We start from the raw sequence: 57671 nt of genomic DNA on the forward strand, positions 1-57671 counted from the left end.
TGGATGCGGTTGTAACTAAACCTTAATTTAATAATCGTTAATACCTTAGGTTTTCGTCTAAATAAGCTTCAGTGACATAAAGGTGTTGTCAGCCATGACAAATAAGAACAATAAGTTAGACAAAAATGACTCGCAAATTGTGCAACTAAAACCGCAGACAAAACAGATCGCTAGCGCGTTAGCCTTAGCCAGTTGTGGGTTGTTCGCGTCCAATGGTCACGCAACCGAGCTGGCGAAAAATATCGATGACTGGAAAGTTGATGCCGCACTCATGTATTACGGTGAACAGGACAGAGTTCAAGCGATTGAAGCCATAGGTACGGCACAGAAAAACTTTGGTGATGACAGTGTACTTGACCTTAAGCTGGTGGTTGATAGCTTAACGGGGGCCTCAGCCTCGGGCGCTGTCGCTCAAAGTAACAGTCAAACCTTTACCCGTCCTTCAGGCAATGGCCAATATACCGTAGCAGCGGGAGAAACCCCGCTCGATGATACTTTCCACGACACTCGAGTGCAGGCAAATGCGAACTGGTCGCAGGTACTGAATCCCGATTGGAAGGTCAATGGCGGTGTTTATGCTTCTAAGGAATTCGACTATATGTCGATGGGGATTAATGCAGGTGTCGAGCGTGGCTTTAATAAGGACAACACCACGCTGTTTTTAGGCACCTCATATAGCTTCGATGTGGTTGACCCTGTTGGTGGCAGGCCTGTAGCGTTATCAACGATGGCGATCCGCGATAACTTTACCAGCGATGAAGCTTATCGCAGTGCATTTGATGCCACTCGCCAAACTAGTAGCGATGATAAACAAACTGCTGATTTGATGTTGGGTATCACTCAAATTCTTAATCAGCGTTGGTTATTGCAAGCGAACTATGGTTTATCGAGTGTCAGTGGCTATTTAACCGATCCCTACAAAGTCTTAAGTGTCGTAGACAATAACGGTACGACCGAGAATATCGTCTACGAGAATCGTCCAGATTCACGCTTAAAACACAGTTTTTATATGATGACTAAAGGCGCGCTCGATTCGGGAGTGGTCGATTTTTCTTATCGCTATACTACCGATGATTGGGATTTAACCTCACACACCTTAGAAACCCATTATCGTTATTACTTCAGTGGCAGTTTTTATGGTCAGTTGCATCTTCGTTACTATCAACAAGCTGCGGTGAATTTCTATCAACCTTTTTTGATGGCGGAGTCACCATTGCCTGAGTTCGCTAGTGCTGATTACCGCATTGGGGATATGAGCGCCTATACGGTAGGGGTTAAGTTTGGTCACCGTTTGTCAGGCGGACATGAGATGACATACCGCTTGGAATACTATCAACAAGATCCGAAAAACAATGGCACCGAGCTCCCTGGTCAGTTGCAAAACTATGATCTGTTTCCGACTCAAAAGGCGATTACTGCACAGTTTAGTTATTCTTTTTAAAGCTAAACTGTGCTAATTAGTTCACGTTATTACGGTTTGAACTGGGCAACTGAGTTGCCCAGTTCCTGTATGTAAGACTTGTATTTAAACCTGTCATCGGTGAAGCCACATTAAGCACCACCATAAGGAACCCGAAATGCCATCATTTTCTCCAAGTGCGCCATATCGACTCCTGCGCCGTGATTGGGGATTCTTGGGGGAATTTAGGGCAATGGCCAGCCCATGCGAGTTACTCATTGCCAGTCATGATGAGAGTATTGCCTACGATATGCTCGATATGGCAGCTCGGGAGGCGTCTCGCATCGAGCAAAAATACAGCCGTTTTATTGAAGGTAATTACCTGTGGCAGTTGAATCATGCTCAAGGCAAACCAGTGACCATCGATGAAGAAACCTGGCAACTTTTATCCTTTGCAAAACAATGTTTTGAGCTTAGTGGCGGGCTATTTGATATTTCTGCTTGTCCATTGATGCAAGTGTGGCGTTTTACTCCGGACGCCACTCTGCCCATAATGGCTGATATCGCCGCAGCGCGATCTTTAGTGGGATTTGAACGCCTTGAATTTAATTCACACGAGCTAAAAATCCCCACGGGTATGCAACTTGATGTGGGGGGGATTGCAAAAGAATACGCGGTTGACAGCGTGGCCTATGAACTGGCGGAATCCTACCCTAAGATTTCGGTATTAGTGAATTTTGGCGGTGATATTGCTTGTCCTGTAGCGCATTCAGTCCCATGGCAGGTGGGTATTGAAGATCCGCATCGCCTTGATTGTGCAGCCAAAGTGCTCGCTATTACACAAGGTGCTTTAGCGACGAGTGGTGACACAAGGCGTTTTATTGAGGTCGATGGCAGGCGTTATGGGCATATCATTGATCCACGAACCGGATATCCTGTGCGCGGTGCGCCACGGTCGGTGACCGTTCTTGGACCCAATTGCGTTACCGCGGGAATGCTCGCCACCATGGCAATGTTGCAGGGTGAGCAGGCAGAAGCCTTTTTAACCGAGCAATCGGTTCAGTTTAGTCTTTTTCGATAGGGCATCATCATGCGTATCATGTTAGTGGAAGATAATGAGTTATTGGCCCAGGGAATTTGCCTCAACCTTGCCAAAATGGGCATGCAGGTGGATCACTTAAGTAGCTATCAGCAGGCGTTAGTGGGAATAAAAAATGAAACATTTAGCGCTATTGTGCTTGATTTAGGCCTTCCCGACGGTAATGGTAAAGAACTCCTTAAAACATGGCGTTCGCAGGGTGTATCGATTCCCACCATAGTGCTGACCGCGAATACCGATTTTGATACTAAATTGGAGTGCCTAGATGTCGGAGCCGACGATTATTTAGGTAAGCCCTTCGATGTGCGTGAGTTGGCGGCACGTATAAGGGCAATTGTGCGCCGTCAATATGGTCTAGACCATAACAGTTTAAATATTGGTGCATTAAGTATTGATCTCAACACGCGAGAAGTGATTTTTCGCGATCAAAATGTGCCCCTTTCACGCAGAGAATTTCAATTATTACTCGAACTTGCTCAGTCGGCTGGTCGAGTGTTAACCCGTAATCAGCTTGAACAACTCACCTATGGCTGGGATGAGGTGGGCAGTAATTCAATCGAAGTCCATATTCATCATTTACGTAAAAAATTAGCTAATGAGTTAATTAAGACCGTGCGCGGAATTGGCTACACCCTTACGGAACTGAATTAGCCATCTTGCAATTTATGCAAGGATTTAAGTGACAAACTCGACGTTTATCGGTATGAAGTAACTGCTTTATAAGACAGGTTACACTCATACAAACGACGGGGATAACGGGTTGAATCGACTCAAGGTGCTGGATGTGTACTCTTTACGCTTGCTATTAACCTTGCTAATGCTCTCGGGGATTTCGGTTTCAGTAGGGATTTCAAGCTGGTTTAGCACTCGTGATGCGAAGCATCAAATTGAAGAATTATTTGATGCTCAAATGTTGCAAACCGCAAAAATGCTCGAGTTGTTCTACCATGAAGAAGCCGATTTTAAGCTTCCCCAATCACAACCTCAAGTTCTCCACGTTCCGGACAGTCAAGTCAGTAGCTTTGCTGAAAAGGCTGATGCACTTAAGCTTGCCTATGAACATAAACTGGCGTTTCAGATCTGGAGTGAAGCGGGGCAGGCGTTGGTTTTTTCAGACAATATTGGGCGCGAGCCGATCACTAAATTTGTGCAGGGCTATAGTAAAAAAGTATTCGAAGGGGAGCTGTGGCATGTGTTCAGCTTTTTTTCTGTTAAATATAAAGTGTGGATTATCACGGCTCAGCAGGATGAAGTGCGCCAAGAGTTGGTTTCGCAAATTATGCATAACGCAGTAATAGTGCCATTAATTGTGGTACCGTTAACCCTGTTTATCGTCAGTTTACTGTTTTATATTCTATTTCGGCCGCTAAAAACCCTTGAACGGGAATTAATGGCACGCTCACCTAACGATCTCACTCCGTTAGCTATGTCATTGCCTAAGGAATTAGTGCCAGTTCGACGGGCACTCAATCAGTATATCAGCAGTATTGCACACTTCATTGCTAGAGAGCGCCGCTTCAGTGCCGATGCCGCCCATGAGTTAAAAACGCCATTATCTGTGATTAAGTTACATCAACAGGGGTTAGAGGGATTAGTCGCAGATGAACCTGCTCAGCATATCCACCTTGCCGCGATTGATGCTGGTGTTAAGCACATGAGCCATACAGTAGAACAATTATTGTTGCTCGCTCGTGTCGATTCGATTGCCGAGTTGAATGTGCAATCCCATACCTTGTTGTCTATGGTGGAGGATGCGCTCAACCAACTGATGCCCCTGATCACTGAATATGAGTGGAATATTGACGTGGATGCCGGATTATCCATTATGTGTGACCGTTTTTATATGCTGGTGGTTTTAAAGAATATTATCGAAAATGCTTGTAAATACAGCCCAGTAGAATCTGAAATTAGCATTAGTGCAGCGCAAACCACCACAGGCGTTGAAATAAAGATCGCCGACCGTGGTCAAGGGATGACAAGTGAGCAAATTGCGAATGCCACCGAGCGTTTTTACCGTGTCAATGAAAATGAAGGTATAGGTGCGGGATTGGGATTATCCATTTGTCAGCATATTATTGGCTTACACCAAGGCCAACTAACCATCACTCCCCGTGAAGAGACAGGTTTAGTCGTCAGCCTATTTTTGCCTCGATAGTGTTAAGAGTGTAAGTCAATGAAGTCTCTCTCTGAATCACTTTTTGTATGCTTAGGCTCGCATATTAGCGACTATCACCTAAGATTATTGTCGGTGGCCAGTTTGTAAAACTAACTGATTTTATGTTCATTCTGCGAACTTGGCAGCACTTTATTGGCCTTTGTAACTTTTAAAGATCAATTTGGTATGTTAATTCGAATTTGATATTCTTTAAAAGTATAAGTATATTGCTAAATAGTATTGTGCAAAGGGAGTTAACTGCATCTTTATTTATGAGTTTTTTACTCCTTCTGATATCTTTCGCGATGTGTAACAGTCGGTGTTTTTTTTCGCTCAAACCGCAATAAAAAAATGTCACTGTACATATAAAAAACGTTGATTTCTTAGTTTATTTTTAGGTTACCTATCCTATGGTTAGCTTGTTGCGTTGCCAATCGTTTAAACCTTCTTCACTCATTTGCTCACTGGCGCTTAGCGCGGCGTTCGCCTTTTCGGGCACTGCATTTGCTGATGAGACCAAGCATGTTGAGAATAAACCTACCACGCCCGTGGTGAGTCCACCCAAGGCAACTGCTCAGCCTGCAAACAAAACGCAAGTAAGATTCACCAAAACAGGCACCTTTGATGGTGAAACTGTGGTGAAATTGGCGCGTAAATTGGCCTCTAAGCCCTATGTCGTGTTAAAAGATCCACTGCCTGCCGGTCTTGCTAAGTTAACCTATGATGAATACCGCGATATTCGTTTTAACCCAGTATCGTCAATTTGGCGCGATCAAGGTTTACCGTTTCAAATGCAAATGTTTCACCGTGGGTTTTATTTTCAAGATTTAATTGAAATTGCCATCGTTGAAGCAAACCAAGCGACCCACTTAGCTTATGAGCCTAAGTATTTCACTGCGGGTGAGGTTATCTCTCAAGCATTACCTAATGATGATATCGGCTACTCAGGGTTTCGTATCCATAACCAATTAAACACTAACGGTATTTTTGACGAGTTGATGGTGTTCCAAGGCGCGAGTTATTTCCGCGCCTTAGGTAAAGGTAACTCTTATGGTTTATCTGCCCGTGGTTTAGCATTAAAAACTGCTGATCCAGAAGGTGAAGAGTTTCCGATTTTCCGTGCTTTTTGGGTAGAACGTCCATCCTACGACAGTAATCTGATCGTGGTACATGCGTTGCTCGATAGCCCGAGTGTTGCAGGTGCATACCGATTCTCGGTACGTCCAGGTGATAACACCCAAATCGACGTTGAAGCGACCTTATTCCCTCGTGTCGAATTAAATAAAGTTGGACTGGCACCTAGCACCAGCATGTTCCTGCATTCATTAAACGGTCGCCACGATACCGATGACTTTAGACCTGAAGTCCATGATTCAGACGGTTTATTGATGTTCAACGGCCGCGGTGAGCACCTATGGCGTCCATTGGCAAATCCACGTCAATTGCAGGTGAGTGCGTTTTCTGATAACTCACCACAAGGCTTTGGTCTTATACAGCGTGAACGTAACTATGCCTCTTATCAGGATCTTGAAGCCCAGTATGAGCGTCGTCCAAGTTTATGGATTGAGCCTGTGGGCAACTGGGGACAAGGTGCGGTTGTTCTGACAGAAATTCCAACAGAATCAGAAATTCATGATAATATTGTAAGCTTCTGGAAGCCGCGTCAGCCTATTCCTGCTGGTAGCGAATATCACTTCGCTTACCGCATGAGCTGGGGCGATGAACCAGTTGCGAAAACCAATTCTGTCGTGGTAAGTCGTACTGCAAGTGGTCGTGCTGACATTGCTAAAGCGACCCCTAGACGTTTGTTTGTCGTTGATTATCATCTAAATGGCGCTATGCCTGATGAGTTACCACTCGCGAAGGTTGAATCTTCTGGTGGAGTAATTTCAAATGTTGTCATCGCGCGTAATGCGGCAAACAATGGTTATCGCCTCGCGTTTGAGTTAGAGCCCGAAGATAAAGACCTTATCGAATTGCGTGCTGAACTCAAGTTCTCTACACCGCGTCAGGTTGAAACCTGGCTCTATCGCTGGACGCTTTAAGGTCCATGACGGAGCAACATAATATGACTGTATCCGAGAATTCGGTACTTGAGACTGAAGTACTCGTGGGTGGTAGCGCTATGCCTAATGAAAGGCCAGGCGCTATGGAGCCCCAAAGTTTAACCCAAATGCCTGAAGGATTTCCACGCCGTAGCACTGTGGCAAATGGAGTCCGTTCACGGGTTTCCCGTCGGGTGTTTGTTGTTGGTGGTGCCTTATTACTATCGACCTTTGCTATCTATGAAATGGGCGCAGTTTTCAGTATTGGAGGGATTACTCCCCTCGAATATTTGATGTTGGCGTTATTTGCGATTAACTTCTGCTGGATTGCACTGGCGTTTTGTAGTGGTATTGCTGGCTTTTTCCTCCTATTGAAAAAGCCTAAACCAAACGAGCTTGCACAAACTGAGCTGCACACGCGCACTGCGATTTTAATGCCTACTTATAATGAATCTCCTGACCGGGTATTTTCAGCGGTATCTGTGATGGCTGAAGCATTATCGCAAACGGGTCATGGGCATGCGTTTGATTGGTTTATCTTAAGTGATACTACCGATCCTGAAATTGCGCTGTTAGAAGAACAGGCGTTTTTAGTTCTTCGCCAAGAAACCCATAAACATTCTCGTGTTTATTATCGTCGCCGCCGTAAAAACGTCGCACGTAAAGCGGGTAACGTAGCGGACTTTTGTCGTCGTTGGGGCTCGCGTTATGATCACTTGCTGGTCCTGGACGCCGACAGTTTGATGGAGTCATCCACTATCACGGGCTTAGCGCAGCGGATGCAGGCTGATCCTGATGCGGGTCTTATTCAAACGATTCCATCACTGATCAATGGCACCACCTTAATGGCGCGTTTGCAGCAGTTTGCTGCACGCATTTATGGTCCTGTGATCGGTACTGGTCTTGGTTGGTGGGTGCAAAAAGAAGGTAACTTCTGGGGCCATAACGCTATTATCCGGACTGAAGCCTTTATGGGCGCTGCGGGTTTACCTAATCTTAAGGGTAAGCCACCTTTTGGTGGTCATATCCTAAGCCATGACTTTGTTGAAGCTGCATTGATCCGCCGTGCCGGATGGAGTGTGGTCATTGCATACGATTTACCCGGTTCCTACGAGGAATGCCCTCCATCAATTGTTGACTTAGCGGTACGCGATCGTCGTTGGTGTCAGGGTAACTTGCAGCACTCACGTATTCTGCCAACTAAAGGGTTGCATTGGGTTAGTCGCCTGCACTTAATGACGGGTATTATGGCGTACTTATCTTCGCCATTTTGGTTGTTATTGATTTTAACGGGGTTGATGCTCGCTTTGCAGGCCCACTTTATTCGTCCAGAGTACTTCACCGATCAGTTCTCATTATTCCCAACGTGGCCAATCATGGACTCGGATAGGGCATTGAGACTGTTCTATATCACTATGGTGGTGTTATTTGGACCGAAGATCTTTGGCGTGTTGTTGCTGTTAAAAGATGGCAAATTTGCCCGCAGCGTAGGCGGGCGCATTAAAGCGATGCTCAGTGTGTTATTTGAAGTCATTCTCTCAGCATTGATCGCGCCAATCATGATGTTCATCCACTGCGGTGCGGTAATGTCGATTCTGATGGGGCGTGATAGTGGTTGGTCTCCACAGCGCCGTGACGATGGTAGCATGCCTTGGTTAACCCTGATTTATCGCCACCGTTGGCATATGCTTGCAGGTGTTATGTTGGGTTATGCCGCGATTTTGGACTCCTTAACATTGCTCGCGTGGATGAGCCCCGCCTTGATTGGTTTGTGGTTAGCGGTGCCCATTTCGGCTTGGACCGGTTCGATTAAAATTGGGGAGTTTTTCAAACGTATTGGGATCCTCGCCACTCCAGAAGAACGCAGTCCTGCGCCTATTTGTATTCGGGCACAAGAAGCGCGTGCGGCTTACCAAGCGCATATTGAACAGCCTTGGACATTAGCACAATTACTGAAAGACCCTGCGCTGATGGAGCTTCACTTAGCAATGGTTGATAAACAGCCACTACGTGCCGCCGGAACGCCGATTGAACCAGTTGAAGCCATTGTGCACGTCAAAGTACATGAAGCACAGTGTCAGCAAAGTGCCTTAGCACTCTTTAATCGCCAGGAAATGGCTTTAGTGCTGGCTAATCCGCTAATGCTGCGGAGTTTGCAAAAACTACCAGAACAGTTTGTGCCAGAGGATCTGGTCTCCTTCTGTTAATTACTTTCTATTACGCTAAATAGTAAAAATGCCACTGATGATCAGTGGCATTTTTGTTTTCGGTCGATAGTGAGCTGCATTTTACGAACAGCTTCAGCTATAGTGATCTTAATACTAATCTCGCTCTGGATAATAAATGTATCGCAAACAATTCGTTGCACGACTTACAGGATTGAATTGACTTGCTATAGGCTCGTTTTTTTGCGCCTACATTTGCCTTGTTTTCAGCGCCAAAGTGCAGTTTGAGATTAGGCATTTGATTTTTTGCTGTACTGATTGCATTTATCCATCTCTTAACCTACCTAAGTTACTGTTGTCAAAGGGAGATGTCTATGGTGTCTGTGACTCGTTTTGCGCGGTGTTATCGCTTGGGGTGTTGCATATTTCAATGGTATTTAAAAGCGCTGTTGATGGTGTTTATATTCGTTTCGAGTGCACCACAAGCCGCTGAGTCTACCGAACAAACACATGGTTCTACAGAGCTAGACATTTCTATTACACAACTACTCGATCAGACATTGTTGCTTGATCTTGCCGATGTCAGTCCGGTATTTCGAGCTAATTATCAAAAACTCAGCCAATGGCAACATCGGCCCTTGAGTACTGATGAACAAGCCGAACTGCTTAAGATGCACCAACAACTTGAACGCTATTGGTATTACCTCGATCAGCAAGCGGAATGTGTTGAACCTTGTATCAGTAAGGTATTTACTCAACAGGACACTCATTACCGAGCTGTGTTCTTTACGCTTAAACAGCTCATGAGGTTAGAGAACATGACTTCATGGGATACGTTAACACAGGAAGAAAAACTCACTCCTGGGCAGCAAAGTCCTTTGATTTTGCCAATTGCGAAGCGACTTTTTGTATTAGGCTTTCTGCCAAATGAACTCACTATCGAATCTGCTGAAGAGGCTAAAAATGGGATGCTTTATAACGAGCAACTAGTGACTAGCATTAAGCAATTCCAGCAGCAACACGGTTTACAGGCCGATGGCGTGATAGGGAAACAAACCCTTTTCTGGCTTAACCAATCGCCCCATACTCGGGCTAAGTTACTGGCGAAAAATATGCTGAGACAGTGGATATTGACACCACAGTTACCAGCACGCTACCTACTGGTTAATATTCCAGCATTTGAGCTCCAGTTAGTTGAAGCAGGGAAGGTGACTTTACAGTCTAAAGTGATTGTCGGTAAAGCATCGCGGCCAACGCCTTTATTAAAAAGTCAAATTTCCAGTGTTGTGATGAACCCTGAATGGCGAGTGCCACGCACGATTATTCAACGTGATATCCTGCCGCATATTCGCCATGATGGGCATTATCTTACTGAACGAGAATTTGATGCTTACGATTATGATGGTAAGCGCGCCGAGCATTCTGCAGAACAATGGCAAGTACTCGCTTCATCGCATTTTCCTTATCAGTTGGTGCAACGGCCAGGACCCAAAAATGCCTTAGGCCGCTATAAATTTCATTTCGACAATAGTTTTAGTGTGTATTTGCATGGAACTTCTGAGCCAAGTCTCTTTAAAAAGGCTAACAGAGCTTTATCATCGGGCTGTATTCGGGTCGAGAAGGTTGAAGAATTAGCACGCTGGTTTAAGAGCCATTTAGTCAATGATCAGCGCCTTTGGGATAAATTAAGTACAGATATCACCCAATCCCAATGGTTTTCCTTATCTGATAAGTTGCCCATATTTATTGTCTATTGGACGGTATGGCTTGATGATGCTGGGGAAGTGCAATATCGGAATGACATTTACCAGCAGGAGAGTGATCTGAGTTATGTGGTTTCGGCAACGATTTTTAACATGCTCTAATTGATTGAACTTTTGAAGGATTTTTTAATCTGATTGTTTGCATGTCGATCAAGACTTGATCTGGATGGCAATTCACGATAATTTGAGTTCTCAGTGTCCAAAAAACGAACAGAAGGTGATGATGTGACCTTACTTTGTCCTGCCCGTAGGCAGTTGTTGTTAGGCCTCAGTGGTGTGGCATTGTGTTCCTTAATTCCTTCCAAAGCGATAGCGAGTCGTTCAACCAAAGGTGTGCGTGAGCTTAGCCTGTATAATCGCCATACGGGTGAATATAACAACGGTAGCTATTGGGTCGATGGCCATTATCAGAATGAAGTGTTGGCCGATTTTAGCCACTTGCTGCGAGATCACCGTCAAAATGTAACAGCACCGATGGATAAACGCTTATTTGATTTGCTTTATACGCTTAAGACGACGTTAAATACTGATAATGAAATCCATGTGATTTCTGGTTACCGCTCACCAAAAACCAATGCGATGTTGGCAGGTAAAAGTGGTGGTGTAGCTAAAAAAAGTTACCATATGCAAGGCATGGCAATGGATATTGCGATCCCTGGGGTCAAATTAAAGACAATCAGAGATGCGGCTTTATCACTTAAGCTAGGAGGCGTAGGCTATTATCCTAAGTCTGGTTTTGTGCACGTTGACTGCGGTCCTGTGCGGCATTGGTAGTTTGTATCTTTTGCTCAGTGTTTAATGAGAGCTGCTGATAAAATTGCAGCTCTAGTGTTTGGATGTCCTGTAAGTAATACTCGAGTAGCGGCAAAAAAACTTGTCCCAGTTTATTCATCTCACGGTGTTGCTGCCAATCACTAACTTGCTTATTCAGACTTTGTGAAAACTTAAATTGTCTTAGTCTTTGGCTCTCAACTGCCGGGGATTCACAGATCTGCATTAGCATGAGTAAACTGCGGTTTTTTTGTTGTGTGCAGGCGAGTAGTTCCAGCAATTTTAACTCTATCGTGGTCTGCTGATAGGGGACAGTTTTAATGAGTGAGACCAGTTCACGGGCTAATTGGCAGGAGAGTCGATTTTCTTGTTGCAATAAATACAGCTCGTGACACATGTTTTACAAGGCTGAAGTGGCAAAATTTGCTCGAGCTTAACAGGCATCGAATGGCTTAAGTGTGATCAAGATCGCGTGTTTTTCGATTCAGATCAAAGGTGTTTCGCCTATGTAACAGCGCTAGAACAAGTTTCCCAATTCAATAAATACTCTTGTTAGTTGATAACGATATCCCATTATTACCCCATTGCATTCAGAGTCTGGCTGTTCTTGTACCTGCTGAGTAACTGTGTTAGTATGCGCGCGCTTTATATGAGTCACCATTGGTCGAGAATGGTGATATTTTTTACTCTAAATTTAAGTGAGAAACACATGTCTTACACTATCCCAGCACAAACCCGCACTGAAATAGGGAAAGGTTCGAGCCGCCGCCTACGTCATGCAGGTAAAGTTCCTGCCGTTATTTATGGCGCAGGCAAAGAGCCAGTTTCTATTGTTTTTGATCACAAAGATATCATCAACATTCAAGCTAACGCTGACTTCTATACTTCTGTAGTGACTATCGTATTAGATGGCAAAGAAGTAGGCGTTCGTGCACAAGCTATGCAACGCCACGCGTTCAAGCCAATCATTGAACACGTTGACTTCGTTTACGCTTAATTGCGTAATTGAAGCAAAAAGCGCCTATATGGCGCTTTTTTTGTGGCTGCTTTTCACTCATCAAACTCTGATGCTTGCAAGTTAAGTGACTTTAACCATCAAACAATTGCTGGTGTTTAATCATTTTGCCTGTGCACAGCGTCAATATCATCATCGGCATGTAGCTCACTATTGTGTCTGCGTGCTAGCCAAGCACTACTTGATATTGAAATTGTAATAGATATCGAGGGATTGCCCTAAGGTACCGGATACTGTTTCAAGATAGAGTTGGGATAACAGGTAATATCTGACAGTCATCTCATATCCAGGATTGAATACGCCAACACCGTATTTGACCATAAGGTTATCACCGATAAAACCACTGATGGCAACACGGCCCTCATCATTAGTATCGAGTTGCACGTTAGAGAAACCAAATTCTTCGATAATGCCCGCTGCTGTATTTCCAATATTATTAATTGCGCCACCGCCACCAACCTGAGCACTGAGTCCCAGCGCAGCTCCCATCATCAAGGAGTTGTTCTGCTCATTATTGGTACTGTTGAACCCGCTGCCTTTAATAATATAAGACAGAATTTCGGCTTGTTCCTTGGCCGGATTAGAGAAAAGGGTGACCACCGGCCGAGTGGGAGTACCAGTGACGCGCACTCCCGCGACCAGATCTTCGCTCTTAATTTCCCGAATTGCTTCAATATTTAAATTAGGGACAGAAGGTGGGCCTACAAATTGCACTTCACCCGTACGGATTTTTAGCGTTTGCCCCATAAACTTATAGTTGCCTTGTTTGACCTTAATATCTCCAAATAACAGGGGGGGGCGAAACGCCTGTTGCTGAAGTTTTAAGGTTCCCTGTAGCTTACCTTTGAGGCCCATACCATCGATTTTAAGATCGTTGCCAACGTTAATATTCAGGTCGGCCACAATGGCATAGGGGCTGGCTTTAGGTTGCGCGGCGGCAATAGAGTCATTGAAAACGACATCCTCTGACAAGGCTACACCACCCTCAGCCAGTTGCACTATCTTAATATTACCCGAGGGAACATCGACTACGCCTTTGACTTCAAGTTGTTGGCTGCTAAAAGCAATCGTGAGATCGGGCGATACATCTAAGAGTGCGAGTGGTGGTTGGATTACCGCCAGTTTATCGCCTTTGACGGCAAGTTCTCCGCTAAACTGCCCTTGAGGCCAACGCATTTGTCCCGTAATTCGGCCTAAACCATTGCCCATCATCCAGCGACCTTTAAGGGATGCCTGCTGACCGCCAAGATCCATCGACAGATCAATTTTATTGATAAGGGTAGGGTTCGCTGTCAGTGCAAGAGCTCCTTGAGTGAGCGAAACATTACCCGATACTTCGGGGGCATCTAGGGTACCAGCAAAGTTTAATTTGCTAGTCAGTAAGCCTTCTAGGGTATTGAGCTGTGGGAAAAATTCGCCAAGAGGTTGAAGGTTAATTTGTGTGATATTGGCATAACCCGACAACGAGCGGTCAGGCGTCACGTTAACAGTGAGTTCACTTTGCCAGCTTGCCACGTCCTGTGACTCAAAGTTGATAGACGACATTAGTCGTTTGGCATCTAAGTTAGCTTTTAAAGCAAGTTGCTGATATTTAATGGTGACTTCGCGATTTTTGGCGCGTTTGAGTTTGATGCTACCGGGATCGAAGTTAAAATCGACATTCGCCGTGGGTTTTCGCCCTGCGGTCCAAGCAAAGTTTGCCAATAGCGAAGAGCGACCATCCCAATCCATATTGCTTGGTAATACTGGGGCTAAAAGTTTACCAAGATTACCAGCATAACTTAGTTGCACCTCGCCTTTTTTACCTAGCGAGATTTGATTATCTAAACAAATCTTACTGTTAGGGTTGACTAGACAGAAGGGACTGACATTGCCTTTGGTTGTATTTTGATCCCATGCAACAAGGATATCTTTATCTATTTCCCAGCGACCAACAGGAGTTGCCAAGTTAATTTTATTCACTTGAGCTTGTAGTCGAGATTTTTTCATATCGTATTGACTGGTCACGCCAAGCTCGAGCCCCAAATCCCCAGTGGCACTTAGGGTCAGTTTTTGGTTTTGAATATCGCCCTTACTGCCAAAGGTGACGGTATCTAGATTCTGTGAACCGAGTTGTAGCGCCTTAGACTTGAGCGATAGGGCAAATTCGTGTGCATCCAAAGGCTTATAGTAGGCTTTGAGCGTGGATTCCCTCAGCTTAATATTTTGGTGCACCAGATCGACCAGTTGTGCGGTTAACTCAAGCTGTGGATGTTTTTCATCCCCAGTGACATTGATATCGGCCTGCAATTGGCCGCTGGCTTGGGGTAGCCATAAACCAAAATCGGGGACTTGCAACTTACCCTCAATGTTCCAGGTTTTGTTGGTTTCTCCCGCTAAAGTTAAGGTGGAACCCAGTACCTTGGCATTGACCCCTTTGGCGCTGATATACAGTTTATCGTTGATACTGACATCGGCGGTGATATCAAATGGATATCCCTGCAAGGTGCCCGACAGTTGAGTGTCCGTTAGAGCAACTTGCCACTGTTTATCTAACAAACGTCCCGTGGTCTGTAATTGTCCAGAGATTAAACTGTTTGGCAGGCTGCTGCTTGCAGTGGCAGGCATCGCCTTATCGGTATTTGTGCTCGGTGTTTTCGTGTCCTTATTTGGCGTTGATTCTGGCGTCTTTGCCGTTTCTGGCAGGGTGATTTCCTGTAATTTCAGGTTATCGAGCAATACCTTGGCTTTCCAATTGATCGCCTTAGCGTAATCTAGTTCACCGGTCACATCGATCGAACCTAGCTCGCCCTTAGCATTAAACTGCTTAATATCGAGTTTCGCATCTTGATGATGGAGTTCACCGCTAATGGCTAACATTTTATGGAAAGGTGTGGTGACATTTCCTTTGAGCGTCGCGGCTTGTTGAGTAAGGGAGCCTTGGCTGTCGAGGTTAAGATCGCTGACGAGATACTCGGCATGTTGCAGTGGCCACTGTGCGCGGGCTTTCTCCAGTTTGACCTTGTAGGGAAGCGTGGGATCTTTCAGGGTCAATTGCCCATTGAGACTAAAATCGACATCTCCTTTTGCAAGGGCTTGAATACCGAGTTGTCCGACACTTTGGCTAAGCGTGAGGCTTAATTGTTGATGTGTCAGCTCCGGTAACTCGGCAACCTGAGTCACATTGGCCTTAACCTCAAGCGCGAGCGGATAGTCCTGTTCGAGGGCGAGTTGGCCCACCACAGAAAGATCTCCATAACTGTGGCCAAGTTGCAGTTTATCAAGGGTTAACTGATACTTGGCAAATTGCCCCTGAAGCTCAATATGGCTAAACAGATCTTCGCGTGGCCCAATCTGCAAACGGCTGTTGTCTAAGCTAAGTTGTTTTACATCCACCGGAAAAGGCATAAACACCTGCGGCAAATGGGCAAGTGCCCATTCCTCTGTAGATGTTTGCTTATCGGCGTTTTTATCAATTTGCTTTTCAGCCTGGGTATTCGCTGGCGTTTGCGCCGTAGCTCCCTTATTAGCAATGGGCTTATCCGCTGAAGCTTTAGCACTTGCTGTCGCCACTGTGGTTGCTGATTTTTTGGTCTCAGGCTGAGTTGTCGCCGCTGCGGTCGTGGTTTTTGCAGTTGCAGCTGTCTCGGCTGCCTTGGTGTCAGTGACTTGTGTGCCTGTGATTTGAGTATCTGTGACTTGAATACTTGCGCCTTGAGGATCTGTGGCCTGTGTGTCTAGCACAGGGCTGTCTTCGGTAGGAATTAACACAGCCAAGCCTTCACTGCTAAGCTGCTCGACTGTCAGTCCTTCGGTAAACCAAGTAGCGGCGGTCTGAATATGATTGGCCGAAAAGCGCATCTTATCGACCGCAATATTGATGTTGTTCAGTTCGGCGCTGTCGAGCTTTATCCCAAAGGGCAGAACCAGTTCACTCGGCTCATCATTTTCGGGGGTAGCGTCGGCTTCAGTGGAACCTGAGCTTAAGGCCTCGGTATCGATATTGACATCGATTTGGCTCGCCGTTAAAGCATTCACGCACAGCTGTTTTTGTAGCAAACACGTGGGTTGCCACGCGAAATGTAAATCCTTGAGCTCAACGTTAATCCCTTCCATCGACCAACTGGCGTGGGCTAAGGTGAGATCCTTATTTAAGGAGCCAGAGGTGTAGGTGAGCGCCAGATCGGGCACAAATTTATCGGCTAAGCCGACACTGATCCGTGAGCCAATTTCAGTCCCCAGCAGTAATGCCATCATCACTAAGAGAGTTAAGGGGACGTAAACAATAATGCGCGTACAGAGTTTAAATATTTGCCATAGGCGCAGCTTTAGGGTTTTAGGCGGAATACAAGTTGGGTTTTGTTCCACAGTTTGTGGCTCATGCGTTTGATTTTCATGTTGAGCGGATGTATTGGGCTCATGAATTGGGGGCTGACTCATAATTCTGTCCCCATGGTTAAGTGAATACGCCATGAGCGGTCGATAGTGTCTGTCTCTTTCAAACCTACCCCTAAATCCAACTTAATTGGGCCAATGGGGGATATCCAATGGATACCACCACCTACGGCGATAACGGGCTCAAACTGATTGTTATCAAAAGCGTTACCCGCATCGACAAAGGTTGCAACCCGCCATGTTGGTGTAACGTAATATTGATATTCCAAACTACCAACCATTAAGTAACGGCCACCGATAACCTCCCGATTGACCTTGCCATCGGCATCGATATAGTCCAGATAAGGGCCTAACTCTTGATAGCCATAGCCGCGAATGGTTTGGTCACCACCTGCAAAGTAACGCAGTGATGGTGGGATCAAGGCTAACTCATTTTCATTGGCAAGGTTGGCGGCTAAATCCATGCGGGCCACGATTCTGTGGTTATCAAAAAAGGTGTCAATCCACTTAAATTTTGCCTGCAAGCGGGCAAGGCGTGTTTCTGAGCCTAGATAAGGATCGGCATAATCTAGGCTGTAGATTTGCCTAAAACCGGATTTGGGATCGAGGGTGTTATCGCCACGGGTAGTTTTAGAAAAGTTAATCCCCGCTAGGTAAAAACTCGGGCTGTAGTCGATATCTGACTGAGTATATTCTTCACGAATGGCATCGAGGGAATAGCTCATGAGCCATTGATTTTCCAGCCGTTGCTGTCTTAGTAGACCGAGTAAATACTTGGTCGCTTCTAGCTGCCCTGTGTTGCGAAAATCACGATTTTCAGGCTCGTAAACTTGTGTAACCCCATATTTATCCCGCAGTAAGCCTAAACGGATCTTCAGTTGGTCGTCCAAAGGATGAGTCAGTGGAATGGTATAAGTGGTTAAAAACTTGGGTCTGTCTGGCGACCACTCCAAACTGGTTTCTTGGGAATGGCCGTATTTATTGATCTGCGGGGTTCGCCAAGTAACACGCACCCTAGGATCGAAGGTCTTATCTGCGCTTTGGCCGATATCACCACCTAAGCCTAATTCGATGGAATGGCTGGCTTTATCGGTCAACTCTACCTTGACGGGCAGTTGATTATCTTTTGCCTGATCGAGCTGTGGGATCACTTTAATATTGGAAAAATAACCCGTATCCAGCAATTGACGGTTAAGGGCGCTGACTCTGCGAGTCGAATAGGCCGCATCTTCCTTAAAGGGGATAAGTTTGGTGAGAATATCCGGCTCTAAGGTATGACCTTCAAAACTGACTTGGCCAAAATGGTAACGTGCGCCAGAGTTAAAATGCAGGCTGATTTGGGCGGTGTTTAAATCGCGGTTGATGTTAATCTGTGATTCTGTAAATTCGCCATCGAAATAGCCTCGCGCGAGAGCGAGCGTCACCAGTTGGGATTTGACATCCGAATATATGCCGTGGTTGAGCGTATCTCCGGGCTTAATATTGACCTCAGCAAGCCATTTGTCGAAGGCTCGGTCGTCAAGCATTTCGCCTGAAAAATTAATATCGACCCATTGAATTTTAACCGGTTCACCTGCATTGACCGTAAGCTTGAGTTCCCAAGGACCTTTCTCTTTCTCGACTAAATGTTCCTCCAACTCTCCATGGTAATACCCCATAGACTCTAGGGCGGTGGTAACATTGTCTTCCACATTAAATAAGAAGGCTCGGCGCTGCACTTCGGAGTCAGGCATTGCACCTAAGTGGGCGAGAATATTACGCTTCAGGGCTTCGTCGACCCCATTGACTGAAAGCGTTAAAAAGTTATCAGCGGCCATAGTCGCTGATGCCACTAAACTTAGACTCAGTAGCAAATGAAGACGAAAAGATAATGAGGTAATTTGCAAGAATCGCTGCACTTTATAGTCCCTGTGATGTGACTTCATTGTCGCCAGAATAGCGTTAACAGGCAAGGAGATGATTGAAATTAGTCATTGAAATGGTTACAAAGGACGTTACTGTTTAAGGGGATGTAAATAATGAAAATAAAATTAGCCACCTTTAGTTTAATTCTCTCGAGTGCACTTTTTATGTCACAAAATACCCAAGCAAATGAAAAACCTTTTGCCATTGCGATCCACGGTGGCGCAGGCACGATTTCTAAAGCCAATCTCACGCCTGAACTGCGACAAGCCTATAAAGATAAACTAAAAGAAGCCGTCGATAAGGGCTCAAAAATATTAGAACAGGGTGGAGATAGCATACTTGCCGTACAAACAGCCATCAATGTATTGGAAAACAGCCCATTGTTTAACGCCGGTGTCGGTTCGGTTTACACCTATGATGGTGGTCATGAGTTAGATGCCTCTATCATGGATGGTAAAACCATGAATGCAGGCGCTGTGGCAGGTGTACGCCATATTGCTAATCCAATCGATTTAGCTATAGCGGTGATGAATAAGTCCGAGCATGTGATGCTCTCGGGCGCGGGTGCTGAGGAGTTTGCCTTGACTCAAGGTTTTACGCTGGTACCTAACAGCCATTTTGATAGCGATGCCCGTTATCAGCAATTACTCGATGCCAGACAAAAATTGCAGGCGGCTGAAAAGTCCGAGCAAATTGCAGGTATTGAGATGAAAGATCTCGATTATAAATTTGGCACCGTTGGCGCAGTCGCTTTAGACAAAAACGGTAACTTAGCGGCGGGGACATCCACCGGCGGCATGACGGCTAAGCGCTTTGGCCGGATCGGGGATTCGCCAGTGATTGGTGCGGGCACTTATGCGGAAAACGGCGTTTGCGCTGTATCTGCAACGGGTCACGGTGAGTTTTTTATTCGCTACCAAGTGGCGGGCGATATCTGCGCTAAGGTGAAATACCAGCAAAAATCCATTATTCAAGCGGCGGATGAAGTGATTAATCAACGTCTTATCACGGCGGGCGGTTCTGGTGGGGTGATTGCGGTTGATCATCGAGGCAATGTTGCTGCCCCCTTTAATACAGAGGGGATGTACCGTGCAACCCGCACCAATGGTGAACCCGCACAGGTAATGATTTGGCAGGACCAATAATGTGAGTCACCTGCGATCATCACAAAGAATAAGTGCCGCATAATCGGCACTTATTCTTTTATTTGTAAGATATTAGGGCGTGTTGACGTTTCAAGATTAAATGTTGCTCGTCCCGGCTGCACGTGCTCGCGAAACGAGGAATGCTGTGTCGTTATTCTACTCAAATGACTAGCGGCTCTTATGGCAGGAAGTAAGTCGAACCCTTGGGGCAGCATTTGGCGGGCGTTTCTGCCGCATTATCGTCCGTTTATGTAGAATAACTACACGGACTTTGCCTTGCATAAACGCCCGCCAAATTGCTTCAAAAATAACCCTAAAACGTCAAAACGCCCTAGATATCTCATGAATTGACAGGGCTATTACTTTTGAGGTCCATATGCATTTTGATTAGATGTTCTTCCATATCGAAGGTCACCTTAAAGCCTAGGCTTTTAGCAAGACTTGCCATATTGCGGTTTTCAAACATGGTAAAGCCTGTAAGCACAGGGGTGTCATTGGCTTGATAGTATTTAATCAATTTTTCAAGCAGCAGTTTACCTAGCCCAATGCCTTGGTGATCCCCCCGTACCGCCATAGCAAATTCTGCCTCGGTATTATCGGGGTCGATGGAGGCCCTTACCGCGCCTAAGGTAATGTCATCGCCATCGGGCCCTTTGGCCGTAGCGATAAAGGCCATTTCGCGGGCATAATCGATTTGAGTCAATACCGCCATTTCCTCGTGGGTCATTTTCGAGCGTACGCCAAAATAGCGTTTATATCTGTCCTCATCGGAGAGGGAGTTATCAAAGGCCAGATGTTTAGGCTCATCCTCGGGAAGAATGGGGCGAAGCATCACTCTGAGGCCATTTTTTAGCTCGGCAAATTCTTCTAACTCTTTGGGGTAGGGCATGATGGCAAGTCGAGAGGGATTATCCGTATTGGCATCGTGTAGACGGATATTCACATCGAGCAGGGTAATGTTTTCCCCCGCCGCCAGTACAGGGTTGAGATCTAGCGCCGCAATTTCTGGACAGTCGATAATTATATGGGATATTTGCGTCAGCATCACGCATAGGGCGTTCATATCAAGCCCTAGTGGCAAATGCCGATCTTTTAACTTATGGGTTTTTAGGGCTTGGATGACCATATAACGTGCCAGCGCCATATTGAGTGGAGGCAAAGCAACCGCCGCATCTTGAGTCGGATCCCATTCTGAGCCGCCTTCACCCAAACAGATGGCCGGGCCAAAGACGGGATCGCTTATCACGGCGACACGGATTTCCTGCGCGCCCGCAGTCAGTGCCATCTTTTGTACTATCATGCCTTCGATAATGGCGTCCGGATTGGCTTGGTGTACCCGCTGGGTAATTGCATTCGCGGCATGGCGAATGTCTTCCTCAGAGGTGAGATTAAGCATCACCCCGTGAACATCGGATTTATGCAAAATATTGGGTGATTGCACCTTCAGCGCTAGGGGGTAACCCGCCTCATTGGCAATAGCGACGGCCTCATCAGCATCTTTGACAAACCAAGTGTCGATAGTATTGAGGCCATAGGCGCGCAAAATCGGGCTGGCTTCATGGGTTTCGAGTACCGCTTTACCCTTGGCCTGCGCCGCTTGCAGCAATTTTCGCGCCGTTTGGCTATCGGTCGGAATATTGTCGGGGATCGACTGCGGCACTTCCTGTAGCAGTTTTTGATTGCGACGATATTCCACCATATGCATAAAGGCGCCTACTGCACCTTCGGGGGTGCGATAGGTGGAGATGCCGCCCTTAGTAAAGCGTTTGCGGGCTTGATAGGCCGAGTCTTCACCGCTCCAGTTGGTGAGGATATTTAAACGGTTTTTCTTCGGATGCGCGTGGATAACTTTAATTAAGGCATCGGCAATCTCGACACTTTCACCAAGGGCTGAGGGCGAATGCAATACTAAAATGGCATCTAATTCCTCACTATCCATTAGGATGGAGAGCGCATTGGCATAGCGGCTAGCATTCGCATCACCGATAATATCCACCGGATTTTGCTTCGACCACGTCGAGGGCAGTACTGTATCAAGCTTAGCAAGCGTTTCTGGGGATAATTCTGCTAATTTCCCGCCGCGCAGGATCAGTTCATCGACGGCTAATACCGCAGGGCCGCCACCATTACTGATAATACCTAATCGCTCTCCCTGCAGTGGATTGGAGTGGGCAAGGCTTTCAACCGCGGCAAAAAGTTCTATTAAATCATTTACCCTCAGCATCCCCGCGCGCCTAAAGGCGGCTTCATACACAGCATCATTACCACCGATACCGCCCGTATGTTGTTTCGCGGCCCGTACGCCTTCGGCGCTGCGGCCCGATTTGATCACTAAAATCGGTTTATTACGCGATGCTGCTCGGGCAGCAGAGAGAAAATGGCGCTTCTCATTAACTGAGTCGATATACAGCATAATGGCACTGGTACGGCTATCGCGGCCGAGATAATCGAGCAGTTCATCGAAGTTAATATCAGTGGCATCGCCAAGGGAAATAAAAGACGAAAAGCCAATCCCTTTGTTATTTGCCCAATCGAGCACTGTGGTGCATATTGCCGCTGATTGGGATACAAACGCAATTTTGCCGGGTAAGGCACCCGCATGGGCAAGGCTAGCATTGAGTCCTAAGGGCGGTAAAAGCATCCCTAAACTATTAGGACCAAGGATTCGCATGCCATAACGTTTGGCATGTTGCATGGCTAGGTCGAGTAAGCTTACACCATCATCGTTGACCTCCTGCGCCATCCCAGAAGCCATAATAATTGCCACTTTACAGCCAAATTGCGCGAGAGTTTCGACAATCGCGGGTACACGGCTAGCACGAGTACAAATCACCGCGAGGTCGGGTTTTATCGGTAAGGCTTCAATGTTGGGATAGGCAAGCACGCCCATAACCGCGCGATATTTGGGCGTAACGGGCATGATGGGCCCAGAAAACCCGCTGGATAGCAGGTTTTTCATCAGCACATTTCCAGCACGTTTCTCGCTATTAGAGGCGCCAATGATGGCAACGGATGTGGGTTTAAATAAGGAATGTAGTGTACGTTGACTCATAAATGATCCCATCCCAGACGAAGACGCTGCCAGTGTAACCTACGCACGTGGGGCTGCACAGTTTTGATTCAGGTATTGCGTGGTAAGTTTATTAGTAAATCATTAAGTTAAATGCGGTAAACATCATATTTTTATCTTTAATGAAACATTTTTAGTAATAGCGAGATCTCTGACTACAGAAGCGAAACCCTGTGGGCTTTGCGGAGATTTTGGTGACCAAATGCTACAAGGCAGCAGATGGCAAACGTCTACTCCTTGCCTCTCGTCATCTGAGTCGACGTGTTACGAGAGAATAAGCTTGCCAGAGCGAAGATAATCTAATCAAGAAATGTCAACACGCCCTCAACAAAGTAAAATTTTTCCGTATTTGTTTGAAAACCCCTGAATCTCAAACTACTTTTTACACACGGATAAATTATTGTGAAGTGTTTATGAGATACATGGATGGCATCATCGCAGTCTTTGCAATAGCAATAGGTTACTTGGTGGGGTCTATTACCCTTTGGCTCCTCAGTCCGGTGTTGGCGGTTGCCGTGATGCTATGTTGGCAATTTTACCGTCAGCAGCAATCTTCAGTGATGTCTAGCACCTCTCAAGTAGAACAACGGGATGGCGTCGCTCTTGGTTGGCAAACGCACCAACGCTTATACCAAGAGGCGATTGCGACTGTTAGTGAATGTGAAAATAATATCCATAATGTCCTGCGGGTTCAGGAAGATGCGGTTAATTTACTCGGAGATTCTTTTGATGGCTTAGGCCGGCTGATGACTGAGCAAACGGGATTTATCTCTGATCTAGTAAAAAGTACTGATGATGCTGAGATATTTCACTCCGAGCAGATGAAACAATTTGCGAATAATACGTCGCAAACGTTAGAACGCTTCATTCAATCCACCATCGAAATGTCTGCCTCAACAATGGAATTGCTTGAGAAAGTTAACCTTATTTACGAATCCATGCCGCAGGCGATGAAGGCCTTACAGGATATCGATCAAATATCTTCTCAAACAAACTTACTCGCTTTAAATGCCGCGATTGAGGCGGCGCGTGCGGGGGAAGCGGGTAGAGGCTTTGCGGTCGTGGCGGATGAAGTGCGTGCATTGTCTAACCGCAGTTCTGGATTTAGTGAAAGTATTCAAAAACAACTGAGATCTATTCAGAATCAGATTGAACAACTCACCCAGCATGTAAGTAAAGTTGCCGCACAGGATATGAGTTATATTATTGATGCAAAAAAAGATATTGATACAGCACTCAAACAAATTATCGTAAAGGCGGAAAAGGATTCTAAGGTCATTGCGCGCATTGATTCATCTGCGCATGAACTTGAAACGGCAATTTCAGATACGATAAGGGGATTACAATTTAGTGATATAACCTCTCAAAGTTTGTCACACACCAATCAAGCGTTACATCATTTAAAAGAATCGCTCAAACAAGTCACAGCTATGTCTTATGAGGAGTTTGGAATTACCGGTGAAGACGTGACTGAAAAAATGAGTCGGCACCGAAATGAAAAACATAATCCCGTATCAAGGAATGAAATAACGAGTGGCGAAATCGAACTCTTTTAAATGGATATTATATTATGTCAAACATTCAGACCATTATCTTGCCAGAGCGATTTGACTTTTATTACCACAAAAATTTTACACGAGACTATCAACAAATCTTAACTCTTAAGGACGTTAATCATATTATTTTGGATTTTAGCCGAGTGTTATATCTTGATAGTTCAGCATTAGGCATGATGGTACTGCTATATCGAAAAGCTCAAGAAAAGGGCATGTCGACATCAGTAAAAGGAGCTCATGGTCAAGCCGAGGAGATATTAACCATCGCCAACATGCAGAAAATTTATATCATCGAGTAATCTAGCTATGTCAGAGCACTCAGCAATTAATCACTTTGTATTGGTTGTCGACAATGATGCTGTTGTGAGTCAGTCTATCAGTGACTTTATTCATAGCAAAGGTTATAACGTGATTATCTGTGATAATCTTGAGGATGCTTTTTTTGAAATAGCTATCAACAGAATTGATTTGATTTTAGTGAATTTTTTTCAGTCCGATGGTACAGCGTTAACATTACTAGAAAATCTTCGTCAATTGAATAAGGAAATTCCAGTTGTCGTTGTAACTGATAAGAAAGAACCTCAGGCATTTTTAGATTGCTTTAAAATGGGGGTGTTGGATTTTGTTGTTAAACCTATCAATGTTGAATTGTTTTGGTATAAATCTGAAATTTTATTAACACGTATCAGATTGCAAGAAAAAGTTAAACAGCAAAGTGTTGAACTCGAAAAAATGCTCTATGAAAAAGCAAGAGAAGAGCAACTGGCTCGTCATATTTTTGAGCATTTAGTGAATGTTGATAATAGCAAATTTGACTTTATCAAGTCATTTTCTCAAGCAAGTGCGAATTTTAGTGGCGATATTTTGTTAAATAGTGTCTCACCTAACGGTAATTTATTCATTATGCTAGCTGATTCAACAGGTCACGGTCTTAGTGCTGCCATGCCTATCATGCGAGTGGCAAGTACATTTAACGCTATGGTTTCTAAGTGCTTTTCACTAGTAACCTTAATCTATGAGCTTAATGAAAAATTATTTTACGAAAATCCAGATGATAGATTTGTTGCCTGCATTCTTCTTGAAGCCGATTTATTTCGTAATAAACTTTATGTTTGGAATGGTGGTATGCCGCCTGTTTTTCTTCACCTCAGACATAATAATCAATCTCAAGATAATAATTCGTGGCTAAATAAAGTGTTTAAGTCAACGAATATGGCGCTTGGAATTTTACCGCCAAATACATTTATTGCAGACATTGTTGAGATTGATTTGCCGCACGAAGGATATGCATGTCTATATAGCGATGGATTAATTGAACAGCCATTATTTGATAACTCTCAGTTTGGTATGGAGCGACTTAATGCTCTGTTTCATGAAAAGTTAGACTCCTTGCCTTATTTTTTTAAAGAAAATTTTGATAATAATTCTCTGGATAATCATATTATTGATGATATTAGTGTTTGCACTCTTGATTTTCAGCGTCTTCATGACTGGTATCGTTCTCAAGATGTTAGGCATTTATTATCAAATAAGAATGGAGAGTTTGATTGGGATATCAAGATATCAGGACCTATGCTACTAAGTGCGGATTACTTGAGTATGCTCAACCAGTTTTTATCAGCATTTGGTTTTGCGACATATTTTTGTCAAAGAGTATTTACGGTAGTGGCCGAGTTATTTAGTAATGCTATCGACCATGGTGTACTAAAATTAGATTCTAGACTAAAAAATGATCCTGAAGGCTTTGAATTGTACCATAGTATAAGAGATGGCTGCGCAGATAGGCTTACTTCAAATGATTGGGTAAAAGTGAGCATAACTTGGAATGACAGGTATGAACTGTTGATCACTGTGTCTGATAGTGGCAAAGGATTTACTGGTTTTGATAAATCGATTTCAAATTATCCTGAACTTTCTGGACGAGGCTTATCACTGGTGAAAAAATTATGTAAACACTATGAATTAATTTCTCCCGGTAATATCACTAAAGTGGTTATGGAATAGGGCATGAGTAAAAAAATATTAATTGTTGATGATTCTGCTGCCATTCGACAGATGGTTGAAGCCACGCTGAAATCAGCAAACTATCTAGTCACTTTGGCTAAAGATGGCCAAGAGGCTCTCGATTTGTGTAGTAGCCAGCGATTTGATTTTATTTTGACTGACCAAAATATGCCGAGAATGGATGGTTTAACCTTAATTAAATCTTTGCGAGGGATGTCCGCATATATGCGAACCCCAATCATAATGCTAACCACTGAAGCGGGAGAAGATATGAAAGCCCAAGGAAAAGCGGTTGGTGCAACGGGATGGATGGTTAAGCCTTTTGACCCGCAAAAATTATTAGCAATAACCGCCAAAGTGCTGGGTTGAGGGTATCGGGGGCAATATGTCCATTAATATGGCTGAGTTTCATCAAGTCTTTTTTGAAGAAAGCCATGAGCATCTTGAAAGCATGGAGCAACTGCTTATTGCCCTCGATCTTCAGTCGCCAGATCCCGAGGAGTTAAATACTATTTTTCGAGCGGCGCACTCTATTAAGGGAGGCAGTGGTATTTTTGGCTTTACGGCGCTCACCAGTGTCACTCACGTAATGGAAAACCTACTCGATAAAGTGAGAAAGGGTACATTTGAGTTATCTTCCGGGGTCATTGATTTACTTTTGAAGACGGTTGACACGCTATCCCACATTCTTAGCTTGTATCGTGAAGATTCACCAATTGATTGGCAACAGGTTGAATTTGCTAAAAATCAATTAATTGCAGCATTAAATGGTGAGCCTTTTTCGATTACCCATTCTAACGAAACGTTCACTTCGCCAATTCAAACAGCAGTGCCACACACAGCAACGGTTTTACCCAAGGCCTGTGACGAGAATGATCTCGGCTTTGGTTTTTTTGAAGATGATGTCAAATTAACCTTAGCCATTGAAAATCAAGATTTTGGTTTTTTTGATGAAGCGTATATTGCGAAAGAAATTAGTATTGATGATTTAAGCAAAACGGTCACAAATAGTCAGCAACTTAGTACAGCGCCTGACGATGACTTAGGTTTTGGTTTCTTTGAGTCCTTAACAGCTGAAAGCATTGACAGTGAAATTGATGCTTTAGTGCAGATTAAAACTAATCCAGCACATCCCATCATTGAGCCAATTGTAGAGCCTATTAGTCATCATTCCGGTGCTAAAGTGCCTCGTTATACAGGCAAAGTCACGCAAACCGAAAAAACAGAACCCACAGATTTGGTTACTTCAAATGCATCAAATCAGCATGTGGCTTCTGCCGTCACATCACCACAAACAACTGTTGCGACTAAAAAAGTCAACACGACCAGTCAAGATGCCACATTAAGAGTCGAAACCTCCAAAATCGATACCCTAGTCAATCTTGCGGGTGAATTGGTTATTACCCAGTCAATGTTGACCCTCATTGGTAATGAGCTGTCGGGTGAATTGGGTGAAAGGCTTAAGACTGCATTGGTCGAACTTGAGCGAAATACGCGGGAGATGCAAGAGGCTGTGATGTCGGTCCGAATGTTGCCAGTTTCCTTTGTATTCAACCGGTTTCATCGATTAGTCAGAGATTTATCAGAACAACTCGGCAAAAATGTCAATCTCGTGATCGAAGGTGGCAACACGGAAATCGACAAGGGCATGATTGAAAAGCTGGTCGATCCGCTCACGCATCTAGTACGCAATAGTTTAGACCATGGTATTGAAAAACCAGAAGTCAGGCGTGCGTTGGGTAAAGCTGAAACGGCCCAATTATCGCTTAAAGCAAGTCAGCGGGGGGGCAGTATTGTCATTGCAGTACATGATGATGGTGCTGGTTTACATCGCGAGAGGATCTTACAAAAAGCCCGAGAAAATAATATGCCAGTTGCGGATAACATGCCGGATAAACTGATTTGGCAACTGATTTTTACCGCCGGATTTTCGACCGCCAAGGAAATTACTGATGTTTCTGGCCGTGGTGTCGGGATGGATGTTGTTCGTCGAAATATTGAAGCACTAGGCGGACGAATCGATATCGATTCCGTTGCGGGTCATGGGGCTACCTTTGAAATTCAATTGCCACTGACCTTAGCCATTGTTGATGGGATGAGTGTGAGTGTGGGTAATCAAATCTATATTCTACCGCTAGTCCATATTATCGAATCAATACAACCCCATAATGAGCAGCTAACGTCCTTCGCTCACGAGCGTTTAATCCGAGTCAGGGAAGAATATTTACCCCTATTAAACCTGCATCAATTGATGGAAATCGATCCGTTTGCCAAGCGTCCCGAAGAGGGCATTGTGGTGCTCCTTGAAAGCAACAATAAACGTTTTGGATTGTTTGTTGATGCATTGGTTGGTCAGCAGCAGGTTGTGATTAAGAGTCTTGAAAAACATTATCGTCGGATCCCAGGCGTGTCTGGAGCCACCATTATGGGAGATGGTAGTGTCGCTTTAATTCTCGATGTGGAATCACTGGCCCAGCATATTAAGCATTAACTGAGGACATGCTAATGGAAAGTCGCACATTGCTCGGCCCTAAACCGGAATTTAGTGCCCATGATGAAGTAGAGTTTTTAAGTTTTGTGCTGGGTGAAGAACACTATGCATTGGACATTATGTCGGTAAAAGAAATAAGAGGTTACGAGCCTGTCACAAAAATTGCCAATGCGCCCAGTTTTATTAAAGGAGTGCTTAACCTGCGTGGTGATATCGTACCGATTGTCGATTTACGAATGAAATTTAATGTCGGAACAGCTACTTATGATGAGTTCACGATAGTGATTATGCTCAATGTTTGTGACCGAATTGTCGGCATCGTGGTCGATGCTGTTTCAGATGTCATTAAACTGGCGAGTGAAGCCATTTTACCCGCCCCGCAATTTGGCGCTGCCTTTGATAGTCGCTATCTCAAAGGTCTCGCAACCGTTGAAGAAAAAATGATTATTTTGGTCAATATTCAAGCTCTTATCAGCAGTGATGAGTTGGGGCTAATGGATACAAACAGTCTTTCTGAGCAGGAGTAAACACTATGGGTATCTTAGATATTTTCGGTAATACCGAAGAGCGCCAACGTCGAGATGAAGAGCGCCAACGTTATTTCCAATTGCTCGATAACAGTGGTAATAATTTCATGATTGCCGATAGTGAGCGCAATATCATTTACGCCAATAAAGCCGTACTGAATATGCTGTCAGAGGCTGAGGCTGATATCCGTAAACAGTTACCCCAGTTTTCCGTTGCCAAGATCGTTGGCAGTAATATCGATATCTTCCATGTTAATCCCGCTCATCAGCGCAATATGCTAGAAAGATTAACACAACCACATACGGCACAAATCAGCATTGGTAAGCGAACCTTTAAATTGATACTGACACCTATTATTTCCCGTGATAATAAGCATTTAGGGACTGGTGTTGAGTGGATTGACCGCACTGAAAGTATTGAAGCTGAACGGGCAACCCAACGCATATTAGAAGCGCTCAATAACACAAGCACCAATGTGATGATCGCCGATGCCAATCGAACCATTATTTATATGAACCGTTCAGTTGAAGCCATGTTACGCCGCTCTGAAAGTGAAATTCGCCAGGTTTTACCCCATTTCGCCGTGGATAAGATCATCGGTAGTTCTATGGATATCTTCCACCGTAATCCGGCGCATCAAGCGAGTCTGCTTGACAAGCTCGATCGTAAATATGAGTCGCAGATCAAAGTGGCGAGTTGTCATTTCCGTCTAACGGCAAGCCCGATTATTGCAAAGTCAGGTGAACGGTTAGGCACAGTTGTTGAGTGGCTCGACCGTACTGAAGAAGTACAAGTTGAACAAGAAATTGCTCGGATCGTTGGGGCAGCCGCTGCGGGAGACTTTACCCAACGTGTCGATAGTCAAAGTAAGCAGGGTTTTTTCTTAATGTTAGCGAATAGCCTCAATGCTTTGATTGAAACCTCTGATAGAGGATTACAAGATGTTGCTCGTGTGCTAATGGCCATGGCTGAAGGGGATTTGACCACGAGGATTTATAACGAGTATGAAGGCACCTTTAATGATTTAAAAAACTATTCAAACCAAACCGCTGAAAAGCTCTCTTACATGATAAGAGATATTCAAAAAGCAGCTGATACCATCAATACCGCATCTACTGAAATCGCTCAAGGCAATGCCGATCTGTCCAGTCGAACAGAGGAGCAAGCCTCGAGTCTCGAAGAAACTTCCGCCAGCATGGAAGAGTTAACGGGAACTGTAAAATTAAATGCTGATAATGCCAGCCAAGCCAATGCCTTAGCTTCAAAAGCTGCCGATGTGGCTGAAGATGGGGGAGAGCTTATCCAGCAAGTCGTGCAAACCATGGCGTCAATCAACGAATCCGCGCGCAAAATTGCCGATATTATTGGCGTGATCGATGGTATTGCCTTTCAAACCAATATATTGGCGCTCAATGCTGCGGTCGAGGCAGCCAGAGCCGGTGAGCAGGGGCGGGGGTTTGCGGTCGTGGCCTCAGAAGTGCGAAGCTTGGCTCAACGTTCTGCAAATGCAGCGAAAGACATTAAGGCATTAATCTCTGACTCGGTCAGTAAAATTGAGAGCGGCAATAGCCTCGTCGGAAAATCCGGCGATACCATGAAGGAAATTGTCATTGCAATCAAACGAGTGAACGACATTATGGCGGAAATAGCCTCCGCCTCTAATGAGCAAGCGATTGGTATCGATGAAATAGGCAAAGCCGTTGTGCAAATGGATGAAATGACGCAGCAAAATGCGGCTCTTGTTGAAGAAGCCGCTGCGGCAGCTGAAAGTATGCAATCTCAGGCGCAGCAACTTGCTGATAGTGTGGCAAATTTCAAAGTCGATGAGGAAACAAGCGCAATTGGCCGCACCTCTGAGCTTAAAAAAATAGCGACTAAAACCCCCTCATTAGCACGAGTGTCCACGAAACCTAAAGCAATGACGCCTAAGCCTAGGTTAAATAAAGTCGATCAAGATGAATGGGAAGACTTTTGATTGAGTGATCTCAGACCGCTAGGTAAGGAATATGTGTTTACATTGGCTCACTTTAAGGCGGTAAAGACCCTGCTGTATCAGTTCGCTGGTATAAAATTAGCCGACAGTAAAGACGCTATGGTGTATAGCCGATTAGTGAGGCGAATTAGGGCACTGAAATTATCGGGATTTACGGCTTATTTAGAGTATTTACAAGCGAATGAATGCGAACACCAGGAATTTATTAATGCACTCACGACTAATCAAACCGCGTTCTTTCGTGAGCCGCATCATTTTGAGGTGTTAAAACGCTATTTACAGACTCATCCACACACAAAACGGATCTGGTGTGCTGCAAGTAGCACGGGTGAAGAACCTTATTCAATAGCTATGGTTGTCGCTGAGCATTTTGGTCGATTTAATACGCCGATTGAGATAATAGCGTCAGATATTGACAGTGCCGTCTTAAAAAAAGCGCAGACGGGGATTTATCCGATAGAGCGTATTGAGACGGTGAGCGATGAGCGTAAAACGTTATTTTTTCAGCGGGGTAAAGGGGCGAAACTCGGTCAAGTCCGTGTGATCCCGGAATTAAAGCAAATGTTGCAGTTTACTCGAATCAACTTAGTCGATTCTTTTTGGTCGATTAAAACCCCCGTCGATATTATTTTTTGCCGAAATGTAATGATTTATTTCGATAAAGCAACTCAAGAAGCCATTTTAAAACATATGGTGCTGTCACTAACGGAAGAGGGATTATATATCGCGGGACATTCTGAAAATTTCAATATGTTTCCACAGATCCTCACCCCTGTAGGACAAACTACTTATCAGGCCGTAAAGGGAAAAACGAGTGCTAAGACCGAATATTGAATATCCTGCCCTAGGGCCAAATCGGTATTTTGATCACTTGTTTGATTGTGAAGCCGTGAAAATTATGCCGGGTGAATATTATGCCACTCGGGAGGGTAAATTAATTGTGACTGTATTAGGGTCGTGTATTGCCGTTTGCTTATATGACCTCGAACGGAAAATTGGTGGCATGAATCACTTTTTATTGCCCAGTTGTGATAATCATGGAAATGGTATTTTAGCTGAATCAGCGCGTTATGGTGTCTATGCGATGGAGTTGCTGATCAATGATTTATTGAAATTAGGTGCAAGACGGCAGTTCATTGAAGCGAAGGTGTTTGGTGGTGGCAACATGCTATCAGGATTAACATTACACAATATTGGCGAGCGTAATGCTGAATTTGTGTTGGATTACTTGCAGATAGAGCAAATACCCGTCATCGCTGCGGACTTACTCGATATTTACCCGCGTAAAGTGTACTTCTTCCCGGAAACAGGATTAGTTAAAGTTAGAAAAATCAAGACGATGCATAATAGCACTATTATGGATAGGGAAAGTGAATACCGCTTACGGATTAAAAATCTTCCGAGTGGTGGGGATGTGGAACTCTTTGGTGAATAGCAGATGGCAATAAAGGTATTAGTGGTAGACGATTCAGCCTTAATCCGCAGTCTGTTGGGCAGGATGGTCGAGTCCGATCCTGAGTTGTGTCTCGTTGGCATGGCTGTCGATGCCTATATGGCCAAGGATATGGTGAATCAATTTCGGCCAGATGTGATTACCTTAGATATTGAAATGCCAAAGGTTGATGGACTCACGTTTTTAGATCGATTAATGAAGGCAAGACCAACAGCTGTCGTGATGATTTCTGCCTTAACCGAAGAGGGCGCAGATGCGACATTCAATGCACTAGCTCTGGGAGCTGTGGATTTTATTCCTAAGCCTAAGCTGGATTCACCTCAGGGATTTAATGAATATCAGGATTTAATCCTCGAAAAAATTAAGTCTGCGGCAAAGGCAAAGTTGCAAAGCCTGCCTGCACCGACCATAACGCTGAAACCCAGTTTAAAACCAGCCTTAAATCAACGTACTGTTAATACCCAGTTAGTGGCTATTGGAGCTTCCACTGGCGGGACCGAGGCTATTTTGCATCTTTTACAACAATTTCCTGCGGTTATGCCGCCAATTGTGATTACGCAACATATGCCTGCTGGATTTACCCGTACCTTTGCAGAACGACTAAACAAACTCACTCGCCTTAATGTAAAGCAAGCTGAGGAAGGGGAGCGGTTATTACCTTGTTATGCCTACATTGCACCAGGGGATCAGCACTTAGAAATCATCAAAGTTGGTGGGAGTTTTAAAGCAAAGCTTAGCCAAGGTGACAAAGTCAGTGGGCATAGACCATCGGTGGACGTGTTATTCCATTCAGTGGCTCAATATGCAGGCGCGAATGCGACAGCTGTGATCCTAACTGGTATGGGTAAAGATGGGGCCGATGGGATGGAAGCGATAGATAAGCAAGGTGGCAAAACCTTTGCACAAGGAGAGCAGAGTTGTGTGGTATTTGGTATGCCTAAAGAGGCGATCAAACGCGGTGCGATTCATCATATAGTAGAATTGCCTCAATTAGGGGATAAACTGCTCCAGTATTTGGCATCATTAAAACGAGACTAGGTCATACTGATTTTTACCCTAGGCAATACATTAAACTAAGGTATTGATAATACAATTTCGTCCGCTTCGTTTGGCTTCATACAAGTTTTTATCCGCTAATAATAAACACTCTTGAAACTGATGACATTCGGTTGAAAATGCCAAACCACCACTCAATGTGACTTTAAATTCGGCGCCTTCTTCAACAAACACAATATGGCTAAAGCTTTCGCGAATGGCATTAATTTTGGCAATCGCCAGCGGTGCGGGCATGTCAGGTATGACTAGCATAAACTCCTCACCGCCATAACGCCCCATAAAATCCGCAGGGCGTAGGGACTGTTGTAACAGGTGCGAAAAAGCTAATAGAACCTTATCACCACCTGAATGGCCATAAGTATCATTCACTTGCTTAAAGTGATCTAGATCCAGCATCGCGATACATACGCAAGAGTTTGCTCGTTTGGCTAAGCTGAAACTATGACGAGCCGCAACAAGGATTTGGGTATGATTCAATAAGCCCGTTAAACTGTCACGGCTGGCAGAACTGCGTATATCATGGCCACGTTGCGCGCGGGAAATCACTTGGGTAACAAAGAGGCTGGGGGCTGTTTGTTTAGAGATAAGATCATCGGATCCCGCCTGAATAATGCTGACTTTATTTTGCATGGTGTCATCTGAGCTCAACACTAAAATAGGGCTTGAAGTATATTTATCGAGCTGACGGATCATTCTTGCCAGTTCTAAGCCATTTACCTCCGGCATATAGAGATCAAAGATAAATAAATCCGGTTCAAATTGCTCCAGGGTTGGCATGACGTGCTCGGGTTTGGTCATGCCTCTAACCATTAACCCATGGCTACGTAACAAGCTCGAAAAATAATCAACCATCGATTGCTGATCATCCACTAACAGCACTTTAAGGGGAGGCTTATCGGACATTTTGAGCCATTGATGAATTTTACGAACCAACAATGTTGTTTCGGCCGGTTTAACAAAATACTCGCTGACATTGGCACGAATCGCTAATAAACGCATATCAAAATCGCCACGAGAAGATAATACAAATACCCGAGTATTATTTTTCTCAAATTCGGTGGCGGCTTCGAATAGTGCCTCTTCGGTATAATCGGGCAAGATAAGATCTAATAAAATTAAATCGAATGGACTTGAGTATTGCACCTTGAGAAAGTCGGTAAAATTTAAGAAATGTTGCACATTAAAACCAAACTCGTGTAGTTGTTTTGTGATCATTAAGCCCACATTACTGTCATCTTCGATGATGGCAATACAGTATTCATGGCGAGACTTTGAGGGTTTATAGGGGCTTTGTTGCATTTGCGCCTCAACCACGGGTGCCGCAGGCTGACAATGCTGATTATTTTGCAGTAACTGATGGAAAAGCGTATCTAGGCCTTTGATCACATTTAGCGTTGGTGCTGGGGTATCGAGAAGATGTTTCAATTGAAGCTCAAGCTTATCGACTAGATCTTTGGTCTCGATTAAGCCAAAGGTTTCACAGGAACCTTTTAAATTATGCACTTCGCGATAAACGGCTGACAGCATATGTCCTTGCCAGTTTTTCCGTAGTGAGATCCATAACGTAATGATTTGTTTCTTTTTATCAGGCAAAGCATGTAAGTACTGACGTTTGAGTTGTTCTAAGGATTCTTCAAGACTCATAAAACCATCACCATGATAAGGATTTACAGAATAAACTGGTGCACCGCTGCTGCGTATGCAATACCCCTTAAGGATTAATTAACCCAATTCATTTAGTTGTGTTTTGTTGGGTACCTTATGAGTGTAAACCAAGGGAGAAAAAATGCGGCAAAACAAGTCTTTTTCGATGGATATTTTGTTTAGTCTTAAGTGAATATTATAGTGTTGTGTATTTTGAAGTTGTAGCTTGCTGACTGAACAAATAACGTCTTATTTCAATACATCTTGGTATTGAAATTTTGCCTATTGAAGATAAGGTTTATGTGTTCACTCGTGAGCTTAATCGTCATTGAATCTTAAGGAGTGGTGGCAATGGAAAGCCGCACAAAGCATATTTTTGTAACGTTATTTTCAATGGCCATTATCGCTTTGTTAGTCGATTACTTTCACTATCAAGGTCGATGGAGCCGCATTGAGACCAGCCAACTAGTGACCAATATTATGAGGCCTGTTCATTACTACTGTTCTGCTTATCAATGGGATTGGTGCACTGCATCAACAGAAGTCCCGCCCACAATGAGTCAAACAACACCTCGGAGTGTGGAAAATGAAACACACCAAATGGATTTTGATGGATGTAATGACTTGGTAGTAAAACAGGGAGAAGAGGCTAAGCAAAGAAGAATATATACTTGGGTTGATGAAAAAGGGCTGACACATTTCTCTGATAGTAGCCATGCAATTAAGAATAGTCAGCTGACACTTTACACAGAGCCGCAATATAGTTTTGAGTTAAAAATTGATTCATTGGCTACGACTCCTCCACCATTTTTTCGAGATCGTCTCAATGCAACGATTAAAGACATTGATAGTATTTACCGAAAATACTTACCAAAACGTCAGCTTCATCCAATCAAAGTCAACTTAATGTTGGCTGGAAACCTGTCCGCTTATAACAAATTAAAGGCACGTTATGCTTCTCAAGTAGGTGCAAGCCAAGGATTTTATTCCGGTCAACATAACCTAGCAGCAGTATGGCATCGTGAAGATGCCCAAGCATTTAGAACTGCAATCCATGAGAGTGTTCATGTAATCAATGCCGGACAATTTGGTGGTATACCTCGCTGGTTAAATGAAGGACTTGCTGAGTACTTTGAATCTTCAGAATTCTTAGAAACCGTTGAGTTAAATACTCGATATGAATCAATTATTAACAATAATACTCGGAACAAGTCGAATATGGTTTTTGTAGATGATAAAGCTCATTTATCAATGGGGCTTGTTGAGCTACTTGTATCAGAACAAGATTGGCAAGGACAGATGCAAGATGCGCTCTATCAACATTCTCACAGTTTTGTTCGCTTCTTGTTTCAACATAAAAATGGCAAACAGTTATTAAGGCGGTTATTTGAGCACCTTAGTACGCAGCGTTGTGGAACTAAGAATGTTGACGAAATACTCGCTTCTTACCCAGGGGGGATCAGTCAATTAAATAGAGATTGGCTGGGATGGAGGCAATAATAGATGGAGAATTTTAACTATAGAAATTACACGAGCAACTATAATCTTGTTTTTTGCTCGTGCTAAATACTGATGTTAGACACGGTGCTTAAACGTCATTTTAAAGGATAAGGATATGTCGGATAACACAGGTACAGTGAGATTACATAGGGTGTTGCGTGCACCAGCGGCGTTAGTCTACAAAGCATTTACCGATAAAGCGGCGTTAGAACGTTGGTTACCACCTTATGGCTTTGTCGGGACAATTCATGAGTTTGAGTTGGCTGTCGGTGCAGGGTATTCCATGAGTTTTACCCAATTTGCGACCGGGTACAGTCATTCTTTTAAGGTGACTTATACCGAGCTAATCCCTAATACACTTATCCGCCATAGCGACCAATTTGATGATACTAATCTACCCGGGGTGATGCAGGTGACAATTGAACTTGCCGAGGTAGCCTGTGGTACCCGCTTGCAGATAGTACAGGAGGGCATTCCTGCGATCATTCCTGAGGAGATGTGTTACTTAGGCTGGCAAGAGTCACTACTGCAACTTGCGGCTTTGGTGGAAGCGAAGACGGAATGAGGTCGTCAGTCACTGGGTGATATAAAAAGGGTGATATAAAAAAGACGCTTATCTCGAGTAGAGTGAAGCGTCTTTTTTATTGGCAAAGGATAAAGCCTTTAAAAAGGCTTAGTACCTAGTACCCGCAGGGCTACGCACTGGCAAGGTTTGCCAGATACTCATCAAACGTCCCTTGAAAGTTCACCAATTTTCTATCACGAATATCAATAATGCGAGTCGCTAACGAAGAAACAAATTCGCGGTCATGACTGACAAAAATCAGCGTGCCTTCAAAATCTTTGAGGGCATTATTGAGCGCTTCAATTGCTTCCATATCCATATGGTTAGTCGGTTCGTCCATAATGATGACGTTGATATCTTGCATCATTAACTTACCGAAAATTAAACGGTTTTTCTCTCCGCCGGAGCAGTTTTTAGCCTTTTTATTGGCATCATCTTCGGTAAACAGCAAACGACCTAACATGGCGCGTACCATCAAATCGTTATGTTTGGGTTGGCGCCATTGGTCCATCCATTCAATAATAGTCAAGTCATTATCGAAATTGCTGGTACTGTCCTGTGGGCAATAGCCGATAGCGGCATTTTCGGACCACTTAATCGTGCCTTCATTATGGATTAATTCATTGACTAAACAGCGTAATAGGGTGGTTTTACCCACACCGTTCTCGCCAATAATTGCTAGTTTTGCGCCAGCTTCGAGAATTAAATCACCTCCTTCGAATAAGTTTTCGCCATCAAAACCATGGCCAAGATTTTCCAGCACTAAGGCTTGACGATGCATTTTCTTGCCAGCAGCGAAACGAATCGATGGGGTAATTCGGCTGGAGGATTTCACTTCATCCAGTTTAATTTTGTCCATGCGTTTGGCGCGCGAGCTGGCTTGTTTTGCCTTAGAAGCGTTGGCACCAAAGCGGTTAACAAAGTCCTGTAATTCTTCAATCTCGGCGCTCTTTTTGGCGTTGCCAGCTAAGAGTTGTTCACGCAACAATGCCGATTGCGCTAAAAAGTAGTCATAGTTGCCGGGATAAATACGCAGTTCGCCGTAATCGATATCCGCCATATGGGTACACACTGCATTAAGGAAATGCCTATCGTGGGAGATGATGATCATGGTACATTTGCGTTTATTCAGCTCAGTTTCAAGCCAACTAATGGTATGAATATCTAAGTTGTTGGTCGGTTCGTCGAGTAGCAAGATATCAGGGTTAGCAAACAGCGCTTGGGCTAATAACACCCGCAGTTTCCAGCCTGGCGCAACCTGAGACATAGGACCGTAGTGGAAAGACTCTTCGATACCGGCTTCGATGAGGATTTCGCCCGCGCGGCTCTCGGCGCTGTAACCGTCCATCTCGGCAAACTCACTCTCCAAGTCACCCACGCGCATGCCATCTTCTTCGCTCATGTCTGGCTTGGCGTAAATGGCGTCACGCTCTTGCTTGATTTTCCACAGTTGGGTATCACCCATGATCACCGCATCGATAACCGTGTATTGCTCAAAGGCGAATTGATCTTGGCTTAGGGTGCCGACTTTTAGCCCTGGGGTGATGGACACGTTACCCGATGTCGGGGCGAGGGCGCCACTTAAGATCTTCATAAAAGTCGATTTGCCGCAGCCGTTAGCGCCAATCAAACCATAACGGTTGCCGTTGCCAAATTTTGCCGAGATATTTTCAAATAATGGCTCAGGGCCGAATTGCATGGTGATATTTGCGGTAGAGATCAAGGGGATGTCCTAGGAGTTACGTCTTAATAAAAGGCTTAAACCGGCTGCGTTGCTGACAAACGCCGTTGCAACAATCATGCTTATGTCAGCAAAGTCTTGGCCAAGATAATTTGGCCGCGCAGTATAGCGATTTCACGCACAATATGCGAGTTACAAACAAATCCTTAAAGATAATAAACTTGCCGATGAAGCCCGTTTAATAAGCACGCTGTGTCTCTTGGTTCCGCGAGGGAAGAGCATCTACGTAAGCGCCTTTATCCTTGAGTGGTGCCTGTGATTAGCACTACCCATCTAAACCTTGAAGTGGTTAATTACTGCTTATTTCCACTATGGGTTCGCCTCGTTTACCCCCTAACGCGGGGTTTTGCTCACCAATCGCACATGTTGTTTTGAATTAATATTCACCAATGTGCATATAATTTAGCTGAATTCCCGAGATTAGTCTTTATTTATGCAAATTTCAGAATAAAAACCGCTTAGGGTTTCAGTGCCGCCCTCACTGTCATGTTCCCTTAATTCGATAATTAGTCTCGTTAGTCGGCATGAGTTGCCGCCGTTGTCTGCTTATCGAAATACAGGTGTTAGCGATTGCGCCTTTATTTTCTTCGAGGCCGATATTTAACTGAATGGTAATAAAACATTGCAATTCTATGTTTGATTTCTGTATCTATTTGTATCGTCAGTAATACAGCTTGTTCGAATAGATATTACCGCATGGTTCACTAGACACTTTTTCCCATGACACACTGTAATAGTGCCATGGTCTTATTTAAAAGATGACACTTATACTGCTATTACCGTAGCAAAATTATGGTTATATGGCTAAATCTATAAAGGTATAAGTGATGCAAGAAGAGAAAATCACTGGTCTCTATTTTGTGGAAGAACAGCAACGTATCTGGATTATCTATACCCTAAGGTATCCAGAACCAATAGATGATGTTGACCTTGAGACATATATGGAGCTGCTTGAGAAAATAAAAAAGACTGATGGAACACGCTATGATTTGTACACCTATCTCCTATCAAAGCAAAACAAGTGCACAGACATTCTCCAATTTCTTAAAACACACACGCACTGAAAATCAACTTTCACAGGAAGATTTATGTTGTTTACTCAGGGAAAAAAGTTGTTTATTTGATGCTTTAGATGCGATTACGATTAGCCGTTGGGAGCGAGGAGTCAATATTCCATCGCTAGCAAAACAGGCAGAAATTGTAGAAATTTTTGGTTCAGAATTATTTGATATTTATCGGCAGGATAAAAGTTTTGTTAGTGAAGGACTCGCCTCGATTAATTTATTCGATTCGAGTGTCGAACGTAGCGAACATCCTTATTATCGTAATAAACCTTATCGTGTCGAATTTATTGATAACCATCATGATAACTTTTTGACCTTACTACAGTTGAGCCTGGTGTATGAGAGTAACCCCCAGCTTTGTTTGAATAATTGCCAATTATCGCAACCCTTTTTTTTGGGATTATCGCTCGTTGTTGCATTTAGTTTTGGAGAGCAGATTGTTGGGCATTGTTTGTTTTGCCGCACGCACGCTAAGGTCGCGCTCGAATTTATGAATGATGAAGTGGATTTGTTTGAGGTTATTAGCCATAACAGTCAGTCTAGCCCCGATACCTTAATGGTGTTTTCTTCTTTTGGTGTCACACCTCATATTGAAAACTATATGATGTCTGTCTACCTGAATGAAATGGCTTTATGTCGTTCGATAAAGTACTTAAGTTTCAGCATCTGTGATGAATCCTTAAAAAGGAAGCTTTCCCAATTCAAGTTACCTATTTTTAAAATTAGAACCTTAGAAAACAATCATAGAACTATAAAGAATTATTCCTTTTTCGCCAGTAGAACCGAAGTCATGGCTAATCGAAATTTGCTGAAATTATCGGTTATTCCTTCGGCTAAGTCTCAGACAATCGATCCTATTTTCTTTATGCAGCTAGAGACCAATATATGAATATACTCATTATTGATGATCAAAAATTTATCCGAGAAACGCTCAAAGCGGATATCAATAAATGTTTAGCCGAAAATGAAATTAATATTTATGAAGCCAGTAATGGCAATCAAGGGATTGATTTAATTATGGGGTTAAATGTATCACTCGATCTCATCATTATCGATTTGAAGATGGAGCAGGGCGATGGTATTGCTGTCATCAATATGTTGGCGACAGAGCCTCGGTGGATGTCGATTCCGATTGCCGTGATCAGTTCTTCCGATAAACGAACTCTTGAATTGGTAGACTGTATTATTCATACACTCAGGTTAAACCTATTGGGTGTGTTTGCAAAGCCTGTCAATGCCAGTGATATTTTAATGCCATTGCTTACGACCGACACCGAAGATGTGCCTGAGTCAACTACGCATCGTCATCGAGGTCACCGACATGCAAATATCAACGTTCAACAGTTACTTAAGGATGAACAGTTGATCCTTTGTTACCAACCAAAGATTAATTTAAAAACCCAAGAAATTACTGGTTTTGAGGTGTTGTCTCGTTTATGTGATCGCCACCATGGTTATATTTATCCCGACGTATTTTTGCCTTTAATTAATCAACAGGGATTAAACAGTATTTTTTCGCGGATGGTGATTTCTCAGGCGTTGCAGTGTTGGCTACGCCAGCCGCTACTCACCCCATTTTCATTATCAATCAATATTACGGCAGATGATCTCACCTGTGAGGAATTAATTGAATACATTATCGAGTCTAGTCGTGCTCATACGGGGATTCACTTAATTTTAGAGTTGACTGAATCACAGGAAATCATTAATCAAGATCGAGTTCTTAATTCGATTGCCCGGCTCATTATTAATAATATTGATATTTCACTGGATGATTTTGGTAAAAGCTATTCGACCTATGATCGTCTTGATGCTATTCCTTTTAAAGAAATAAAAATTGATAAAAGTTTTGTCTCCGATATGGATATCAATCATCAACATTATTTAATTGTTGAGTCGACCATTGCCCTAGCGCAAAAGATGCACGTAAAAGTGGTTGCCGAAGGCGTAGAAACTGCCGCTATTGCCGCTATTTTGACAGCCTTAGGTTGTGATGTGGCACAGGGATATTTGTATAGTCCACCCATTGAAGGTCGTTACCTTATTAACTGGATAGGCCATTATCAAAGTGAGTGTTTAATACATGAATAATCATGGGCTTGAACACCAAGTGAAGCAAGCGCTGTCTGTTTTTTTGGCGCAATATCAACAGCCGCAGCAACAAGTGTTAAGGCGAGCTTTACTCATAGAGCTTGAACGCATGAGTCTGCAACTTATGTCACTCAACGCTGAAGAATGTTTTTCTGACCTTAGGCATGAGTTTTTGGGGATGACGAGTTATCTCGCCTTGGATGAGACGTTGTGTGTTTCAAATTTGGCTTCGGTATCGGCTTTTAACACCCAGATCCAATTCTTGTTAAATGCCGTAAAGGAGCAAGATAATGGGGAGTAAATATACTTCAAGCATGTACTTGCTTACCGGGTTATTTATTACGCTGATTATTATTTGCTTAACGCTTGCCCATTCAATTAATGAATTTAAAGCGGTTTATCAAAAAAAAGCTCAGGCAGTATTTTCATCATCCCAAGATATGTTTTTACAACACCGTATTATGTTAGATGCATTGCGATCGTTTTTTAATGCTTCCGCTGCGGTGACCACAAAAGAATTTGAAGTATTTGCTAAGGATTTGCTGAAGATCAAATCTGCCGTTGCCTTCACATTAACCCCTGAACTCGAACTGGCGTATATTTCTGATCCATCCATCTTACCAGAACTTAAGCCATTAACATTAAGTATGATGGACAACGGGAGTTTACACGCCAAGCTAATCAATTATACCCTTTTGACCGTTAAGATTGATGAACCTCAGATGCCTTATTTGATTTATGCCATTTCCCAAAAAAGGATTTTGACGCGTATCGATCAAGAGCAAGATATATGCATTACGTATCAGTTCGAGCATTCAATTTTACGAAGCGCTTACTGTGATATCCCTGCAGCAACGGGGATTTGGCGCTTATTTGCCTATTCAAATCGTCAGTTTATTACATTGAACGAATATCAGACCCGTTTCAATTTACAGGTTGATTATCAGGTACCTCGAGCGGAAGTGATTGAGCTTTTCGTTATAATCCTATCGATTGCGCTTCTTGGGCTAGCATTTTCGCTACTATGGTTTTTTAAAGCGAAACATCAACAGCTTATTGAACGCATCGAATGTGAAAATCGTTCGAAATTAGCGGTAATGGCCAGTATTAATCATGAGATCCGTACGCCAATAAATGCGTTGCTTGGTTATAGCCGGATGCTCAAGAAAACTCTTTCAATACCATCCGAGCCAGTGCAGCAGGGCACATCAAAACAGGAGCTAAGCCATATTGTCGATAAAATGATCTGGTCAGCAAATTTGCTTTATTCGGTTGCTGAAAACACATTAAATTACAGTAAGGCTGAAGTTGGAAAACTCACATTAGATCAGCATGCGATTAACCTTAGAGAATATGTTGGTCGCATTCAAGAATACTATCAAGCTTTCAATACTACTTCGGGTAAAACCCTCACGGTGTCGGTGAGTGATACGTTACCTGACTTGCTTAAGCTTGATGGCACTAAGCTATTCCAACTTGTCACCAATATTATTAATAATGCTTTTAAATACAGTACTGGTGAGCAGGTACACTGTTATATGGATTTGCATCCTTCATTTAATCAAGCTTCAGCTTCACCTATGTTGAGGGTGTTGATCCGTGATTTTGGTGAAGGTATGCCTATGCAGGCAAAGCGGGCGTTAGATAGTCCCTTTATTTATCAATCACTGTCCAGCTCCTATGGTATTTCGGGAATAGGGCTTGGGCTTTATACCTGTAAGCGATTATTGGAGCAGATTGGCGGTAAATTACGGATACGCAGTCAGCAAGGACGAGGAACCACGGTATTAATGCACTTTCCGTGTCAGTTTTATCACCAGAAGCAGGAGCCAATACACCGTTATACCCAGCAACCATTACTATTAGTGGACGATAATCTGTTTAATCTTGAGATTTGCCGTGGAGCGCTCGAGTCCCATTTTGCCCAAATCCACTGTACAGATCAGGCTGAATCGGCGTTAAGGCTATTTAAAACGCTGCGGCCACCATTGGTGATTGTCGATTATCGGTTAAAAGAGACTGACGGATTAGTGTTAATTCAACAAATGCGCAAGCTTATCATTGAGATGGATGATAGTACTTGGGAATGCCAGTATTTTCTGCTTTCAGCCAATGATAGTGATGAGATCCCAGCACTTGGGCGATTTCCCGATGTGGTCTTTATCCAAAAGCCCTTTAGTTTAGAAGTGTTTTTGAGCAAATTAGCGGCAATTACGCCAGTATAGAATGGTTACTGGAACACTATAAATGCATTCGGCTTTCACATAGAATGGCCTTTATACATACTTAACCGACGATTCTAACGGATTGTGCTAATCCATCAGCAATACCACCGTCATGGCCCCGATTATCGCTTTGGGGAGCAAATGACTTTTCTCGACGTGAAACAAACCTTTGGCTTTAGCCATGTGCGCGTAGGGCGTTGGGTTACGCGGGAAGAATCCTTAATTGCCGCTAATTTAGTGTTTGATTCGCTGGCAGACCTTGCCTTTATCCTGCATTTACCGCCCTTAACCTTAGGGCTAAGGCAAACCTTAAGTCTTGCCTTTGGTCATGGCGGGCAAAAGGGGGGGCAGGCCCATTATGCTCCCGCGGCTAGAGAGCTGGCATTAGCAAAAAATGCCGGCGCTGGCGCCTTGGCCCATGAGTTTTGGCATGCGTTTGACCATTATGTGGCGCCTAAGGCGTTTTCGCGAACCACGGGACGTTTTAAGTGCGCCAGTGATCTCTGGCTTGCGGATCTGCCGCTCATTGATCATCCGTTAAATCATCGTTTAGCAGAAATTTTTCGAGTGACATTACTCTCTGAGGACAATCTAGCGCCGAGCGATTATGTACGCCGTGCAATAGCATTAGATAAGCGTTATGGTGCGCAGTATTTTGCTAAACCCACCGAAATGATGGCTCGGGCCTTTGAAGCGTGTATCGAATCCTATCAAGGGATCCAAAATCCGTATTTGGTGTCTGGCACACGTTACTCTGCGCAGGCAAAGGAAGGAGCTTATCCCGACGAATCACATAGACAACGTATCTTTAATGCCTTGATAGCCTACTTTGAGCCATTAGGCATAGCGTTAGGGAAAGTAGGATAAGCGATCAGTGTTAATCGGCGAGTTGCTGCTGGCAGTAGGCAAGTTGGTGGCGAATGGCATCGAGCCATTGTGAGGCGTGGTAATCCATTAAATACCAAGGGCTGAGCTGTGTTTCGGGCTGATGATTAAAAAACAGCGACTCACATGCGATGAGTTTAGCTTTATCCGCACACTGCAACCAAATAGCGCTTGGCGTATGTGCTAACTCGGCTAAATGCTGCCGAACTCCTTGCTTGGTATCCTCATTTACACACTCAATGAGAAGATATTGTCTCAATAAATCCAGTTTGAGAAAGGGATCTTCACTTTCACAGATAAAGTTTACTTGGTGTGTTGCCTCCGTTGTTTGCTCCCAAGGTTTCAGCGTAAATTCAGCCCAGTCTAAGCGATCACAGAGTAGGGCTTTAGCGATTCTTCTTTCCCCTAACCAGTTATGAACCATGCAGGGGAGATGGACTGTCTCGGGCAGTTCAACACTGCGCCGTAAGCTGGGCAGTAGCGACATGCGCTGAACTTGTAGTTGTTGTGCCAAGGTCATCATAAGAACGATCGCCGTTAAGCCAGATGATGGCCAGCAACCGAGAGCTGCAGTGAGATCGGTGGCGACTTGGGTTAATGCTTTCGCCAGTTGCACACCTTGGGGATGACCTTGTACTTCAAAAGCATATTGCGATTCGGCAAAGCCACCATTGGCAATCGTAACCACATGACCATGGGGCGTGAAATGCTGCGGACATTGCGTACCATTAAAAATAAAGGTGAGACCTTTCGCGGCAGGTTGCCATTCCCCTGACGCATTGCCAATGATGGTGGCTTGCTCAAGCTTGAGTTGCTCGGCAAGTGCTTTGAGGGAAATCCTAGGTTGCGGCTTAGCCAATTGACGGTGCATATGCGTATGTGGCTGAGGCGCATCGGCTAAGGGGTGTGAATAGGGCATACTCGCAAGGACTCTCTAAAGCAAAGAGGGCTAGTGTACTGGATCTTCTGTGCTGACTAAAGAATTATTGCCGACAAGCTATCGGTAAAATAATTAATAAAATTTTATAATAACAGTACGTTACACTGTTTTGTTTATCTGTATTACTTATTCACTAATCATCATAAATACAGGTATCTCAGCAAGAAACCTATACCAATTGATCCAGTGTTTCATCTAGACGCGCCTTCGACAGGCTAGGGATATATGTCGATTTGAATCGGTGGTAATCAGCAGCATGCTATAAACATTTTCATTTAAACCTATCTCGCTTCATCCATCCTGAGCGCTGCTTGAGTTGAATATCCAGAGGCTGGCTGTCCCAAAATGTGTGACTCATCTTGTAAATATAGTAGATTACCCATATACCGTATTGATAATAATTCGTATTAACTTTACACTAACAGGATTTTAAAAGAGGTAGGAACAACTCCCCATGGCGAAAATAAGTAATCGCTTCTGGTTTATGTTACACGGCTGGGTATCATTGCCCATCTGGATTTTATTCAGTTTCATCTGCTTAACGGGCACGGTTGCAGTACTTAGTCATGAACTGACTTGGCTGACTAACCCCGCAGCCCGTGCGACCAATCCGAATGAGCTACCCGCGAAACCCGTTGATGAATTAATGCTGGTGGTGGAAAAGGCCTATCCAAATGCACAAGTCATGGGAGCAATGACCTTTGAGCCTTATATAGTCAATGCCATTACTTTTACCGATGCCGATAAGCCTTATGCTATCGCCTATGTGAATCAATATACGGGTGAGATCCAGCAGATCAACGAAGGCATCACTTTTATCGGCTTTATGCGTTCATTACATGGTTGGCTGTTGTTTCCTTGGCAGGGCGGTTATAGCTTGGGGTATTACCTAGTGTGCTCTATGGCGCTCTTGATGCTTGTCTCATTATTGACAGGGCTCATTGTGTACAAACGCTTTTGGCGCAGCTTTTTGGTGCCTAAATTACGTCTAACGCAAGGAAAGAAGACCTTATTGTCTGATCTGCATAAGTTATCGGGTGTTTGGTCGATTTGGTTTATCGCGATTATGAGCCTCACTGGGCTTTGGTATTTAGTCCAAGCTATCTTCTGGCATGCGGATATTGATATCGAGCCCCATGCACCATTGATTGCTGCCGAGCAAGTGCCGCTAGTACAGGCTGGCGATTCAAAAGTGCCAAGCGCCAATGTCTCTTTTACCGAGGCTTTAAGTTTAGCCAAACAGCGCTTCCCCGATTTTCAACCAAGTTATGTGATGCTGCCTGAGCATCAACGGGATATGTATCATTTAAGCGGCAGCGGCGATCATATTTTTTATGATCAATATTCCTATAATCTCAGCATTAATCCATGGACCGGCGAAATCGCCAGTGTCAGCTCACCAGAAACTATGACAGGCATGCAAACCTTAATGCATATTGCCGATCCGCTGCATTACGGCACCTTAGGTGGCATTTGGACTAAATTGATTTGGTTCTGCTTTGGGCTGGTACTTTCTGGGATGTCGATCACTGGTTTTATGATGTGGGGATTGCGCCATGTTCGCGCCTTTAAACAGGCCGAAACTAAAGACTTAGCTGCAGATATGATAGGGGAGGCTCGCTAATGGCATCATCGGTATTTTGGTTAAAGCATAAATACAAGCTCAGTGGCTTGATTTTGATTTTACCCTTTGTGTTTCTCTATCAGTCGCTTAGCCCAAGCTTTCCACCCGCTTGGCCGAGCCAGCAGCTTGGTGAATTTAAAATCGCGCCTATGCCCTTAGATTTAAAGGCGCCTTACAAACACCATGATGATTACGTAAAAGATTTTATGTTGATCTTTGAACAGGGTGATGTCGCCCATATTCGTCAAGGGTATGCCAATATCGGCCCAGAGGCGTTGCCATTAGAAGCATTGCAAAAAGGTGAAAATGGGGTTTTACATGGGAGTAAACATGGCCAGCATGTGCATGCGATAACCGGCGCTAAGTTGGCGGCAACGGATAGCCTGTGGGTGTCAATTCAAAATTGGCAGGGTGAATGGTTAGTCAGCCAATGGCCTGTCCCCGAGGCAGTGTTAGTTCAGTAATACCCACATCAAATTGTTTGCAGTAAAACCGCCCTCAGGTGCAAACTGTACCTGAGGGTTATTTTTATCGGATAGGTTTACTGCAAAGGATTGGATATGGAATTTACTCAAGCAGAACTTACGCTTATCGCTGCCGCGAAACAAAAAGTGCAGATGGCGCAGCGGGTGCGTGTTGGGGTGATTATGTTGCTTATCTTTGGCACACTTACGTTGCTCGCAGGATTTTGGAGTCACCCGTACGCGATTTATATTGCCTTTGCGCTAGTGGTTTTTGCGGTAGCGCTACCCCAGTTTGGCCAAGGGCCAAAATATGAAGAATTATTAGCCCTATTACAGCAAAAAGCCGCTCAGCAGACCAATTAATCTGCACTACAGGGCTAATATCAATAGGGCTAATAACAGTGTTAAAGACAACGCTAATAACAAAGGGCTTTCTGCAAAATTTAACTAGCCTGAAAGTATTCTCTAGCCTGAAAGCCCTTGTTACTTACTCATTCCGTTAGTTAAAGCGCTTAACGACAACCATATGGCGCCCTTATTCTTCGGGATAGACCTTTTCCTTAAACTCGCAAAGATCCTCAATAATACAGCTACCACAGCGCGGTTTGCGGGCCAGACAGGTATAGCGGCCATGCAGAATAAACCAGTGGTGCACATCGACTTTAAATTCGGCGGGAACAACCTTTAACATGCGCTCCTCGACTTCGACTACGTTTTTACCGGGGGCGAATTTAGTGCGGTTTGCCATGCGAAAGATATGGGTGTCGACGGCGATGGTCGGCCAGCCAAAGGCGGTATTGAGCACCACATTAGCGGTTTTACGACCAACGCCAGGAAGCGACTCTAGCGCTTCTCTGTCCTCTGGGACTTCACCATTGTATTTTTCAATCAAGATCTCACAGGCTTTAATCACATTGATGGCTTTGTTGTTATACAGGCCAATCGTCTTGATATATTCCTTTAATCCCTCCACGCCTAAGGCATAAATACTGTGTGCGGTATTGGCGACTGGAAACAGTTTATCGGTCGCCTTATTCACGCTCACATCGGTTGCCTGCGCCGATAAAGTCACCGCCACCAGTAATTCAAAGGGACTGGAGAAATTCAGCTCGGTTTCGGGTTTGGGATTGTTTTCACGCAGGCGGGTGAGGATTTGGATGCGTTTTTCTTGATTCATAGTGATCCTTGTAAGCAGTGGGTTTAACGCTAAACCCACCACTTAAGCTGTTATCTCAATAAGGGCTTAACTCACTTTGGTGATCCGTGCCCGTGTCACGCTTGGTTGTACAGCCGCTTCGGGTTGACGCTCTTTAAGCTTTTTATCGATAACGTTTTTCAGGGCGATAAGTAGGCCCATCACAATAAAGGCGCCGGGCGGTAACATCGCCAGCAGGAAGGGGGTATCGACTTGCCATACCTGAATCGTTAAGGCTTTAGCCCATGGGCCGAGCAGTTGGTCGGCGCCATCAAACAGGGTGCCTTGGCCGAGAATTTCGCGCGTTGCGCCAAGAACCGCTAAGACTAAGGTAAAGCCAAGCCCCATCATCAGTCCATCGAAGGCGGCGCTAAAGGCATTATTACGGGAGGCAAACGCTTCGGCGCGGCCAATAATAATGCAGTTGGTCACAATCAACGGCAAGAAGATCCCCAAGGACAAATACAGGCCATAGGCGTAGGCGTTGACCAATAGTTGCACCGCCGTCACCAGCGCGGCAATGATCATCACAAACACGGGGATCCGGATTTCCTTAGGCACATAGTCACGTACCAACGAGACTAAAATGTTTGAGCCTATAAGCACCAACATAGTGGCGACCCCAAGCCCGAGGGCGTTGGTGAGGGTGGCCGTTACGGCTAACAGTGGGCACAAGCCCAGTAATTGCACTAAGCCAGGGTTGTTTTTCCACAGTCCTTGCCAGGCAATTTCGCGATAATTAGTCATGGTTGGCCTCACAATTCAGAGGTTGGCTGAAAATCTCTGCTTGATGCTGAGTAAAGTACCATACAGCGCGTTTAACGGCTTTCACATAGGCGCGTGGTGTAATTGTCGCGCCAGTGAATTGGTCGAAATCGCCGCCGTCTTTTTGCACCTGCCACTGCTTATCATCTTCAGATGTAAGCACTTTACCGACAAATTTGGTGACCCAATCGGATTTACGTAACTCGATTTTATCCCCAAGCCCGGGCGTTTCTTGGTGGGAAAGCGTACGAACGCCTAATACTTCACCTTGGGTGTTGATACCTACAATCAGCTTAATATTACCGTTGTAACCATCGGGAGCGATGGCTTCTAAGGCGATAGCAACGGGTTTACCCGCTGCGGTGGCAATATACGCAGGCAAGGCATCTTCAGTGCCGAGCGCCTCTTTATTTTGCAGTAACGTGCACTGCGCGGTCAGCTCATTGTCATGGAGTTCATCTGGGATCAGTTGATGTAAGATGCCCATCAGTTCTTTCTGCTGTTGCAGCTTTATTTCATCAAAGGTCTGTTGATTAACCACAGCCACTAAGCCGGTGCAGAGCAGGGCAAATAGGGCAAGTAGCAGACCATTTTTAATCATTGGGTTATTCAATTTTTTTCCTCAAGAGTCTTTGTTCAAGCTCGCTTGATTCTCTATTTCACAGGTCTAGCCCGCTGAGTGGCCATAGGCACGCGGACGCACATAATAGTCAATAAATGGCGCGCACAGGTTGGCGAGCAATACAGCAAAAGCAAATGCGTCGGGATAACCGCCTTGGGTACGGATGATATATACCAAGACACCGATTAAAGCACCGAAAATCAAACGGCCGCGTGGGCTGGTGGCGGCGGTGACAGGATCGGTCGCAATAAAGAAGGCGGCGAGCATGGTCGCACCCGAGAATAAATGGAACAGCGGGCTTGCCTGCATATCGGGCGACAGTAAAAAGCCGATGCTCGAGGCCACAAATAATCCTGCCAAGACGCCAGTACTGATGTGCCAACGAATGGCTTTTAATTTAAGCAGCACTAACCCGCCAGCGAGATACGCCAAATTGACCCAAAACCAACCTACGCCAGTGCCGCCATCGAATATGCTTTTGGTCATACTTTCAGTGGTGGTGAGCCCTAGTGACAAATCGGTTTTGAGGGTATCGAGCGGCGTTGCCATACTGATACCATCAATCCCTAAACGGAATTGATCCATCCCACCATGGGCACCGACATTGAAGATAAGTTGCAAGCTATCGATAACACTTGGGGTATTGAGTGCAACGGTACTTGGCGCAATCCAGCTGGTCATCTGTAGTGGAAACGACACCAGTAGCAACACATAGGCAGCCATGGCAGGGTTAAACAGGTTATGGCCTAAGCCGCCATAGAGGTGCTTAACAATAACAATCGCAAAGGCGGTGCCCATCACGATCATCCACCAAGGTGCCAGTGGCGGGATTGCAACCCCAATTAAGATTGCCGTCAGCATGGCGCTGTTATCGCTTAAGCTCGCTTTGATGCTGCGGTTACGCAGTTTCATCACCGCAGCCTCACAGCTTAGGGCCACGATAATCGCCAGTAACACTTGAATAAGTGTGCCCCAGCCGAAAAAGGCGCATTGCACCACAAGGCCGGGTAACAAGCATAAAATAACCCTTTGCATAACCGTTGATGTATGCAAGTTACGGGTAACATGGGGTGATGAGGCTATTTTAAACGCCATTGTGATCCCTTTTATCTAATCTTGAGTCACTGATTTTTAAGCTAATCATTTTTAAAGCACTGAGGTTAAAATCCGCAGTGCTATTCATTTGCATCGCTGATCGCATTCGCTTCTCTGGCCGTTTTTTTGGCTTTAGCACGAGCAACCGCAGCAGCGACCTTGGCCTTTTTCTCATCTTCAGGACTGAGTGGCGCACTTGGTTCAGCGACTAAGCTTGATTCATTGCCTGATTGAGAGTCTGGTTCAGAGCCTGACTCATTGGTTGACTCTGGCTTAGCCTCTGTTACTAAATCGGGCTGAACCTCGGCAACCTCACTCGAATCCGCTTGCTGTGCGGCGGCTTTTTTGGCTTTCGCGCGAGCAACCGCAGCTGCGACCTTGGCCTTCTTCTCATCTTCAGGACTAAGCGGCGCGCTTAGTTCAGCGGCTGAGCCTAATTCATTGCGTGATTCAACGTCAGAGCCTGACTCTTGCTTAGCGTCTGCGACTAACTCGGGCTGAACTTCGGCCACATCACTCGATTCAGCTTGCTGTGCGGCGGCTTTTTTGGCTTTCGCGCGGGCGACGGCAGCAGCGACCTTGGCCTTTTTCTCATCTTCAGGGCTAAGCGGCGCACTTAGTTCAGCGGCTGAGCCTAATTCATTGCGTGATTCAACGTCAGAGCGTGACTTTTGCTTAGCGTCTGCTGCTCGCTTGGGCTCAATCTCGGCAACGTCAGTCGATTCAGCCTGCTGAGCGGCGGCCTTTTTGGCTTTTGCGCGGGCGACGGCAGCAGCGACTTTGGCTTTTTTGTCATCCGCCTCTGTGCTCGTAGCCGTTTCTGCTACTGGCTGATTCGCATTGACAGTCGCTTCAGTATCGCCATTGGCATCCGAGTCGGCCTTCAATGCCATTTTTTTCGCTTTGGCACGAGCGATAGCGGCGGCGACTTTATCTTTTTGTGATAAAGACTCGGCTTGAACCGTTGGCTTGCTTGATTCAGAAGAGACTGCTTGCTTTGACGATTCTGCATCATCCGCCCCTTGAGCCGCCTTCTTGGCTTTAGCGCGAGCAATTGCGGCGGCAACAGCCGCTTTACCCTTAGGCGCTTCTGTGTTGCTCGTATCAGCAACAACGACCTCGACCGTCGCGTTATCGGTTGTGGCTTCTGCCGCTGCTGCCTTTTTGGCCGCGATCCGCGCCATAGCTTCAGCAACGGCACTCTTATCCGTTGAGGTCATGGTCGCTTGGCGACGCGCAGCGGCTTCTTTAGCCTTGGCTTCGCGGGCGAGTTTTTCTTCTTCGAGGCGTTGAATACGCGCCTCGAAGCGCAGTTTGGCGCGCTCGGCTTGATGCTTCTCATCGGCGGCTTGTTTTAGTGCCGATTTAGCGATGCGGTAGTATTCCACCAGTGGAATATCACTCGGGCACACATAACTACAGCAACCGCATTCGATACAGTCTTTTAGGTTGTAGCTGGCCGCCTTGTCATATTCTTCGGCTTTTGCATGCCAAAACAGTTGTTGTGGTAGCAAGAGAGCAGGGCAGGCATTGGCACATTCGCCGCAGCGGATACAGGCCTTTTCCTCTGGAGTTATCCCAATCTCTTGACTGCTCGGGACCAAAATACAGTTTGTGCCCTTTAAAATCGGTACTTGGATGGTTGGCAATGCGTGGCCCATCATTGGCCCGCCAATAATCACTTTTTGCTCGGCTTCGGCATTAAATTCAGTTTGCTTGAGCACATGCTCAACGGGCGTGCCTATGGGTAACCAATAGTTGCCAGGTTTACCCACATTTTGCCCCGTCACGGTAACCACACGTTCAATCAGCGGTTTTCCTTGGGTCACGGCTTGATGAATCGCAAAGGCGGTTCCCACGTTATGCACCACAATCCCAAGCTTAGCGGGAATGGCGCCCGAGGGCACTTCACGACCGGTGATGATTTGGATCAGCTGTTTTTCACCGCCAGAGGGATACTTCGTTGGGATCACCGTTACCCGAGTGCTGCCGGCAGGGAGCGTAGATTGACTCACCGCCTGTTGCATCACCTTTATGGCTTCAGGTTTGTTGTCTTCGATAGCAATCACAATGCGTTTTGGCGACAAAAGGCGATGGATAATCGCAATCCCCGCCAGAATGTCTTGGCTGTATTCGCGCATTAAGCGATCGTCGGCACTGATATAAGGCTCGCATTCCACGCCGTTGATTATCACTAATTCAATTTCACTGACGGGATTGAGCTTAATGTGGCTTGGGAAGGCGGCGCCACCCATGCCGGCTATCCCTGCGCCATGGATTTTGGCAATCATCTCCTGATTGCTGAGCTCAATTGAGCCTGACGTTAACTCGCACCAGCGGTCTTCACCATCGGCAGCAATCACACAGGTATTGACCGGCAAGGCCGAGGCATGGTTACTAGCTCTTGGCTCAATGGCGACCACAGTACCAGAGGTTGGCGCGTGCACGGGCAAATGCCAAATTGAGGTACCTTGAGTTAATGGCGCGCCTTTTAATACTTTGTCACCCACTTTGACTGCAAGAGTGCAGTTTTCGCCCACCTGTGGCACAGGTACGAGGTATTCCTGCGCTAATGGTAGTTGGCTAATTGGTGTGGTGTTTGAGAGGAATTTGACTTCAGGCGGATGAATGCCACCAGGTGAGCGCCAAAGGGTTCCTTTATCTAATTGATCTAATAAAGTCTGCACCGCTTATCCTCTCTTTTCTTCGTGCGGGGTCTCTTGGATAAGAGTCACGGGAATGGCATTTAAGCGCCAGTTCCAGTTTTTCAGATTTTGGCCCACAGGGATCATATCGATACAGTCAACGGGGCAGGGCTCGACACAGAGATCGCAACCTGTGCAGTCGGCGGTGAGCACGGTATGCATGAGTTTGCCCGCGCCAATAATGGCGTCGACAGGACAGGCCTGAATACATTTAGTGCAGCCAATACATTCATCTTCGCGAATATAGGCGACTTTTTTGACTTGGGACTGAGCCTCGGCGTTGAGCGGCTCTGGCTCGACCCCCATTAAGCTGGCGAGTTTTTCCATGGTCGCAGTGCCGCCGGGCGGGCACTTGTTGACTTTATCGCCATTGGCAATGGCTTCGGCGTAAGGACGACAACCGGGATAACCACATTGACCGCATTGAGTTTGTGGCAGAATCGCTTCGAGTTCATCGACGATAGGATTACCTTCAACCTTAAATTTTAAGGCGGCAAATCCGAGTAATACCCCAAAGAACAATGCCAATAGGGTCAATAAGATAACGGCAATTAACATGGTGGACATCTATTTAACCAATCCTGTAAATCCCATAAAGGCCAATGACATCAGGCCCGCGGTGATCATGGCGATAGCACCGCCTTTAAACGGCATGGGCACATCGGCCGCCGCTAAACGTTCTCGCATCGCGGAAAACAGAATTAACACTAAGGAAAAACCCACCGCAGCACCAAAACCATAGATAGCAGATTGAATAAAATCGTGTTTTTCGTTCACGTTTAATAGGGCTACCCCTAATACTGCACAGTTAGTGGTGATCAGCGGCAGATAAATTCCCAGTGCGCGATGTAGGGCTGCACTGGTTTTCTGCACTACCATCTCGGTAAATTGCACTACCACCGCAATCACCAGAATAAAGCTCATGGTACGCAGATAACTGAGATTAAAAGGCAATAATAGGTATTGATTCACTAGGTAACTGAGAATGGATGCCAAGGTCAACACGAAAGTGGTCGCCATAGACATACCGATAGCGGACTCCAGTTTGCTGGAGACCCCCATAAATGGACATAAGCCTAAGAATTTCACTAATACGAAATTGTTGACCAGTACAGTGCTGATCAACAACAGGAGATATTCACTCATCTCAATACTTGTCTAAACGGATCTTGGCCGTATTATCGACTTTTCCGTTTGCATAAACAACATATAGAATGCAGGGTTAACTATCTTTACTGTAAATATGCATGCTTGATTAACCCTGCATTGGTTTAAATTTGATCAGTTAGGGTGATGGCCTGTGGCTGAGCAATGTAATAGCCTTGGAGGCCATCAACGAGAAGTTTTTCGAGGGTTAATTTTTCTTCTTGGCGCTCAACACTGGTCGCAATTACGCGGATACCAATACGTCTGGCAACGTCTACCATCATACGCACGAAGAATTTGTTATTGCTGTCTTCATCGATCGCCGAGGTGTAGCTACCATCAAGCTTAATGTAGTCTGGGCGCACTTCGCTGAAGAATTTGAACGAGGTAAAACTCATGCCAAAACGCTCAATTGATACCCTCGAACCTACGCTATGCACTTCACGTACAAACTTATAACTCGCCCCTAAATTGGCTTGCATACCGGATTCGTTAATCTCAAATACTAAGCGTGAAGCGATATATTTATGCTTACCAAGAATATCCTTTAACCAGCCAACAAACAGTTCTTGATGCGCTGAAAAGGCACTGATGTTGATGCCAAAATTGCCGCTAATGGTGGGATTTTCTTTAAGCATTTTTAATGTAGTGATCACCACTAGTTTATCTAATTCTGTGCTCATTCCATGGCGCTCCGCCATGGCAATGACTGTGGTGGTCGGTAAAAACTTCCCTTCACTATTGTAGAAGCGTGCCAGCAACTCGCGATATACCTCGACATCGTTACGGCAAGGTTGAATCGGTTGTTGGAAAAATTTAAGCGCTTGGCGGGTGATTAGGTCATTTATTGCCAGTTTCCAACGGTCGTCACCAAATTGCTGATCCGCATTGAGCTTTTCTTGAATATGATAACTGTTAGGACCAAGGGTTTGCGCTATGCTGACAGCCGTATCTGCAAGGGATAGCAAATTGACGGGATCTGTCCCTTGTTGGTATGGGACAAGCCCGATATGTGCCGCGGATTCTGCTTTGATCATCTGTTGATATTCATCAAGGAAAATTTTCAGTTGATCTAAAAACTTAGGTCCATCCTTTAACACTAAATCTGGCAAAAAAATCGCAAAATCGGCACTGGAAACGCGGTAGCACTCTGCATCGGGATATTTTGAACAGGCTTTACGAATGCAATTAGCCACATTCGATAAATAATCGTCACCCGCTGAGCGCCCTTGCAGTTGGTTGATATGAGCTAGCTCAGTCGCCTTAACCATGGCCATTAATCCGAGTTGAGGAATCGCACGATTGCTAATACTTTCCAACTTGGAGGTAAAACGAGGACGACTGCCAAACCCCGTAATGGGATCTTGATAAGCCACTTTATGCAGTTTCTGGTTTTCCTGTGTGAGGCTATCG

General features: G+C 44.8%; 46 protein-coding genes (2 of these 46 running past the window's edge). 31 read left to right on the plus strand and 15 right to left on the minus strand.

The genetic code is table 11. From position 1 onward, the window contains the following. The 9 genes from M0413_RS08330 to mepK all read left to right on the plus strand — a co-directional run. On the plus strand, positions 1–19 hold the final stretch of the coding sequence (locus M0413_RS08330) for a DUF4266 domain-containing protein (protein WP_037417959.1). Its footprint begins 203 nt before the window's first position; 19 of the gene's 222 nt are visible here — the last part of the coding sequence; its start codon lies beyond the left edge, outside the window; the stop codon is at positions 17–19. A gap of 75 nt (positions 20–94) precedes the next feature. Beyond that, the gene (locus tag M0413_RS08335; protein WP_218738559.1) at positions 95–1441 is read left to right on the plus strand and encodes a DUF3570 domain-containing protein; all 1347 of its coding nucleotides are present in this window, start codon (positions 95–97) and stop codon (positions 1439–1441) included. Positions 1442–1577: 136 nt separating this feature from the next. Continuing rightward, positions 1578–2480 (plus strand): FAD:protein FMN transferase, encoded by a 903-nt coding sequence (locus M0413_RS08340; protein WP_140907351.1) that lies wholly within the window; start codon positions 1578–1580, stop codon positions 2478–2480. A gap of 9 nt (positions 2481–2489) precedes the next feature. Beyond that, positions 2490–3149 (plus strand): response regulator transcription factor, encoded by a 660-nt coding sequence (locus M0413_RS08345; protein WP_037417965.1) that lies wholly within the window; start codon positions 2490–2492, stop codon positions 3147–3149. 109 nt (positions 3150–3258) lie between these two features. Next, the gene (locus tag M0413_RS08350) at positions 3259–4653 is read left to right on the plus strand and encodes an ATP-binding protein (protein WP_088585664.1); all 1395 of its coding nucleotides are present in this window, start codon (positions 3259–3261) and stop codon (positions 4651–4653) included. 410 nt (positions 4654–5063) lie between these two features. After that, on the plus strand, positions 5064–6698 hold the full coding sequence (locus tag M0413_RS08355; RefSeq protein ID WP_249553784.1) for a glucan biosynthesis protein G: 1635 nt from the start codon (positions 5064–5066) through the stop codon (positions 6696–6698). Positions 6699–6721: 23 nt separating this feature from the next. After that, on the plus strand, positions 6722–8905 hold the full coding sequence (mdoH, locus tag M0413_RS08360; protein WP_249553786.1) for a glucans biosynthesis glucosyltransferase MdoH: 2184 nt from the start codon (positions 6722–6724) through the stop codon (positions 8903–8905). Positions 8906–9315: 410 nt separating this feature from the next. Continuing rightward, positions 9316–10728: a L,D-transpeptidase family protein gene (locus tag M0413_RS08365; protein ID WP_249553788.1), complete on the plus strand. Its 1413-nt coding sequence runs from the start codon at positions 9316–9318 to the stop codon at positions 10726–10728. A gap of 123 nt (positions 10729–10851) precedes the next feature. Beyond that, positions 10852–11400 carry a peptidoglycan L,D-endopeptidase MepK gene (gene mepK / locus M0413_RS08370; RefSeq protein WP_037417980.1) on the plus strand — a complete coding sequence of 183 codons (549 nt, stop codon included), beginning with the start codon at positions 10852–10854 and terminating at the stop codon, positions 11398–11400. Here the strand turns inward: mepK and M0413_RS08375 are convergent. Beyond that, entirely contained in the window at positions 11351–11794 is a 444-nt protein-coding gene (locus tag M0413_RS08375) for a hypothetical protein (RefSeq protein WP_037417982.1), read from the minus strand. The genes mepK and M0413_RS08375 overlap by 50 nt on opposite strands. Positions 11795–12106: 312 nt before the next feature. On the opposite strand from M0413_RS08375, the gene rplY reads away from it, so the two are divergent. Next, entirely contained in the window at positions 12107–12394 is a 288-nt protein-coding gene (gene rplY, locus M0413_RS08380) for a 50S ribosomal protein L25 (RefSeq protein WP_037417983.1), read from the plus strand. A gap of 195 nt (positions 12395–12589) precedes the next feature. On the opposite strand, the gene tamB is transcribed toward rplY, so the two are convergent. Both tamB and M0413_RS08390 read right to left on the minus strand, forming a co-directional pair. Beyond that, the gene (gene tamB / locus M0413_RS08385; protein WP_249553790.1) at positions 12590–16831 is read right to left on the minus strand and encodes an autotransporter assembly complex protein TamB; all 4242 of its coding nucleotides are present in this window, start codon (positions 16829–16831) and stop codon (positions 12590–12592) included. Next, positions 16828–18684, minus strand: coding sequence for an autotransporter assembly complex protein TamA (locus tag M0413_RS08390; protein ID WP_037417987.1), 1857 nt, complete (start codon positions 18682–18684; stop codon positions 16828–16830). The genes tamB and M0413_RS08390 overlap by 4 nt, the downstream gene beginning before the upstream one ends. A gap of 120 nt (positions 18685–18804) precedes the next feature. Between M0413_RS08390 and M0413_RS08395 the strand changes: the two genes are divergently transcribed. After that, positions 18805–19836, plus strand: a complete 1032-nt coding sequence (locus M0413_RS08395) for an isoaspartyl peptidase/L-asparaginase family protein (RefSeq protein WP_249553792.1) — start codon at positions 18805–18807, stop codon at positions 19834–19836. A gap of 340 nt (positions 19837–20176) precedes the next feature. Here M0413_RS08395 and M0413_RS08400 read toward each other — a convergent pair whose 3' ends face one another. Continuing rightward, on the minus strand, positions 20177–22888 hold the full coding sequence (locus M0413_RS08400) for a bifunctional acetate--CoA ligase family protein/GNAT family N-acetyltransferase (protein ID WP_249553794.1): 2712 nt from the start codon (positions 22886–22888) through the stop codon (positions 20177–20179). Positions 22889–23319: 431 nt separating this feature from the next. Here M0413_RS08400 and M0413_RS08405 point away from each other — a divergent pair, with 431 nt between their 5' ends. Genes M0413_RS08405 through M0413_RS08450 form a run of 10 tightly spaced genes read left to right on the plus strand, consistent with a single transcriptional unit; the run spans position 23320 to position 33969 of the window. Next, entirely contained in the window at positions 23320–24462 is a 1143-nt protein-coding gene (locus M0413_RS08405) for a methyl-accepting chemotaxis protein (protein ID WP_330130764.1), read from the plus strand. Positions 24463–24476: 14 nt separating this feature from the next. After that, complete coding sequence (locus M0413_RS08410; protein ID WP_037429105.1) at positions 24477–24761, plus strand: STAS domain-containing protein; 285 nt, start codon at positions 24477–24479, stop codon at positions 24759–24761. Positions 24762–24768: 7 nt separating this feature from the next. After that, positions 24769–26466 carry a SpoIIE family protein phosphatase gene (locus M0413_RS08415; RefSeq protein ID WP_249553798.1) on the plus strand — a complete coding sequence of 566 codons (1698 nt, stop codon included), beginning with the start codon at positions 24769–24771 and terminating at the stop codon, positions 26464–26466. 3 nt (positions 26467–26469) lie between these two features. Beyond that, a complete protein-coding gene (locus tag M0413_RS08420) occupies positions 26470–26835 on the plus strand; it encodes a response regulator (protein WP_037418002.1) in 366 nt (121 codons plus the stop codon). 16 nt (positions 26836–26851) lie between these two features. Further along, complete coding sequence (locus M0413_RS08425; protein ID WP_172588310.1) at positions 26852–28957, plus strand: chemotaxis protein CheA; 2106 nt, start codon at positions 26852–26854, stop codon at positions 28955–28957. Positions 28958–28971: 14 nt separating this feature from the next. Further along, complete coding sequence (locus M0413_RS08430; protein WP_037418008.1) at positions 28972–29484, plus strand: chemotaxis protein CheW; 513 nt, start codon at positions 28972–28974, stop codon at positions 29482–29484. 5 nt (positions 29485–29489) lie between these two features. Next, entirely contained in the window at positions 29490–31460 is a 1971-nt protein-coding gene (locus M0413_RS08435; protein WP_172589631.1) for a methyl-accepting chemotaxis protein, read from the plus strand. Continuing rightward, positions 31461–32312 carry a CheR family methyltransferase gene (locus M0413_RS08440; RefSeq protein WP_169547675.1) on the plus strand — a complete coding sequence of 284 codons (852 nt, stop codon included), beginning with the start codon at positions 31461–31463 and terminating at the stop codon, positions 32310–32312. It abuts the gene before it with no gap. After that, positions 32293–32913 carry a chemoreceptor glutamine deamidase CheD gene (gene cheD, locus M0413_RS08445; protein WP_172589632.1) on the plus strand — a complete coding sequence of 207 codons (621 nt, stop codon included), beginning with the start codon at positions 32293–32295 and terminating at the stop codon, positions 32911–32913. Before M0413_RS08440 ends, cheD begins: the two co-directional genes overlap by 20 nt. Positions 32914–32916: 3 nt before the next feature. Further along, a complete protein-coding gene (locus tag M0413_RS08450) occupies positions 32917–33969 on the plus strand; it encodes a protein-glutamate methylesterase/protein-glutamine glutaminase (protein WP_037418021.1) in 1053 nt (350 codons plus the stop codon). 30 nt (positions 33970–33999) lie between these two features. On the opposite strand, the gene M0413_RS08455 is transcribed toward M0413_RS08450, so the two are convergent. Beyond that, the gene (locus M0413_RS08455; protein WP_037429090.1) at positions 34000–35631 is read right to left on the minus strand and encodes a diguanylate cyclase; all 1632 of its coding nucleotides are present in this window, start codon (positions 35629–35631) and stop codon (positions 34000–34002) included. Positions 35632–35982: 351 nt separating this feature from the next. Here M0413_RS08455 and M0413_RS08460 point away from each other — a divergent pair, with 351 nt between their 5' ends. Together M0413_RS08460 and M0413_RS08465 are read left to right on the plus strand one after the other, a co-directional pair. Then, on the plus strand, positions 35983–37131 hold the full coding sequence (locus M0413_RS08460) for a DUF1570 domain-containing protein (RefSeq protein WP_249553800.1): 1149 nt from the start codon (positions 35983–35985) through the stop codon (positions 37129–37131). A 115-nt stretch (positions 37132–37246) separates the two neighbouring features. Beyond that, positions 37247–37696, plus strand: coding sequence for an SRPBCC family protein (locus M0413_RS08465; RefSeq protein WP_144344984.1), 450 nt, complete (start codon positions 37247–37249; stop codon positions 37694–37696). Between the two features lie 130 nt (positions 37697–37826). On the opposite strand, the gene M0413_RS08470 is transcribed toward M0413_RS08465, so the two are convergent. Further along, positions 37827–39419, minus strand: coding sequence for an ABC-F family ATPase (locus tag M0413_RS08470; RefSeq protein ID WP_249553802.1), 1593 nt, complete (start codon positions 39417–39419; stop codon positions 37827–37829). Positions 39420–40409: 990 nt separating this feature from the next. On the opposite strand from M0413_RS08470, the gene M0413_RS08475 reads away from it, so the two are divergent. From M0413_RS08475 to M0413_RS08495, 5 genes are all read left to right on the plus strand, one after another. Beyond that, positions 40410–41390, plus strand: coding sequence for a helix-turn-helix transcriptional regulator (locus tag M0413_RS08475; RefSeq protein WP_249553803.1), 981 nt, complete (start codon positions 40410–40412; stop codon positions 41388–41390). Next, on the plus strand, positions 41387–42592 hold the full coding sequence (locus tag M0413_RS08480; protein ID WP_140906683.1) for an EAL domain-containing response regulator: 1206 nt from the start codon (positions 41387–41389) through the stop codon (positions 42590–42592). Before M0413_RS08475 ends, M0413_RS08480 begins: the two co-directional genes overlap by 4 nt. Further along, on the plus strand, positions 42585–42893 hold the full coding sequence (locus tag M0413_RS08485; protein WP_055648259.1) for a hypothetical protein: 309 nt from the start codon (positions 42585–42587) through the stop codon (positions 42891–42893). Before M0413_RS08480 ends, M0413_RS08485 begins: the two co-directional genes overlap by 8 nt. After that, complete coding sequence (locus tag M0413_RS08490) at positions 42883–44817, plus strand: hybrid sensor histidine kinase/response regulator (protein WP_249553804.1); 1935 nt, start codon at positions 42883–42885, stop codon at positions 44815–44817. The genes M0413_RS08485 and M0413_RS08490 overlap by 11 nt, the downstream gene beginning before the upstream one ends. 84 nt (positions 44818–44901) lie before the next feature. After that, complete coding sequence (locus M0413_RS08495) at positions 44902–45684, plus strand: CLCA_X family protein (RefSeq protein ID WP_249553805.1); 783 nt, start codon at positions 44902–44904, stop codon at positions 45682–45684. A gap of 10 nt (positions 45685–45694) precedes the next feature. Here the strand turns inward: M0413_RS08495 and M0413_RS08500 are convergent, their stop codons facing one another. Continuing rightward, positions 45695–46621, minus strand: a complete 927-nt coding sequence (locus M0413_RS08500; RefSeq protein WP_249553806.1) for a hypothetical protein — start codon at positions 46619–46621, stop codon at positions 45695–45697. A 475-nt stretch (positions 46622–47096) separates the two neighbouring features. Here M0413_RS08500 and M0413_RS08505 point away from each other — a divergent pair, with 475 nt between their 5' ends. The 3 genes from M0413_RS08505 to M0413_RS08515 all read left to right on the plus strand — a co-directional run bounded on the left by M0413_RS08505 (position 47097) and on the right by M0413_RS08515 (position 49093). Further along, positions 47097–48266: a PepSY-associated TM helix domain-containing protein gene (locus M0413_RS08505; protein WP_249553807.1), complete on the plus strand. Its 1170-nt coding sequence runs from the start codon at positions 47097–47099 to the stop codon at positions 48264–48266. Next, complete coding sequence (locus M0413_RS08510) at positions 48266–48730, plus strand: PA2404 family protein (RefSeq protein WP_099458158.1); 465 nt, start codon at positions 48266–48268, stop codon at positions 48728–48730. Before M0413_RS08505 ends, M0413_RS08510 begins: the two co-directional genes overlap by 1 nt. 96 nt (positions 48731–48826) lie before the next feature. Continuing rightward, positions 48827–49093: a hypothetical protein gene (locus M0413_RS08515; protein ID WP_099458157.1), complete on the plus strand. Its 267-nt coding sequence runs from the start codon at positions 48827–48829 to the stop codon at positions 49091–49093. 172 nt (positions 49094–49265) lie between these two features. Here M0413_RS08515 and nth read toward each other — a convergent pair whose 3' ends face one another. The 8 genes from nth to M0413_RS08555 form a co-directional block, all read right to left on the minus strand. Continuing rightward, positions 49266–49907 (minus strand): endonuclease III, encoded by a 642-nt coding sequence (gene nth / locus M0413_RS08520; protein WP_011622833.1) that lies wholly within the window; start codon positions 49905–49907, stop codon positions 49266–49268. Positions 49908–49973: 66 nt separating this feature from the next. Continuing rightward, positions 49974–50672 carry an electron transport complex subunit E gene (locus M0413_RS08525; protein ID WP_249553808.1) on the minus strand — a complete coding sequence of 233 codons (699 nt, stop codon included), beginning with the start codon at positions 50670–50672 and terminating at the stop codon, positions 49974–49976. After that, the gene (rsxG, locus tag M0413_RS08530) at positions 50665–51303 is read right to left on the minus strand and encodes an electron transport complex subunit RsxG (protein ID WP_172589644.1); all 639 of its coding nucleotides are present in this window, start codon (positions 51301–51303) and stop codon (positions 50665–50667) included. Before rsxG ends, M0413_RS08525 begins: the two co-directional genes overlap by 8 nt. Positions 51304–51357: 54 nt before the next feature. Beyond that, positions 51358–52407: an electron transport complex subunit RsxD gene (gene rsxD, locus M0413_RS08535; protein ID WP_249553810.1), complete on the minus strand. Its 1050-nt coding sequence runs from the start codon at positions 52405–52407 to the stop codon at positions 51358–51360. An 80-nt stretch (positions 52408–52487) separates the two neighbouring features. Next, positions 52488–55094 carry an electron transport complex subunit RsxC gene (rsxC, locus tag M0413_RS08540; protein ID WP_249553812.1) on the minus strand — a complete coding sequence of 869 codons (2607 nt, stop codon included), beginning with the start codon at positions 55092–55094 and terminating at the stop codon, positions 52488–52490. Positions 55095–55097: 3 nt separating this feature from the next. Beyond that, on the minus strand, positions 55098–55679 hold the full coding sequence (rsxB, locus tag M0413_RS08545; RefSeq protein ID WP_011626120.1) for an electron transport complex subunit RsxB: 582 nt from the start codon (positions 55677–55679) through the stop codon (positions 55098–55100). Further along, entirely contained in the window at positions 55680–56258 is a 579-nt protein-coding gene (rsxA, locus tag M0413_RS08550; protein ID WP_099458152.1) for an electron transport complex subunit RsxA, read from the minus strand. Between the two features lie 125 nt (positions 56259–56383). Continuing rightward, positions 56384–57671, minus strand: partial view of an EAL domain-containing protein gene (locus tag M0413_RS08555; RefSeq protein WP_099458151.1) — the 3' portion only. The gene runs 617 nt beyond the window's last position; 1288 of the gene's 1905 nt are visible here — the last part of the coding sequence; its start codon lies off the right edge, out of view; its stop codon occupies positions 56384–56386.

This window comes from Shewanella sp. 8A (genome assembly GCF_023475945.1).
Lineage (GTDB): Bacteria > Pseudomonadota > Gammaproteobacteria > Enterobacterales > Shewanellaceae > Shewanella > Shewanella xiamenensis.

Coding starts and splice junctions, on each gene's coding strand:
- M0413_RS08460 (WP_249553800.1), top strand. CDS start 35,983: ATGGAAAGCCGCACAAAGCATATTTTTGTAACGTTATTTTCAATGGCC.
- M0413_RS08375 (WP_037417982.1), bottom strand. CDS start 11,794: ATGTGTCACGAGCTGTATTTATTGCAACAAGAAAATCGACTCTCCTGC.
- M0413_RS08475 (WP_249553803.1), top strand. CDS start 40,410: ATGGAACACGCTATGATTTGTACACCTATCTCCTATCAAAGCAAAACA.
- rsxA (WP_099458152.1), bottom strand. CDS start 56,258: ATGAGTGAATATCTCCTGTTGTTGATCAGCACTGTACTGGTCAACAAT.
- M0413_RS08430 (WP_037418008.1), top strand. CDS start 28,972: ATGGAAAGTCGCACATTGCTCGGCCCTAAACCGGAATTTAGTGCCCAT.
- M0413_RS08480 (WP_140906683.1), top strand. CDS start 41,387: ATGAATATACTCATTATTGATGATCAAAAATTTATCCGAGAAACGCTC.
- M0413_RS08450 (WP_037418021.1), top strand. CDS start 32,917: ATGGCAATAAAGGTATTAGTGGTAGACGATTCAGCCTTAATCCGCAGT.
- M0413_RS08365 (WP_249553788.1), top strand. CDS start 9,316: ATGGTGTTTATATTCGTTTCGAGTGCACCACAAGCCGCTGAGTCTACC.
- tamB (WP_249553790.1), bottom strand. CDS start 16,831: ATGAGTCAGCCCCCAATTCATGAGCCCAATACATCCGCTCAACATGAA.
- rsxB (WP_011626120.1), bottom strand. CDS start 55,679: ATGTCCACCATGTTAATTGCCGTTATCTTATTGACCCTATTGGCATTG.
- M0413_RS08505 (WP_249553807.1), top strand. CDS start 47,097: ATGGCGAAAATAAGTAATCGCTTCTGGTTTATGTTACACGGCTGGGTA.
- M0413_RS08400 (WP_249553794.1), bottom strand. CDS start 22,888: ATGAGTCAACGTACACTACATTCCTTATTTAAACCCACATCCGTTGCC.
- M0413_RS08420 (WP_037418002.1), top strand. CDS start 26,470: ATGAGTAAAAAAATATTAATTGTTGATGATTCTGCTGCCATTCGACAG.
- M0413_RS08395 (WP_249553792.1), top strand. CDS start 18,805: ATGAAAATAAAATTAGCCACCTTTAGTTTAATTCTCTCGAGTGCACTT.
- rsxD (WP_249553810.1), bottom strand. CDS start 52,407: ATGGCGTTTAAAATAGCCTCATCACCCCATGTTACCCGTAACTTGCAT.
- M0413_RS08425 (WP_172588310.1), top strand. CDS start 26,852: ATGTCCATTAATATGGCTGAGTTTCATCAAGTCTTTTTTGAAGAAAGC.
- M0413_RS08340 (WP_140907351.1), top strand. CDS start 1,578: ATGCCATCATTTTCTCCAAGTGCGCCATATCGACTCCTGCGCCGTGAT.
- mdoH (WP_249553786.1), top strand. CDS start 6,722: ATGACTGTATCCGAGAATTCGGTACTTGAGACTGAAGTACTCGTGGGT.
- M0413_RS08510 (WP_099458158.1), top strand. CDS start 48,266: ATGGCATCATCGGTATTTTGGTTAAAGCATAAATACAAGCTCAGTGGC.
- M0413_RS08490 (WP_249553804.1), top strand. CDS start 42,883: ATGGGGAGTAAATATACTTCAAGCATGTACTTGCTTACCGGGTTATTT.
- M0413_RS08405 (WP_330130764.1), top strand. CDS start 23,320: ATGAGATACATGGATGGCATCATCGCAGTCTTTGCAATAGCAATAGGT.
- M0413_RS08515 (WP_099458157.1), top strand. CDS start 48,827: ATGGAATTTACTCAAGCAGAACTTACGCTTATCGCTGCCGCGAAACAA.
- M0413_RS08345 (WP_037417965.1), top strand. CDS start 2,490: ATGCGTATCATGTTAGTGGAAGATAATGAGTTATTGGCCCAGGGAATT.
- M0413_RS08500 (WP_249553806.1), bottom strand. CDS start 46,621: ATGCCCTATTCACACCCCTTAGCCGATGCGCCTCAGCCACATACGCAT.
- M0413_RS08355 (WP_249553784.1), top strand. CDS start 5,064: ATGGTTAGCTTGTTGCGTTGCCAATCGTTTAAACCTTCTTCACTCATT.
- M0413_RS08410 (WP_037429105.1), top strand. CDS start 24,477: ATGTCAAACATTCAGACCATTATCTTGCCAGAGCGATTTGACTTTTAT.
- nth (WP_011622833.1), bottom strand. CDS start 49,907: ATGAATCAAGAAAAACGCATCCAAATCCTCACCCGCCTGCGTGAAAAC.
- M0413_RS08485 (WP_055648259.1), top strand. CDS start 42,585: ATGAATAATCATGGGCTTGAACACCAAGTGAAGCAAGCGCTGTCTGTT.
- M0413_RS08415 (WP_249553798.1), top strand. CDS start 24,769: ATGTCAGAGCACTCAGCAATTAATCACTTTGTATTGGTTGTCGACAAT.
- rplY (WP_037417983.1), top strand. CDS start 12,107: ATGTCTTACACTATCCCAGCACAAACCCGCACTGAAATAGGGAAAGGT.
- M0413_RS08465 (WP_144344984.1), top strand. CDS start 37,247: ATGTCGGATAACACAGGTACAGTGAGATTACATAGGGTGTTGCGTGCA.
- M0413_RS08335 (WP_218738559.1), top strand. CDS start 95: ATGACAAATAAGAACAATAAGTTAGACAAAAATGACTCGCAAATTGTG.
- M0413_RS08525 (WP_249553808.1), bottom strand. CDS start 50,672: ATGACTAATTATCGCGAAATTGCCTGGCAAGGACTGTGGAAAAACAAC.
- M0413_RS08435 (WP_172589631.1), top strand. CDS start 29,490: ATGGGTATCTTAGATATTTTCGGTAATACCGAAGAGCGCCAACGTCGA.
- M0413_RS08455 (WP_037429090.1), bottom strand. CDS start 35,631: ATGAGTCTTGAAGAATCCTTAGAACAACTCAAACGTCAGTACTTACAT.